The organism is Lelliottia nimipressuralis (assembly GCF_041464075.1).
Classification (GTDB): Bacteria; Pseudomonadota; Gammaproteobacteria; order Enterobacterales; family Enterobacteriaceae; genus Enterobacter; species Enterobacter nimipressuralis.
Map to the genome: position 1 here is coordinate 3,549,911 of NZ_CP167172.1, position 56,715 is coordinate 3,606,625.

Genomic DNA, 56,715 nt, shown 5'->3' on the forward strand with positions numbered 1-56,715 from the left:
GGTTAAATCCGACGGGGCGCTGGCGCTCGGTGCAGCACGCGATATCAACATCGAAGGCGTGCTCAACGAAAGCCAGCTCGATGAACGGCATAAAGTGGTGGGCGGCAACGGCTGGATGTCGAAAACTACCACCACGACCCGTGACACGGTGGACAAACAGACCGTTCAGGGCAGCGAACTGAGCGCCAATACCGTGCAAGTCATCGCCGGAAATGATCTGACGGTCGCGGGAAGTAGCGTCGTTGGCAGCGGAAACGTTGCGCTTAAAGCCGGTAACGATCTGGCCCTCACCAGCATGGGCGGACGCAATGACCAGACGCATCTCAGGCAGGAGAAAAAATCGGGGCTGTTAAGCTCCGGTGGGATTGGCTTTACCGTCGGCTCCCATAAAGAGACCACCGATCAGGCAAGCCAGGCGCTGGCGGGCCAGGGGGCGATGGTGGGCAGTCTGCAGGGCGATACGGTGATGCTGGCAGGCAACGACTACCGTCAGACCGGCAGCTCGGTCTCCTCCCCTAACGGCAACGTCGCCATTCAGGGGAAAAACGTCACCATCGAGGCGGCGCAGGACACCTATGCGTCACAGTACAAACGGACCGTCGAGCAAAAAGGCTTTACCCTGGCCGTTAACGTGCCAGTGGTGATGGCGGCTCGCGGCGCGCTGGAAACCGCGCAGGACGTGGGCAAAAGCAATGACGACCGCATCAACATGCTGGCTGCCGCCAACGCGGCATGGGACAGCGCCCGTGCTGCCAGCGCAATGATGAACACCGCGCAGGGGCTAATGGCAAACGGCGCGCAGGCCGTGGCGCAGAACGTGAGCGTGTCGCTCACCTATGGCCAAAGCAAGCAGACCAATACGGAAGAGATCAACAGCACCAGCGCGCTGGCAAGCACCGTTAACGCCGGTAAACAGGCGGTGGTGGTGGCAACCGGTGGCAAACAGTCGAATATCAATATCGTTGGCTCCGATGTCAGCGGCAAACAGGGCACCACCCTCTTTGCCGACAACGACGTTAATATTGTGGCGGCAAAACAGGAGCGCCACGAGCGGGACGATAATCAGTCCACCGGCTGGAATGCGGGTGTGGCAGTGAGCTACGGCCAGGGCGGAGCCTCGTTTGGCGTCACCGCTGGCGCGAACGTCGGCAAAGGCCACGGCAACGGCGATGAGGTCTCCTGGCGCAACAGCCATGTCGGTGACATGGATGGTCAGACCCAGATTATCAGCGGCGGCACCACCACTCTGCGTGGCGGCCAGCTGCTGGGCAAAGGGGTGGATATCACCGCCGACAACCTGAATATCGAAAGCCTGCAGGACACCATGAAATACGACGGTAAGCAGATGAATGCCGGCGGACAGGTCACGGTGGGCTTCGGCTTTGCGGCATCAGGCAATTACGGGCAGTCGAAGGTCAATGCCGATTACGCCTCGGTGCAGGAGCAGTCCGGCGTCTTCGCGGGGGCCGATGGCTATCAGATCAACGTGAAGGATCACACGGATCTGAAAGGGGGCCTGATTACCTCCAGCGAAAGCGCAGAGCTGGCGGGAAATAACCAGTTCAGCACCGGCACACTGAGCTGGAGCGATATTCATAACAGCTCGGAGTACGAAGGCAACGGGTTTGCCGTCGGGGGAGCCACCAGCATGAATACCGATTTTGGGCTGGGCGATAACGCCACGCCGCAAAGCAGCAAAACCGTGCGCACCGACGATGGTTCTTATGTCCCGGCACAGGGCTATGCCTCCCTCAACAAGAGCACGAGCTTTGGGATTGGGCATGACAGCGGCAGCGACAGCTCCGTCACCCGTAGCGGGATCAACACCGAGAATGTCACAATTACCCTCCCTGACGGGCAAACACAGCCGATCGACGGCATTAAAACGGACATCACCACCGAAACGGCGGCAGCGAATTCCGGTCGCCTTGAGAATAACTTCGATAAAGACGACGTGTTTAAAGAGCTGAATTTGCAGGTGCGCGTGACGCGTGATTTCAAAGAAAATGCGAATAATCAGATTGGGCAACTGCTGGACGCGCAGCAGGCGACGGCACAAGCTGCGTTGAAACAGGCTATAGATTCGGGCGATAAAGCGAAGCAACAAGAGGCGCTGACCGCAGTCTATAAACTGCAATATCAGCGACGCTTCCTGCAAACCCTGGTGGGGATCGTCGCCGGATCGCCGGATACCGCCATCACTCAGGGCACGCTGGCACTGGCCGCCACAAAAATGCGTGAAGAGACCATCAAAAACTCCCTGATCTTTGAGGGCATAGCAGATACCGAGAAGTCCTACAGCAACGTTTCAGGCGAGAGCAATGGTCTCTATGATGGCATTAAAGCCGGCGGTGTCAGGGTTGGCCTGGACGTGATCTGTGGTACAGCCAATGAACGCTGCTCGACGGCTGATGACGCGGGCAAAGTGCTTCTGCGTGATGAAAATGGCAGGGTCATTTATAAAGGCAATGCCGAATATCCGACCATCGATGCTTTCCTGAAAAAAAGCCCTGAAGCGGCAAGCCTCTTTGGGCCTACGGGTGGATTCCAGGGAACCGGAGGATTATTGGTCCCCTTCGGCGAATACAAGCCGGGCACATTCTGGGGGGATATTGGTGACACCATCGTCGAGTCTTATGCCGGTACGCATGATTATATCGGCGGTCAAGTGCCTGGTTTTTATGACAGCGAAGGAAATACTTCCCGCGGGCGCAGCCCGTTAACGGAAACCGCGGCAAACACCTGGACCGTTGTCGCAATTCCTCTGGCCACGCCTTTCGCCATGTCCGAAATGGTTTCACCTGAGTTGCTGGACTTTATCTTTAATGCATCCAAATGAGGTTAAAACAATGACATTACGTCGCGGCTTACTTTTACTTTGTCCTCTTTACTTACCCGGATGCGTTGTTGCCGATCTGGATTCGACCAATTATCAGTACGTCCCCTATGTCCAGACCATCCAGAAAAAAGGCACTCTCGGACATACCAATACGGCGCAGCGCAAACAGGATCTTTACGCCTGTGGTTTAGACAAAAAAATTGATCCTGACACGCAGCCATTTAACCGTAATCAGCTTGTCGGAGGCGAAACGATGGCACAGCACGATAAGCGAATCGCCCATCTTGAGAATTGCATGATGGAAAAAGGCTATGTGTTACTCGATTTTGGTCAATGTGGCCCCTTAAAAGCCCCGACCGGAAAATGTAATTAACGAAATAAAAGCGCCAGCGGATTGCGCCCTAAATAAAACCACTCCCTCCCCTACCAATATAGGGGAGGGATACACCAGGAATATTCCGGGCTTTAGGATTAATCCCCATTTCATCGCCTGCCAAAAAAACCAACAATTTTAACCGTTTCATTTGCCATGGAATGTCCATGACATTTTTGCCGGATGACACCGGCGTGACCCACAATAAAATAACGGCACAAGGATTACGGAAAATGAAAAAAATATCTCTGGCGGTATTCGTGGCGGCAAGCCTTGCCAGCGGCGCAGCTCTGGCGGATAACCAGACGGTTTCTCTTGGCTATGCGCAGAGCAAAGTTGAGAACTTTAAAAATATTCGCGGTGTTAACGCGCAATATCGCTACGAATGGGACTCCCCGCTCAGCGTTATCGGTTCTTTCACCTATATGAGCGGCGATGACGACCAGAAATATTATGTCGATTCTGATTCCGTCAAAAATCATATCGACGTGAAATATTATTCCCTGATGGCCGGTCCGGCTTATCGCATTAATGAATATGTTTCGTTATATGCGCTGGGCGGGGTGGCACATACCAAAGCCGATGTGGATACCAAATGGGTGAACGCGGGCGACGGCTATACGCAAAAAGACAGCCTCTCTGAAAAATCGACCTCTTTTGCTTACGGCGCGGGAGTGCAATTTAACCCAACCGACGAACTGGCCGTTAACGTCGGTTACGAAGGGACGAATGCCGATATCGACGGCAGCCACTCAATTAATGGCTGGAACGTCGGCGTCGGGTATCGCTTCTAATTCTGCCCTGCCCCTCTCTGCGGGAGAGGGGCTATGGTCGACACATGCTGAACAAGGTGTGCAATAAACTGCGTCAGTTTCGGCAACGGGCGTAAATCCTGGCGCCAGAGTAGGTGCACCGGTCTCGGCTGCGGAGTGAAAGGCGCCAGCACGCGGATCAACCGTCCACTCGCCAGCTCGTCGGCCACCAGCACTTCCGGTTGTAATAACAAACCCGCCCCGGCCACCGCCGCCGTGCGTAACCCATATCCGTCGTTACAGCGCAGGATCGCATCGCGCTTCCAGCGCACCTCCCCTTCCACGCCCGGTAGCCGCCACTCGTTGCGCGCGGTCCAGACCGTATGCGACAGGCACAGATGATCGACCAGATCGGCAGGCATTTGCGGCGTGCCGTGGCGTGCCAGATAGTCCGGCGCCGCGCAGATCACCATCCTGTACGGACAGAGATATTTCGCGACCAGATCGTCGTTACGAATATCACCGATACGGATCGCCAGATCGAAGCCCTCGTTGACCATGTCCACCATCCGGTTGGTCAGATCCAGCTCGACGCGCACCTCCGGCCACGCCTGAAGAAAGGTCGCCGTGAGCGGCGCGATGACACACCCGCCAAAGGAGGTCGGCGCGCTGATGCGCAGCGTGCCAGCCGGGGCTGCACGCAGGCGCTCCACGGCGCTTTCGGCAATCGACACCTGCTCCAGCACCCGTTTCGCCTCGTCGTAAAACACCCGCCCGGCGTCTGTCAGGCTCTGGCGGCGCGTGTTGCGCTCCAGCAGTCGCGTGCCGAGCTGCGTCTCCAGCAGGGCAATGTACTTTCCAACCATCACCGCCGACATCTCCAGCCGACTCGCCGCCAGCGTAAAACTGCCGCTTTCGACCACGGCGATAAAAGTCTCCATGCCGCGAAGCTTATCCATATTGCAAACCCCTGGTTAGTAATCCTCTAACTTTAGCCCAGTTTATCCGAATTCTGTTTTATTAAAGAATGGAGGCTCACAACATGAAGGAGTCTGCTATGAAAATCGTCATTATTGGTGCCAGCGGTACGGTTGGCCGCGCCGTGACAGAAGAGCTCAGCCGTAAACATGAGGTCATTCGCGTTGGCCGCACGCAGGGTGATGAGCAGGTGGATATTACCTCGCAGGAGAGCGTGCAGGCCCTGTTTGAAAAAATCGGCCCGGTGGATGCGATTGTCTCGGCCAGCGGCGGGCTGCATTTTGGCCCCCTGGCGACCATGAAAGACAGCGATTTCAACCAGGGTTTGCAGGACAAGCTGCTGGGGCAAGTGCGCCTGGCGCTTACCGGACAGCACTACCTGAATGAAGGCGGGTCCATAACCCTGATCAGTGGGATTGTCGCCCACGAACCGATTGCCCAGGGGGTGAACGCCACCACCGTGAATGTGGCGCTCGAAGGGTTTGTGCGCGCTGCGGCTTGCGAACTGCCGCGCGGCATTCGTATCAACCTGATTAGCCCGACGGTGCTGACCGAATCCGCCGAAGCCTACGACGGATTCTTCCCCGGCTTTGAAAGCGTGCCTGCCGCCACCGTCGCGCTGGCCTATCGCCGCAGCGTGGAAGGCGTGCAGAGTGGCCGGGTTTATAAAGTCGGTTACTGAGGCTTAACGGCGGCGATCAACACCAGCATCGGTCGCTCCGCTTCTTCGGCCAGCGCGGGCCAGGCGTCAATCTGCGCCTGCGTTGGACCCCACTCGTTGACTTCGCGAAGGCTTAAACCTGCGTGAATCAGCGCATTCAGCGTCGTACCAAGCGTGCGGTGATATTTGATCACGCCGTCCGCCAGCCAGTTGCTGACGCGCTGTCCCTCCTGCTGATACTGATTCACTCCCCAGAACCGCTCGCCGTTGTCATCCGTCAGCCAGCCCTGGCGCGAAGCGCAGGTGTAGATCGGATGCTCCATCGAAAAGACCAGGCTGCCGCCGGGTTTGAGCGCGCGCTGAACGTGGCGAAAAAGTGTATCGAGTTCCGGCAGATAGTGCAGCGCAAGCGAGCTGTAAACCAGATCGAGACTGTTGTCTTCCAGTTTCACATCCTCGAGATCGCGGCGTTGATACGTGATGGCGGGATCGGCGGTAAGCTCGGCGGCACGGGCGAGCATTTTCTCGGAGATATCGACGCCCGTCACCTGCGCCGCGCCGAGCTCACGCGCGCTGCGGCAGAACCAGCCGTAACCGCAGCCCAAATCGATGACCGTTTTTCCGGTCAGATCGGGTAGCATGGATTTGAGCGTCGGCCATTCCGGTGCGCCGTCCAGCCCCTGCACCGAGCGCGGAAGCTGGGCGTAGCCCTCGAAAAACGCCGGATTGTCGTAAATATTTTGTGCCATCGCAGATCCCTCTTTGTGAATATGCGTAGCAGTATATCGCAGGGTTTGGGTTTTGTTGGCCGGGTAAGGCGTAACCGTCACCCGGCGCACTGTTAGCTCACGGTGCCCCACACCAGGTTCCCGTTATGGAACGTCGCGGTTCGCGGGGAAATGCGCGCAACGGCTTCTGCCGAGCAGGAGGCGTCCACCAGCACAAAACTCGCGGCATCCTGCGCTTTCGGCCACACGCGTTCGCCTTTGTCGTTCAGTGGCAGTACGTTGCCAGTCGCAATGCCCAGCGCGCGGGACAGCGTTTGCTCGTTCGGACGGATGTAGAGCTGCGCATACAGGTTCGCTTTTTCTAGCATGTCTCCCAGACCGTACGGCGACCAGTGGTCGATCACGCTGTCGGTGCCCGTCATCACAAATACGCCTTTGTCGCGCAGCTGTTTGAGCGGCATGTGTAAGGTGCCAATCGGCACGGTCGAGGCGACGGTGATTTGCTGCGCCGCCATGCGCGTGGCCAGGGCATCCACTTGCTGTTCGTTAAGCGTCGCCAGCGCAAAGCCGTGGCTGATGGTCAGCTTTCCCTTTAACGCTGGGGTTTTCTCGACCGTCTCCACCATATAATTCACCGCCGCCACGCCTGCGGGGCTGGTCTCGTGCAGGTGGATATCCACCCCTTTGTCATAATCCAGTGCGATCTGGAACATGGTATCGAGAGATTTTTCCATCGCGCCGTCGACGTTAGTCGGGTCCAGCCCGCCGACGTAGTGCGCACCGGCCTGCATCGCTTCACGCATCAGCGGTTCGCATTTTGACAGCAGCAGCCCATGCTGCGGGAACGCAACAATTTCGCAGTCAAAACCGGGCTTACGCCGCGCCAGCACCGCCTGCAGGTTTTCCAAATTCTTCAGGCCGGAGGTGGGTTCGATATTGCAGTGGCTGCGGGCGATGGTCGAGCCTTTGGACTGAATCAGGTCGATCAGCTTTTCCGCACGTTCCTGCGTATAAGGTTGCAGCTCGGGCAGCAGTTTTTGTTCGAGGCGGATCATGTCCTGAATAGTGGTGCCCGCCGGGCGATTCAGCGAGCGCCAAGGGCCGCCGTAGAAGGTCTTGTCCAGATGGATGTGCATGTCGCGCATCGCCGGGAGCATCAGCTTGCCTCCCGCATCGTAATGGGGCAGCGCGCTGTCGGCATGGCTTTTGTTGTCACGCAGGGCGACGATTTTGCCGTCCTGGATCTCCAGGGTTTTAAGCTCGGTGCGGGTGCTGGTTGCCACATCGCCGTCGACGTTAAATCCGGCCTCCAGCAGCACGTTGTCGAGGTAGTAATGTTTCGCGGTGATGTTCATCGTTTTGCCCGTCTCGCAGGTGTTCTTCGCTGTCTCAGCAGCATACGCGACGGAGCCGGTCGCGCCAAACAGCGCGCAGGCAGTGACCATTTTGCCGCTCTGGCTGATAAACTCACGGCGGCTTTTATTCTCTTTCATCGTATCTTCCTTTTAGTGCTCTTTTACGCATTCACAATGTGAGTGCCGGTCTCACCGCGCAGCGCCGCAGGCAGGCAGTCTGGCGAGGTAATGATGACCCGTTTGCCGCCCTGTTTCAGGAACGCCAGACTGGCGACTATTTTCGGCAGCATACTGCCCGCCGGAAAATGACCCTCTTCCATGTAGCGCGTCATCTGCGCCACGCTCACGGTATCCAGCGCCTGCTGGTTCGGCTTGCCAAAGTTGATGCACACCTTCTCAACGCCGGTGGTGATCACCAGTACATCGGCGGCGATTTCGCGTGCCAGCAGCGCGGTGGAGAGATCTTTATCAATTACCGCGTCGACGCTCTGATAGTCCCCCTCTTGAGTGCGGATCACCGGAATCCCGCCGCCGCCGGCGCCGATCACCACAAAGCCTTTTTGCGTCAGCGCTTTGATGGCGTCGGCTTCAACGATGCGCACCGGCTGCGGCGAGGCGACCACCCGACGATAGCCGCGCCCGGAATCCTCGACAAAGTGCCAGTCCGGATGGGCGAGCTGCAGCTCATCGCGCTGGGCTTCACTGAAGAAGGCACCGATAGGTTTAGTCGGATGAGTAAAGCCGGGATCGTGTTGATCCACTTCCACCTGGGTGACCACCGTCACCGCCTTTTGCTCCCCGCGCGCCGCGAGACGGTTGTTCAGCGCCTGCTGGATCAGATAGCCGATCCCGCCCTGCGTGTCGGCCACGCAGTTGGCGAGCGGCGTCAGGGGCAGCCCTTCGCGCTCGTGGGCAATCTCTGCACGCCTGAGATCAAGCCCCACCTGCGGGCCGTTGCCGTGAGTAAGGACGATGTCGTAGTCGGAGGCAAGCATCTCTAATACCGACTCCGCCACCGCTTTGACCGCCTGCGCCTGATGCTCTATCGACTGACTGGCGTTATCTTTGATAATGCTGTTACCACCGATGGCGACGACCATGAGTTCTTTCATTGTGTTTCCTTTATGGGTGCGGTCTGGCCCCCTCACCCGGCCCTTTTCCCTCTGGAAGAGGATAAGGGTGAGGAGATCAGGCATTATCAGGACTCAGAAACCGGCGCGACCGACCGCGCGACTTCGCGGCTGTCCAGCACATGTTTCACCACGAACATCCCGCTCATCATCAGGTACGCCGTCACAAACATTAGCGAACTGCCTTCGGCAAATCCCACCACCGGCGCGTGAATCACGCCGAACAGTGCCAGCAGCGCCCCCACCGCCGCGGCAATCGCTCCGCGCAGGGGTTTATTGATGATGGCGAAGATCGCGATACAACCCCAGAGCATGCTGGCGAGCGGTGCGCCGTTGCCCAGATGCACCAGCCCTTCGTAGTAGATGCCTTTGCTGTGCAGCACGTCGGTGCCGATTTTCGCCGCATTGGTTCCCGCCGCCCCCATCACGCTGTTCATCATGGTCAGCGCCCAGTTGGCGATCCACGGGAACAGACAGATAAAGATGACGGGCACCTCCACTTTGGGCGTTTCCCTCACCACCTGGTTGGCGGTGACGACGCCGATAAACACCAGAATCGGCACGATGGCGGTCATCGGAATGATGGCGAGCATAAACGCCCCCAGCCCGAACAGCGGTACGATGAACATGGTGACGCCTGACGCCAGGGTGTAGCCAATGCTTGCGCCCATCGCTTTCCAGCCCGCGTGACCGACGTAGACCGTCACCGGGAACGGGTTGCCCATCAGACAGCCGAGCATGGAGGCCAGACCGTTTGCCAGCATCACCTTGCGGGTCGGGTATTCGTCCCCCGCCGCGTGGGCGCTTTCGATGTTTTCGAGGTCAAAGATATAGTTCGCCAGCCCCAGTGGAACCGCCGAGGCCAGATACGGCAGAGCGTGCGGCAGGCCTTGCATGAAACTGTCAACGTGGACTTCCGGCGGGTTAAAGCCGAACGATGACATGGACGCTTTGATCGCTTCCGGGCTTTGCAGACCGGAGATCCACGCCAGCGCCGTCCCGGCGATCAACAGCAACAGACCGGTCGGGATGCGGGCGAAAATCGGTTTTTTGCCGAACCAGTTGATGAAGATCAGCAGCAGCACGATGAAGGAGACCGTCGGCGCTTCGAACGCCTGCAGCATCGGGTTCATCGCCAGCAGCAGCAGACCTAAACCGGACAGGCACGACAGCAGCACGGTGCGCGGGATCATCTTGCGGATGGTTTCGCCTAAAAATGAGCCGCCCGCCAGAATCATTGCTTCAACAAAGCACCACACCAGACCAATCTGGATGGCGAAATCCGCGTCGCCGGTCTGCTGGTAAACCGGCATCAGCACCAGGAACGTCACCGTGAAAATGGACGGCGCACTTGGGCCAGAGGGCAGAGCCGTCACATCCGTGCGCCCGGTCTGGCGCTGCATCTGCAGGCCAAACCACGCGTAGCAGATGCTGGCGACCAGCACCGCCAGCCCGAAGGCTGGCGCGATACGTCCATAAACAATCTCTTTCGGGATGCCGACGACAAAAATGAGCAGCCCCATCATGGTCAGCAAATTGGTCAGGTTGTTGGTCATCAGGCCGAAATAGGCCGCCCAGTCACCTCTTTTCCACTCCAGTTTCATGCTTTTCATGGATGCTTGCCTTATAAAAAGTAGCGATCGCGGAAGGTCAACAGCGCCTTTTCAAAACAGCTAAATGGCGGGTGAACGATGCCCGCCCCAATCATGCCGATCCCGGCGTCTTTGTGGGCAATGGCGGTGTTGATCACCGGCAGGATGCCGCTGGCGGCAACTTTAGTGATATCAATCGCCGTCGGAATGCCCATAAACGAGAGCAGCGGAATGGTGACGTTCGGGTTTTCGCCGAGGGTGATTTCGCGCATCTGGCGCGAGAAGTCGATGGCTTCGTCCACCGTACCGCCCACCAGCGCGACAATTGCCGGAGCCGTCGCCATCGCGAACCCGCCGATGCCGTAGGTTTCGGTGATGGCGCTGTCGCCGATATCCAGACCGGAGTCCTCCGGCTTGTAACCGGCAAACATCGGGCCGATCACCTGCTGCGCCGGGCCGGTAAACCACTGCCCCGGCAGGCCGGAAATGCGCAGGCCGAATTCATAGCCGTTGCGCGCCATGGTGGTGACGACGGTGCTGTATTCGATACCGTGCGCCGCATCCAGCGCGGCTTTGCACATTGCCATCCACGTCGGGCCGGAGAAGTAGTCGCTGCTCGCCACGAACTCGAACACCTGACGCTGCTGCTCTACCGGATAACCGGCCTGAATCAGCCCCGGCGTCAGGGCCTGGATCAGCAGCGTGGTGCCCGCGTTATTACGGTTGTGGCACTCGTCGCCCATGTGCAGCGCCTGGGCCAGCATTAAGCGCAGATCGATTTCGCCGATGATTTTCATCGCATCGCGCAGCATCGGGCCGAGCACGTCGCGCATCCAGTTCAGACGGTCGATCACGCTCTGATCGTTGGCCCCCATGCGCAGGATTTTTGCCATCTGCTCACTGAGGTTGGTGAACGCGCGATTACCGTAGGTTTTGTTCTCGACGATGTGCATAAACATCGACGCCGACGTGACGCCCGCCATTGAGCCGACGCAGTCGTGTTCGTGGCACGGCGAGAACGTAATTTTCCCGGAAGCCGCCAGGCGTTCGGCGTCGCTCAGAGAATCAGCCAGCCCTTCAAACACCAGCGCCCCCGTCACCGCACCGCGCATCGCGCCGCACATGTTTTCCCACGCCACCGGTGGCCCGGCGTGCAGAATGGTCGTAGGGGTCATGCCAGGCACCACGTTGATGGCCTGGTCGAAGCCCACCAGCACCGGATGTGACTGGATAATCCGCTCCAATGCCACTTTGTTGGCGGCGGCAATTTTCCCGGCGAGTGTCGGCTGCGCCAGTTGATCCAGCGCCTCGACCACCTCCAGATTGCCCTGCCCCGGCGGCGTCCAGTCGAGCTGCGTGACCGGGACGTGCTGTTTTTTCAGATCGTCGCTGAACAGGGCGATGCCTACGTTAATGACGTTCAACGGCTGGTTAAATAAGGTTTTCATCAGGCTTTCTCTCCTTTGCAGACAAATTCACGCGCCAGTAATCCGGTGTTAGTGCTGCTGCTCGCCCAGATCACACCTGCGTCTGTCAGCAGCTGGCACTGCTGCGACAGGGACGGAGTATCCAGATCGGTGCCCAGCACGTAGCCGAGGATCTCGAGCGGGCGGTTGTCCGCTTTGGCGATGGCCTGCGCCTCTTTGATGGCGTCGATCATCACCCCGACCGGATCCTCGTGAGAGCCGAAACCGAGCACGAAATCCATCACGATGACGCCCACTTCCGGGTCGCGCGCCTCCTGCAACAGGCGGCTGATGCGGTTGGTCGGATCGATCATCGGGTGCGGTTTGCCGTTGGTGAAATCATCGTCGCCAAAATCGAGGAAAGTGTGGGCCTGGCTGACGTTGAGATCCGCCAGACGTTTGGTCGGGTCCGGCTGAATGTTGCTGTAGACGTCGTCGAATTTTTCCAGCGCCGCGAACATCGCTTCGTCACACAGGGTGCCGCCGCAGAACAGACCGCGAATGTACTTTTGCTGTGGCGTGAGGCGAGCGCGCACCTCTTCAATTAATGGCCAGTTGAGCGGGTGGAGATCGAGAGACTCTTTTTTGATGCCCGTGAGCAGAACCGCTTTCAGGGCCGCCTCTTTGGTGCCGCGCGCGAACTGTAAACCCTCTTCATCGGCTGGCGGTTCGTTACGACCGAGGAAGCAGACAACGACCGGTTTGCGGCAGGCGCGGGCGCGGGCCAGCACGTTTTCGGCCACCTTCGGCGCAGGCGGTTTGGAGATGAGCGCGATCACTTCAGTGGCTTCATCGGCTTCCAGCATATCGATGGCGTCGAGCATCATCAGGCCGCCGATCTTTTCGCTCAAATCGCGCCCGCCGGTGCCGATGAGCTGTGAAATTCCGCCGCCAAACTCATGAATACGCGCGCTCAGCTCCTGGCTGCCGGTCCCCGACGCGCCGACGATGCCAATCGGCCCGCGACGTACCGCGTTGCCAAAGCACAGTGCTGCGCCGTTGATAATGGCGGTTCCGCAGTCAGGTCCCATCATCAGCAGACCTTTCTGGTGCGCCAGCTGCTTGAGGGCCAGTTCGTCGTCGAGACTGACGTTATCGGAGAAGAGCATCACGTTGAGATCGTTTTCCAGCGCCTGGCGTGCTTCGCGGGCGGCGAACAGGCCATTGACGGAGATCACCGCCAGGTTGCTGTCGGGGCGATGCGTTTTAGCGCTGGCGAGGGTGGCGAAACGGGCTTCGTGCGCGCCGCCGCTCTCTTTACGGGTAAATAAGGCTTCGATGGCAGCCAGCGTTTCGTCACTGGCGGCCTCGCCTTTAATCACAATCATCAGGTCGCCGTTTTTAGCGTCCTGCAATTCCGGCGTTAATAATCCCAGGTTTTTTAATACGCCTTTATTCATTTCAGTCGCCATCGCCACAAACGCCTGTTCCACACCGTGCAATTTATTGGCTTTGGTCGAGACCGACATCAGCGAGACAGAATCAAAATAGGTATTCTTTTTAATAACGATTTTGGTGGGCATGTTTTCCTCCCGAATGCGGGCAAAAGGGGGCCGCCATCATGATTAAGGCATGATGGTAAACGTGAAAAAATTCAGGTCAGGCAAGCCCGAAACGGCTTGCCGAATACATTACGCGCCGGCGGCTAACAGCAGTTCAGCAATCGCGTGATAGCCTTTTTCGCGCGCCAGTTCGAGCGGGGTTTTCCCGTATTTGTCGGTCATGTGTGGATTGGCGCCGTGGTCGAGGAGTAATTTGACGATCTCCTGCTGTTTCGCCCCGCCGTCGTTGAGGACGATGGCTTCCAGTAAGGGCGTCCAGCCGACAAAGTTGGTGTGGTTAACGTTGATATCCGTATGCGCCAGCAGCTCGCGGACAATCTCCACGTGGCCTTTTTCGCTCGCAGGGGTAATCCCCACGCCGCCAAAGCGTGACAGGCGATCGAGATCCGGATTGGCCGGCAGGACGATGCGCAGCAAGGTAAGGTCATTCGTCAGGCAGCTAATTAAGAACGGGTTAAAACAGGTCTGGTCCTGTTTATCGATATCCGCACCGGCGGAAATAAGGAATTCAACGCAAGGATAATGCTTTTTCAGGCTGGCAATAATAATGGCGGTTCGTTTCTGGCGATTGGTGGCATTGATGTCCACCCCTTTTTCCAGACAGGCTTTGAGTGCATCCAGATTGCCCTGCTCTGCCGCAAGCAGAAATTCAGTAACGAGTTCATTTGCAGACATATTCAGACTCCGATGTTTTCATTTCTGATGACCTGAGAATAGCAACAGCCCGGTGATAAAAGAATCCGCTTAAATTTCATTCATCGTAAGGACAGTGATTATTGAATGGAAATCAACAGTCGGGCCAAAACGTGCGTCGGTGCAATGTTTTTCTTATCGTTGACGCCCTTTTCCGCCGTAAAAGCGCATTCTGCTTATGCCTCGACACGCCTTGCCTGGCGCGGCCTGAAACAAAATAGCAGAAGTGTGATAGTGCTCAAATGAGATGTAACTGCAGTGTTAAATATTGTTCAAAACTGATTGCCGTTGCGGGCGATTACAAATAGATTCAACAATACCGCCGGGGCTTATGTGAGGGGCTGCGCCATGAATTCGATATTTACCGAAGAGAACCTGCTGGCTTTTACCGCCGCCGCACGCTTCGGCAGTTTTAGCAAAGCGGCCGAAGAGCTGGGCGTGACCACTTCCGCCATTAGCTACACCATCAAACGGATGGAGACGGGGCTGGACGTGGTGCTGTTTGTGCGCAATACGCGCAGCATCGAGCTGACGGAGTCCGGGTTTTACTTTTACCGTAAAGCGACGGATCTGCTGAATGACTTCCACGCCATCAAACGCGGGATTGATACCATTTCACAGGGTATCGAAGCGCGGGTGCGGATCTGTATCAACCAGCTGTTATACACACCGCGTCATACCGCCCGGCTGTTACAGGTCTTAAAAAAACAGTTCCCCACCTGCCAGATCACCGTCACCACCGAGGTGTATAACGGCGTGTGGGATTCGATCATTAATAATCAGGCCAATATTGCGATTGGCGCGCCGGATACGCTGCTTGACGGCGGCGGGATTGATTACACGGAAATCGGCGCGATTCGCTGGGTTTTTGCTATCTCTCCCCAGCACCCGCTGGCGTTTTCCCCGGAGCCGATTGCCGAGAGCCAGCTGCGCCTCTATCCCAACATCATGGTCGAAGACACGGCGCATACGATCAATAAAAAAGTGGGCTGGTTGCTGCACGGGCAGGAGGCGATTCTGGTGCCGGACTTTAACACCAAATGTCAGTGTCAGATTTTGGGCGAGGGAATTGGATTTTTACCGGAACATATGGCGCGCGAAGCGGTAGAAGATGGATTACTGGTGACGCGACGCATTAACAATCCGCGCCAGGACTCGCGCATGCTGCTGGCCACGCAGCATGCCGCGACCGGCCAGGTGACCCGCTGGATCAAACAGCAGTTTGGGCCTCAGGGGGTACTGACCGGGATATATAGCGATTTACTGTGGCGTGATTAACGCGCGTTTTTAATCGCGGCTCTGCACCCAGAAGGCGTGAATAAGCCCCGGGATGTAACCCAGCAGCGTCAGAATGATATTCAGAATAAACGCCCAGCCGAAACCTTTACCGAGCAGAACACCCAGTGGCGGGATCAGAATAGTAATAACGATACGCCAGAAACCCATACTTTCTCCATTCAAGCTAAAAAAAGAACATTGTTAAAAAAAGTTTTAACGTTAAGCGTAGCGAGTTTACCGTGTCGCGCCATTCCTTAAGTCTGCTTTTACGCTCCTTTACCCTTTTTACAATCACTTAGACTAACGATTAAGGGGTATTCACGCGTTACACCTGTACCCGGCTGATGACGTGGGCTAAGGTAAGAAATACCAAAACGAGGAGGACATTATGTTTACTGTTGGAGATGTTGTGCAGCCACGTATGGGCGGGCCAAAGCTGAAAGTCGTTGAAGTGCATGACGATCAAATTGTTGCCGTGCAGGCGAGCAATGAGCAGGGAGAGAAGTTTACGCTGAAGGCGGCGGATGTGGCGCTGTATAAAGAAGACGGCGATTTCGGCGTCTGCTGAAAGCTCAGGGCGGTGAGATACCGCCCTGATGTGAAATCACTTAGATTAAGAAATCATCCAGTGACTGGCCATTTGCCAGCGCAGTGGCGATTGGCTTAGGCGTACGGCCCTGGCCGGTCCAGGTTTTCACTTCGCCGTTTGCGTCAGTGAAACGGTACTTCGCTTCACGCGCCTGACGTTTTTGCGGCTGGCTGGCACCTTTCAGAACGTCTTTACCCAGCAGATCTTCTGGAGAAATACCGTCAGCTTTCATCAGCTCTAACAGAGCATTAATTTTCTGCTGCTGTTCAGCCTGCTGACTCTGCATTTCATCTTGCTCATTACGTTTTTCTTCCGTAACAATGCGGAATTTTTCCAGCATTTCTTCAAGCACATCAACAGAAAACTCGCGCGCCATTGCGCGAAGGGTACGGATATTATTAAGATTTTGTAACATTGAAGACATATTACTGAAGACCTTTTATGAGTTGATTCAATGAGCAATAGTTCAATATGGTAATCCACTTTACTTTGAATATCCAGCGAGATTCCTCCCAGACTTTTATTAAGGATATTCAACAATATTTAATTAATTATCCTTACCTTTATTTGCATTCCATTCAATATTGCTTTTGTTTAGCTCACACTTTCTATTTTTTATGAGCACGTTTTTGAGCAAACGCTGCCCCTCTTTCGCGCAATGCTGAATAATCACTCAACTGTTAAGCATAACTAAACAAGATAACGTTCAGAACAATTCACCACTAAACAGGCAAAAATAGAACATTAATAACACGTCGCGACGTTTTTACCCGTTCGGAAGTTGAGTCTGCTGAGACGATAATTTTCTCGAATACATCTTATTGCTCACATTCACTCATTTAATTGATTTACAAGCATATTTACAAGATAAAAACAGAAAGCACCGCCGCAGTGAAAAAGCGGGATGTTTTAGAGCATTTCATGGACTAAAGGCCATTAAATAAATATTTTTCACTCATTGTGACTTTCAAAGCAGAGAGATACTCTATACACGCTCAACAAACCAACCTAAAGCACCATGCGCTGCAGGTAAAATCTCTGTTTTATGTTCTTCTCAAGGAGTTCGGACATGTTCTCACCGCAGTCTCGCCTGCGTCATGCAGTTGCAGACACTTTCGCGATGGTCGTCTACTGTTCCGTAGTGAACATGCTGATCGAGATATTCCTCTCCGGAATGTCTTTTGAGCAGTCCCTTTCTTCCAGACTGGTGGCCATTCCGGTCAACATTCTTATTGCATGGCCGTATGGTTTTTACCGTGACGCCGTCATGCGCCTGGCGCGCCGTTTTAGCCCGTCGGGCTGGCTCAAAAACCTGGCAGACGTGCTGGCTTACGTCACCTTCCAGTCACCGGTATATGTGGCGATTTTGCTGACCGTCGGCGCAGACTGGCATCAGATTGCGGCTGCCGTCAGCTCGAATATTGTGGTGTCGATGTTGATGGGTGCGGCCTATGGCTACTTCCTGGACTATTGTCGCCGCCTGTTTAAAGTCAGCCAGTATCATCAGTCTCAGGCGTAAAGTGCTGCGACTGGCCGCTGCCAGTCGCGTGTTTATTGCGGTTCGCCAAACAGACCTGTCAGAAATCGCTCCAGCGCCATGCGGGAGCTAAAACCATGCGGAATACCGTAATGCTGGTGCCGTTCTCCGGCTAAATACAGCGGAAATTCCTGATAATGATCGCAGGTTTTGATATCCGTGGCAGGTTCAGCAAACGACAAACTACGGTCTTTTAGGGTGGGGTGAATAATCAGCGCAGTGCGTCCCATTCGGGCTTCGCGGTTAACATAGACATAATTATCGCCACGGCGATATCCGTATGTTTTTTGAGTCACTGCATCCATGATGAAACCCGCTTTTTCAAGAACGCGCGCCACCTCATCGGGTCGTAAATACATATTTTATCCTCGTTATCTTTTCCTGCGGGCCAACCTTACAATAATCATCGTTGGCAACGCTTTCAGATAAATCCATAAAGGCCACGATAAGTCGTGACTCGCTTCAGATATTAAAAACCTGGACTAAACTGTGTGTGAACGCAAAATTATGGAGGATCGTATGTTTAACAGACCGAACCGAAACGATATTAATGACGACGCTCAGGATATTCGTAACGATGTCAGCCAATTAGCCGACACACTGGAGGATGTATTGAAATCCTGGGGCTCTGATGCAAAGGATGAGGCGGATGTCGCCAGACGTAAGGCTCAGTCTCTGCTGCGTGAAACCCGCGCCCGGATGCATGGCCGCTCACGCACCACGCAGGCCGCCTGCGATGCGATTGGCTGTGCCAATACCTTTATCCGTGAAAAACCGTTGTACGCTGTGGGGACCGTTGCCGCAGTAGGGATTTTTATCGGTGCCTTACTGACGCTGCGTAAATAACCTTAAAACGCGTCATTTGCTGACCCTCGTTCGCCTCTGCGATCGGGGGTTTTTATTTTTACGGTCAAAAAAACGCCAGAAGCCGCGTGCAGCCTGCCCCTCCTCGCATCGCTCATCATCAAGGCAAAATCAATTGATAAATCCCATATCTTGTATGGTTGAAACTTACACCAACTACATCTAGTATTCCCTCTAACAAGACACACAACCCGACGCACTCATACGCGCCGCTCCCTCATTCTAAATGGAAATACGAATCATGAGCATTACTATTTACACTCGTAACGACTGTGTTCAGTGCCACGCCACGAAACGTGCAATGGAAAACCGTGGCGTCGCGTTTGAGATGGTGAATGTGGACTTGCAGCCCGATGCGGCAGACGCCCTGCGCGCGCAAGGATTTCGTCAGCTTCCGGTGGTGATCGCCGGGGAAACCAGTTGGTCAGGCTTTCGCCCGGACATGATTAATCGCCTGCAAACGCAGGCCGTCAGCGCATGAGCCTGCTCGTCTACTTCTCCAGCAGCTCGGAAAATACGCTGCGCTTTATCGAGCGTCTCGGGCTGCCCGCCGTGCGTATTCCGCTCAACGAGCGCGAGCGCATTCAGGTAGACGAACCTTATATTCTGGTGGTCCCCAGCTATGGCGGCGGTGGAACGGCGGGCGCGGTGCCCCGTCAGGCAATCCGCTTTCTTAATGATCCCCACAACCGGGCGCTGATTCGCGGTGTGATCGCCGCAGGCAATCGCAATTTTGGCGACGCGTTCTGCCGTGCCGGGGATGTTATCTCTCAAAAGTGCGGCGTGCCGTATCTCTATCGTTTTGAACTGATGGGGACACAGCAGGACGTAGAGAACGTGCGTAAAGGAGTGAACGAATTTTGGCAACGACAACCGCAGAACGCGTAGTGCAAGGCTCAACGGATTACCATGCCCTGAACGCTATGCTGAACCTCTACGATCGCGAGGGGAATATTCAGTTTGGCAAAGACCACGAGGCGGTGGAGGCCTTTTTTGCCGCCCACGTCCGCCCGAACACGCTCTCTTTTGCCAGCCAGCAGGCGCGCCTCGACTATCTGGTCAACGAAGGTTATTACGAAGCGCGAGTGCTGACGCGCTACGATCGCGGCTTTGTGGTGAAACTGTTTGAACGCGCCCACGCCAGCGGTTTCCGTTTCCAGACGTTCCTCGGCGCCTGGAAGTATTACACCAGCTACACGCTCAAAACTTTCGACGGCAAACGCTATCTGGAAAGTTTTGAAGATCGCGTCTGTATGGTGGCCTTAACGCTCGCGCAGGGCGATGAAGCGCTGGCACAACAGCTGACGGACGAGATCCTCTCGGGCCGCTTCCAGCCCGCCACGCCGACATTCCTCAACTGCGGGAAAGCCCAGCGCGGTGAACTGGTCTCCTGCTTCCTGCTGCGCATCGAAGACAATATGGAGTCGATTGGCCGGGCGGTGAACTCGGCCCTGCAGCTTTCCAAACGCGGGGGCGGCGTCGCGTTTCTGCTGTCGAATCTGCGGGAGTCTGGCGCGCCGATCAAGCGCATCGAAAACCAGTCTTCTGGCGTGATCCCGGTGATGAAAATGCTGGAAGATGCGTTTTCCTACGCTAACCAGCTGGGTGCGCGCCAGGGCGCGGGCGCGGTGTATCTCCACGCCCATCACCCGGACATCCTGCGGTTTCTCGATACCAAACGCGAAAACGCCGATGAAAAAATCCGCATCAAAACGCTGTCCCTCGGGGTGGTGATCCCGGATATCACCTTCCAGCTGGCGAAAGAGAATGCCGAGATGGCCCTCTTCTCGCCTTATGACATTGAGCGCATCTACGGCAAGCCGTTCGGCGATGTGGCCATTAGCGAGCTGTACGACGAACTGGTCGCTGACGATCGCATTCGCAAAAAAACCATTAATGCCCGCGACTTCTTCCAGACGCTGGCCGAGATCCAGTTCGAGTCCGGCTACCCGTACATCATGTATGAAGATACGGTGAACCGCGCTAACCCGATTGCCGGGCGCATCAACATGAGTAATCTCTGCTCGGAGATTTTGCAGGTCAACAGCGCGTCGACTTACGACGAGAATCTGGATTACGCCGAAACAGGCAAAGATATCTCCTGCAACCTTGGCTCACTGAATATTGCCCACACCATGGATTCCCCGAATTTTGGCCGCACTGTGGAAACCGCGATTCGTGGCCTGACGGCGGTATCTGACATGAGCCACATCCGCAGCGTGCCGTCGATCGAAGCCGGGAATGCCGCGTCTCACGCCATCGGGCTGGGACAGATGAATTTGCACGGCTATCTGGCGCGCGAAGGCATTCCTTACGGCAGTGACGAAGGGCTGGATTTCACGAATTTCTATTTCTACACCATCACCTGGCATGCCCTGCATACCTCAATGATGCTGGCCCGCGAGCGTAACCAGCGCTTCGCCGGGTTTGAGCAGTCGCGCTACGCCAGCGGAGAGTATTTTAATCAGTATCTTGAAAGTGACTGGCAGCCGAAAACCGAGAAAGTGCGGGCGTTGTTCGCCCGGGCCGGGGTCCCGATTCCGACGCGCGAGATGTGGCAGCAGCTGCGCGCCGACGTCATGCAGTACGGCATCTACAACCAGAACCTGCAGGCGGTGCCGCCAACCGGCTCGATTTCCTATATCAACCACGCGACGTCGAGCATTCACCCTATCGTCTCAAAGATTGAGATCCGCAAGGAAGGCAAAACCGGACGCGTCTACTATCCCGCGCCGTTTATGACCAACGAGAACCTGGCGCTCTATCAGGATGCCTATGAAATCGGCCCGGAGAAGATTATTGATACTTACGCCGAGGCGACCCGCCATGTGGATCAGGGGCTGTCGCTGACGTTGTTCTTCCCCGATACCGCCACCACGCGCGATATCAACAAGGCGCATATTTACGCCTGGAAGAAAGGCATCAAAACCCTGTACTACATTCGCCTGCGTCAGCTTGCGCTGGAAGGCACCGAAATTGAAGGCTGCGTGTCCTGCGCGCTGTAAGGAGAAAGGATGAAACTGTCACGCGTAAGCGCCGTTAACTGGAACAAAATTCAGGACGATAAAGATCTAGAGGTGTGGAACCGCCTGACCAGTAACTTCTGGCTGCCGGAAAAAGTGCCGCTCTCCAACGATATTCCGGCGTGGGCCACCCTCAGCCACGCCGAACAGCAGCTGACCATTCGCGTGTTTACCGGGCTGACGCTGCTGGACACTATTCAGAACACCGTCGGTGCCCCGGCGCTGATGGCGGATTCGCTGACGCCTCACGAAGAGGCGGTGATGTCGAATATTAGTTTTATGGAGGCAGTCCACGCCCGTTCCTACAGCTCGATTTTCTCGACGCTGTGCCAGACCAAAGATGTGGATGCGGCCTATACCTGGAGTGAAGAGAGCGCCCCGCTCCAGCGCAAAGCCCAGCTGGTGCTGGAGTATTACCAGGCCGATGAGCCGCTGAAGAAGAAAATTGCCAGCGTGTTCCTGGAATCTTTCCTCTTCTATTCCGGCTTCTGGCTGCCGATGTACTGGTCGAGTCGCGGCAAGCTGACCAACACCGCCGATTTGATTCGCCTGATCATCCGCGACGAAGCGGTTCACGGGTATTACATCGGCTATAAATATCAGAAAGGGCTGGAGAAAATTAGCGAAGCAAAACGCGAGGAGCTGAAAGGTTTTGCGCTGGATTTGCTGATGGATCTTTATGACAACGAGCTGAGCTACACGGAAGAGCTGTATGCGGGAACCGCCTGGGAGGAGGATGTCAAAGCGTTCCTCTGCTACAACGCCAACAAGGCGCTGATGAATCTCGGCTACGAGGCGCTGTTCCCGCCGGAGATGGCGGAGGTGAATCCGGCGATTCTGGCGGCGCTCTCGCCGAATGCCGACGAAAACCACGACTTCTTCTCCGGGTCCGGCTCATCCTACGTGATGGGTAAAGCGGTGGAAACGGAGGATGAGGACTGGGATTTTTAGCGCGGTATTTTCCCCTTCATTTTAACCCTCTCCCTTGCGGGAGAGGGAATCGTCAAATCGCCAGACCTAACGCTCGTTAATTTAATATAAATCCCATTTTCTCCCCACAAATATTCCCTGTAATCTATACTGTAATTCCAGCGTCATATTCTCCTGAATCATTCCGATCCAGAAGAAATTCCCCGACCGCGCGGCAAAAATCTCAGAAAAATTCGACACCCGCTCAGCCCTTACCTCATGGGAAATTCAGCCATTTCACCACCGGCAAAATTCGTGCCACACGCGGCACAAGGGTTGTCTCAGATTCTCAGTATGTTAGGGTATGGCCAGTTCATTATTTTTAATGGTATTGATATCGACGCTAATAAATAACGGGAATTACTCTATTGCATGGCAATTAAATTAGAAGTTAAAAATCTCTATAAAGTATTTGGCGAGCATCCGCAGCGCGCGTTCAAATATATTGAAAAAGGACTTTCAAAAGAACAAATCCTGGAGAAGACAGGATTATCCCTTGGCGTTAAAGACGCCAGTCTGGCAATTGAAGAAGGCGAGATTTTCGTCATCATGGGGTTATCCGGTTCGGGTAAATCCACTATGGTTCGCCTTCTCAATCGCCTGATTGAACCCACCCGCGGACAGGTGCTGATTGATGGCGTTGATATCGCCAGAATATCTGACGCCGAGCTTCGTGAGGTGCGCAGGAAAAAGATTGCGATGGTCTTCCAGTCATTCGCGCTAATGCCACATATGACGGTACTGGATAATACCGCTTTCGGTATGGAATTAGCGGGAATCCCTGCGGCGATTCGCCAGGAAAAAGCGCTGGATGCATTACGCCAGGTGGGACTGGAAAATTATGCCCACGGCTATCCAGATGAACTTTCTGGCGGTATGCGTCAGCGCGTCGGTTTAGCCCGCGCATTAGCCATCAATCCCGATATTTTATTAATGGATGAAGCCTTCTCGGCCCTCGATCCATTAATTCGTACCGAGATGCAGGATGAGCTGGTAAAACTGCAGGCAAAACATCAGCGAACCGTGGTCTTTATTTCCCACGATCTCGATGAAGCGATGCGTATTGGCGATCGTATTGCCATTATGCAAAATGGCGAAGTGGTGCAGGTCGGCACGCCGGACGAAATTCTGAATAATCCGGCCAATGATTATGTGCGCACCTTCTTCCGGGGCGTGGATATTAGTCAGGTGTTTAGCGCGAAAGATATTTCCCGCCGTGCGCTGGATGGCATTATTCGCCGCACGCCAGGGTTTGGCCCGCGCTCAGCGCTGAAACTGCTGCAGGACGAAGACCGCGAATATGGCTATGTCATTGAGCGCGGTAATAAATTTGTTGGCATTGTCTCCATCGACTCTCTGAAAAAAGCGCTTAGCGAAAACCAGGGAATCGATGCGGCGTTACTCGACGCTCCGCTTGCCGTGGACGCCGAAACGCCGCTCAGCGAGTTGCTCTCTCACGTCGGCCAGGCACCCTGCGCGGTTCCGGTCATTGGAGAAGAACAACAGTACGTCGGCATCATCTCAAAACGCATGTTGCTGCAGGCTTTAGATCGCGAGGGGGCAAACAATGGCTGATCAATCTAATCCGTGGGGAACCACAGAAGCGGCAGATAGCGCCGCACAATCGGCAGACGCATGGGGAACTTCTGCGCCTGCGCCCGCTGACGGCGGTAGCACCGCCGACTGGCTCAACAGCGCTCCGGCGCCCGCACCAGAACATTTCAATATTATGGACCCGTTCCATAAAACCCTGATCCCGCTAGACAGCTGGGTGACCGAAGGCATCGACTGGGTGGTAACCCACTTCCGTCCGGTGTTCCAGGGCATTCGCGTCCCGGTGGATTACATCCTCAACGGCTTCCAGCAGATGATGCTCGGAATGCCCGCGCCTGTTGCCATTGCGCTGTTCGCACTCATTGCGTGGCAGTTCGGCAGTGCAGGTATGGGGATCGCCACACTTATTTCACTGATTTTGATTGGTGCTATCGGTGCCTGGTCTCAGGCGATGATTACTCTGGCGCTGGTGCTCACCGCCCTGCTGTTCTGCGTGGTGATCGGTTTGCCGATGGGCATATGGCTGGCACGCAGCCCGAGGGCGGCGAAAATTATTCGTCCGCTGCTGGATGCGATGCAGACCACGCCGGCGTTTGTCTATCTGGTGCCTATCGTGATGCTGTTCGGGATCGGTAACGTACCGGGCGTGGTAGTGACCATTATCTTCGCCCTGCCGCCGATTATCCGTCTGACCATTCTGGGGATTAACCAGGTGCCAGCCGATCTGATCGAAGCGTCACGCTCGTTCGGTGCCAGCCCGCGTCAGATGCTGTTTAAAGTGCAGCTCCCGCTGGCGATGCCCACCATTATGGCAGGCGTGAACCAGACGCTGATGCTCGCCCTCTCGATGGTGGTGATTGCCTCAATGATTGCCGTGGGTGGCCTCGGCCAGATGGTACTGCGCGGTATCGGTCGTCTCGATATGGGACTGGCCACCGTGGGCGGTGTCGGGATCGTGATCCTCGCCATTATTCTTGACCGCCTGACTCAGGCAGTCGGTCGCGATTCACGCAGTCGCGGCAACCGTCGCTGGTTCAGCACCGGCCCGGTCGGGTTGATTACCCGTCCATTCATTAAATAAGGAACAACGATGCGACATAACATCCTTTTTGCCACAGCGTTTGCCACCCTTGTCTCTACCAGCGCATTCGCCGCTGACCTGCCGGGTAAAGGCATTACCGTTCAACCGGTACAGAGCACAATTTCGGAAGAGTCCTTCCAGACCATGATCGTCAGCCGCGCCCTGGAAAAATTGGGTTATACGGTCAATAAGCCGAGCGAAGTGGATTACAACGTAGGCTACACCTCGATTGCCTCTGGCGATGCGACCTTTACCGCCGTGAACTGGCAGCCGCTGCATGATGATATGTATGCCGCCGCCGGCGGGAGTAAGAAGTTTTACCGCGAAGGCACCTTCGTGACCGGCGCTGCGCAGGGCTATTTGGTCGACAAGAAAACCGCCGACAAATACCACATCACCAATGTTGAGCAGCTTAAAGATCCGAAGATCGCCAAACTGTTCGACACCAACGGTGACGGCAAAGCCGACATGATGGGCTGCTCGCCGGGCTGGGGCTGTGAGGCGGTGATTAACCACCAGAACAAAGCCTTCGATCTGGAAAAGACCGTCGACGTGAGCCACGGTAACTACTCCGCGATGATGGCAGATACCATCGCCCGCTTTAAAGAGGGTAAACCGGTGATCTACTACACCTGGACGCCGTACTGGGTGAGCGACGTGCTGAAGCCAGGTAAAGACGTGGTGTGGCTGCAGGTGCCGTTCTCTTCTCTGCCAGGTGAGCAGAAAGATATCGACACCAAGCTGCCGAACGGCATGAACTACGGTTTCCCGGTGAATACCATGCATATCGTTGCGAACAAAGCCTGGGCTGAGAAAAACCCGGCGGCGGCGAAGCTGTTCTCGGTGATGAAATTGCCGCTGGCAGATATCAACGCGCAGAACGCGATGATGCATGAAGGCAAATCGTCTGAAGCCGATGTCCAGGGTCACGTTGACGGCTGGATCAAAGCCCACCAGCAGCAGTTTGACGGCTGGGTGAACGAGGCGCTGGCAGCGCAGAAGTAACGCTTTTCCCTTACCTCGCCCTCTCCTTTCGGGAGGGGGTTAGAGTGAGGGCATCAAACTCCCCCCGGGCCTAAACCGCACAAACCACCACGCAACAAATCCCCAACATTCACATTCATCCGTTATGATGGTTTCTGAAAAAATAATCACTTAACTCACGATTCCTGACTCTCATGACGAAAACTTCTCAAGGGCTTAGCCCGGCACTTATTCTGCTCATGTCTGTAGCTACCGGCCTCGCGGTGGCCAGTAACTACTATGCGCAACCTTTGCTCGACACCATCGCCCGCGCCTTTTCGCTCTCCGCCAGTTCCGCCGGTTTTATTGTGACGGCCGCCCAGCTCGGCTACGCCGCGGGCCTGCTGTTCCTCGTGCCGCTCGGCGATATGTTTGAACGCCGCAGACTGATCGTCTCCATGACGCTGCTGGCAGCGGGCGGGATGTTAATTACCGCCTCCAGCCAGTCGCTGGGGATGATGATCCTCGGTACGGCGCTGACCGGATTGTTCTCAGTCGTGGCCCAGATCCTCGTGCCGCTGGCTGCCACGCTCGCGGCGCCGGAAAAGCGCGGCAAAGTGGTGGGAACGATCATGAGCGGCCTGCTGCTGGGGATTTTGCTGGCGCGAACCGTTGCCGGGCTGCTGGCAAGTCTTGGCGGCTGGCGCACGGTCTACTGGGTCGCCAGCGTGCTGATGGTCGTGATGGCCTTTGCCCTGTGGCGCGGCCTGCCAAAAGTGAAGCAGGAGAACCATCTTAACTACCCTCAGCTTCTCGGCTCGGTGTTTAGCCTGTTCACCCAGGATAAACTTCTGAGAACGCGCGCGCTGTTGGGGTGTTTCACCTTTGCCAACTTCAGCATTCTGTGGACCTCCATGGCCTTCCTGCTGGCCTCGCCGCCGTTCAACTATTCCGAAGGGGTAATTGGCCTGTTTGGTCTGGCGGGTGCGGCCGGTGCGCTGGGCGCTCGCCCTGCCGGTGGTCTGGCGGATAAAGGTAAATCACACCTGACAACCTCCGCCGGGCTGGTGATGCTGCTCCTCTCCTGGGCGGCAATCTGGTACGGGCATATCTCGGTGCTGTCGCTGATTGTCGGGATTCTGGTCCTCGACCTGACCGTACAGGGCGTGCATATCACTAACCAGACGGTGATCTATCGCGTGAAACCCGAGGCACGTAACCGCCTGACTGCCGGTTACATGACCAGCTACTTTATCGGCGGTGCGGCAGGCTCCCTGATCTCGGCGTCCGCGTGGCAGCATTACGGCTGGACCGGCGTGTGCGTGGTCGGTACCCTTGTTGCAGCCGTTAACCTGCTCATCTGGTGGCGCGGCTATCACCTTCAGGAAGCCATTATCTAAGCTTTACATCGGTTTGGGGCTTCTTAGGGTGTTAAGCAGCCCCGCACTCTGTTAAGGTGAGCGTAATTATTTATCCCAGAAATTTTACTGTGGGTGACATATTAGAATACCGCATGAATAGTTCAGACCTACTGGCTGCTCCCGGCCCCATCAGATTGCCGACATTTCCGTTCTGTTTGAAACCTCATGCTGTTTCTCATCACCCGACCCCGTCTTTCGTGGGCGTTAGCCCTTTCATTTCTGTGCTTACCGGGTCACGGATTCGCCCGGCACTTTCTGACAGTGATATCAGTTTGGCGGATATAACCGCACAAATAATTCATTTACATTATTTGTCACTGTCGTTACTATATCGACTGTAATTAATGAGGTCATGCCCAAATGGATAGTTCGTTTACCCCAATTGAACAAATGCTTAAATTTCGCGCCAGTCGCTACGAGGACTTCCCATACCAGGAGATCCTGTTAACCCGTCTTTGCATGCACATGCAGGGTAAGCTGCTGGATAACCGCAATAAAATGCTGAAAGCTCAAGGGATTAACGAGACGTTGTTTATGGCGTTAATTACCCTGGAATCTCAGGAAGATCACAGCATTCAGCCCTCTGAATTGAGCTGCGCCCTGGGTTCTTCTCGCACTAACGCGACCCGCATCGCGGATGAGCTGGAAAAACGCGGCTGGATTGAACGCCGTGAAAGCGACAACGATCGCCGTTGCCTGCATCTGCAACTGACCGATAAAGGTCATGAATTCCTGCGTGGGGTGCTTCCACCTCAGCACAACTGTCTGCATCAGCTTTGGTCTGCCCTGAGCACGACCGAGCGCGACCAGCTAGAGCACATCACTCGCAAGCTCCTCACCCGTCTGGATCAGATGGACGAAGAGGGCGCCATTCTCGAGGCGCTAAGCTAACGCGACGACACGCTCAACCATCCAGATTACATAAGAAATACTGATAGGCCAGCACGTTACACTGCTGGCCTTTCTGACAACAGGTCGGCCCAGCCGATGTGAAAATAAGAAGATCGTGGAGAACTACAATGAGCGCAAATGCGGAGAACACTCCCCCGCAGCAACCGGTCAACACTAAGAAAGGCAAACGTAAAAGCGCCCTTCTGCTGCTGACTTTGCTCTTTATTATTATTGCCGTGGCATATGGGATCTATTGGTTTTTAGTACTGCGTCATATTGAAGAGACCGATGACGCATACGTGGCAGGGAACCAGGTTCAGATTATGGCGCAGGTGTCGGGCAGCGTGACGAAAGTCTGGGCTGACAATACCGACTTTGTGCAAAAAGGAGATGTGCTGGTCACGCTCGATCCGACCGATGCGCAGCAGGCGTTTGAAAAAGCGCAGACGCAGCTGGCCTCAAGCGTGCGTCAAACCCGTCAGTCGATGATCAACAGCAAGCAGTTGCAGGCGAGCATCGACGTGCAGAAAACCGCCCTCGCGCAGGCGCAGAGCGACCTGAATCGTCGTGTACCGCTCGGCACCGCCAACCTGATTGGCCGTGAAGAGCTGCAACACGCGCGTGACGCCGTGGCCAGCGCGCAGGCGCAGCTTGACGTGGCAATCCAGCAGTACAACGCCAACCAGGCGATGATTCTGGGTACCCATCTTGAAGAGCAGCCTGCCGTTAAACAGGCGGCAACCGAAGTGCGTAACGCCTGGCTTGCCCTGCAACGTACTAAAATTGTCAGCCCGATGACCGGTTACGTCTCCCGTCGTTCCGTTCAGCCTGGCGCACAGATTAGCACCACGACGCCGCTGATGGCGGTGGTGCCGGCGAACAATCTGTGGGTAGATGCCAACTTCAAAGAGACGCAGCTGGCCCACATGCGTATCGGCCAGACCGCGACTATCGTCAGTGATATTTACGGCGACGACGTGAAGTACACCGGTAAAGTGGTCGGTCTGGATATGGGTACCGGCAGCGCGTTCTCCCTGCTGCCTGCGCAGAACGCCACCGGTAACTGGATCAAAGTGGTTCAGCGTCTGCCGGTTCGTATTGAACTGGACGCTAAACAGCTGACGGATCACCCGCTGCGTATCGGTCTGTCGACCCTGGTAACGGTTGATACCGCTGACCGCGAAGGTCAGATGCTGGCGAATCAGGTCCGAAACCATCCGGCCTATGAAAGCAACGCCCGTGAAATCAGCCTTGATCCGGTCAACAAGCTGATTGACGACATCGTGAAAGCGAACGCCGGGTAATCCGAAGGTGAGCGGTATGCAACAGCAAAAACCGCTGGAGGGGGCGCAGCTGGTCATTATGACCATTGCGCTGTCGCTGGCGACATTCATGCAGGTGCTGGACTCCACCATCGCAAACGTGGCGATCCCGACCATCGCCGGTAACCTTGGCTCGTCTCTGAGCCAGGGGACCTGGGTGATCACCTCGTTTGGGGTCGCGAATGCGATCTCCATTCCGATTACAGGGTGGCTTGCGAAACGCGTCGGGGAAGTTCGACTGTTCCTGTGGTCAACGGTGTTGTTCGTCATCGCCTCCTGGGCGTGCGGCATGTCCAACAGCCTGACCATGCTGATCTTCTTCCGTGTGATTCAGGGGATTGTCGCCGGGCCGTTAATCCCGCTCTCCCAGAGCTTACTGCTGAATAACTACCCGCCCGCCAAGCGCTCAATCGCTCTGGCGCTGTGGTCGATGACCGTGATCGTCGCGCCGATCTGTGGCCCGATCCTCGGTGGGTATATCAGCGATAACTACCACTGGGGCTGGATCTTCTTCATCAACGTGCCAATCGGTGCGTTGGTGGTGCTGATGACGCTGCAATCCCTGCGCGGTCGGGAAACCAAAACCGAGCAGCGGCGCATCGACGGCGTGGGCCTGGCACTGCTGGTGTTAGGGATCGGCAGCCTGCAGATCATGCTGGACCGGGGTAAAGAGCTGGACTGGTTTGCGTCGCAGGAGATCATCGTCCTTACCGTGGTCGCCGTGGTAGCAATCAGCTTCCTGATTGTCTGGGAGCTGACGGACGATAACCCGATAGTCGATCTGTCGCTCTTTAAGTCACGAAACTTCACCATCGGCTGCCTGTGTATCAGTCTCGCCTATATGCTCTATTTCGGCGCGATTGTTCTGCTGCCGCAGCTGTTGCAGGAGGTATACGGCTACACGGCGACCTGGGCGGGTCTGGCTTCGGCACCGGTCGGTTTGATTCCGGTCCTGCTGTCGCCGATTATTGGCCGCTTTGCTCATAAGCTCGACATGCGTCGACTGGTGACCTTCAGCTTTATTATGTATGCGGTGTGCTTCTACTGGCGTGCGTACACCTTCGAACCGGGAATGGACTTTGGCGCGTCCGCGTGGCCGCAGTTTATTCAGGGCTTCGCCGTGGCGTGCTTCTTTATGCCACTCACCACCATCACGCTCTCTGGCTTACCGCCGGAACGGATGGCGGCGGCATCGAGCCTGTCGAACTTCACCCGTACGCTGGCAGGCTCCATCGGGACGTCTATCACCACGACCCTGTGGACCAACCGCGAGTCGCTGCACCATGCGCAGCTGACGGAATCGGTGAATCCGTTTAACCCGAACGCCCAGCAGATGTACTCTGAGCTGCAAAGTATGGGGATGACGGAGCAGCAGGCGTCTGGCTGGATTGCCCAGCAGATCACCAACCAGGGATTGATTATCTCCGCCAACGAAATCTTCTGGATTTCTGCGGGTATTTTCATTCTGTTGCTGGGGTTAATCTGGTTTGCCAAACCGCCGTTCGGCGCGGGCGGTGGCGGCGGTGGCGCGCACTAACGCGCCGCTTCGCCGGGAAAGTTGTCCATTTCTCTACAGCTTCTGTCAGTCCTGATAAAGCAGCGCTCCTGAAATCGCTTCACGATAGTGAAAAGACAACAGGAGCGCATCATGCTGAAAAACCCCGCACAAAAATACCAACCCTATACGCCTGTCTCCCTGCCCGACCGTCGCTGGCCGGAAAACCGCATCACGCAGGCACCGCGCTGGCTCTCTACCGATTTACGCGATGGCAATCAGGCGCTGGCTGAACCGATGGACAGCGCGCGTAAACTGCAGTTCTGGGATTTGCTCCTCGGCTGTGGTTTTAAGGAGATTGAAGTCGCCTTCCCCTCCGCCTCGCAGACCGATTTCAATTTTGTCCGCCAGCTGATTGAAGAGAACCGCATCCCCGATGATGTCACTATTCAGGTGCTCACCCAGGCGCGGGAAGAGTTGATAACCCGCACTTTCGAATCCTTACGCGGGGCAAAACAGGCAACGATTCATCTGTATAACGCCACCGCGCCCCTGTTCCGCCGCCTGGTGTTTGGCATGGATAAAGCTCAGATTATTGCGCTGGCCGTGCGCTCAACGCGCCAGATCCGCACCTTGTGCGAGGAGAACCCGCAGACACACTGGCAATACGAATACTCCCCGGAGACCTTCTGCTTTACCGAGCCGGAATTTGCGCTGGAGATTTGTGAAGCCGTTGCGGAGATCTGGCAGCCGTGCGCGCAAAGGCCGATGATCATTAACCTGCCTGCGACCGTGGAAGTCAGCACGCCGAACGTTTACGCCGATCAGATTGAGTATTTTTGCCGCCACTTTAGCCGCCGCCGCGATGTCTGCATTAGCGTTCACCCGCATAACGATCGCGGCACGGGCGTGGCAAGCGCAGAACTGGCGGTGATGGCAGGGGCCGATCGCGTGGAGGGCTGTCTGTTTGGCAACGGCGAACGCACGGGGAATGTCTGTCTGGTCACGCTGGCGATGAATTTATACAGCCAGGGTATCAGCCCTCACCTCGATTTCAGCAACATGACCCAGGTCGTCGAGGTGGTGGAGAGCTGCAATCAGCTGCCCGTTCATCCGCGCCATCCATGGGCAGGGCGTCTGGCGTTTACCGCCTTTTCCGGCTCCCATCAGGATGCGATCAAAAAAGGCTTCGATGCCCGTCAACCGGATGAACGCTGGGAGATGCCCTATCTGCCGGTCGATCCGCAGGATATCGGCTGTTCCTACGAGGCGGTTATCCGCGTTAACAGCCAGTCGGGTAAAAGCGGCAGCGCATGGCTGATTGAGCAAAATCACGGACTCAAACTGCCCCGCGCCCTGCAGCAAGATTTCAGCCAGCACGTACAGCAGGAAACAGACAGCCACGGCAAAGAGATGACGCAAAACGCGCTGTGGCAGCTTTTTCGGGCGCGTTACGGCCTGGTGGCGACGCCCCATTTTGCCCTGCAAAGCTACCGCAGTGAGAGTCAGCAGGACGGGCAGCTGCGCTTAACCGCCACTGTCGCCGTCGATGGCGGTACGCGCCAGCTTGAGGGCCAGGGCAACGGTCTGTTATCGGCGGCGGCCAGCGGGATGCGTCTCTGGCTGAGTACGCCGTTTGTGATTAAGGATTATCACGAACACTCTCTGGGCGAGCGCAGCGACAGCCGTTCGGTGGCCTATATTCGCTGTCTGTTTCAGGATGGCAGTAGCCGCTGGGGTGTGGGCATCGATAACGACGTGGCGCGCGCCTCGCTTCAGGCGCTGTTAAACGCGGTCGGTTAAGCGTCTTTGAAATAGTCGCTGGGTGAGATCCCCATCACCCGGCGGAACATCGCCGTGAACGCGCTGTGGCTACCGTAACCCAGATCGAGCGCCACGCGCAGCACCGGCTGGCCCTGCGCCAGACGCACCAGCGCTTCAAGCAGGCGTGCCCGCCGTGTCCATTCCCCGTAGCTCAACCCGGTCTGCTGCTGAAAATGGCGGTTCAGGGTACGTTCGCTCATATTGGTGAGGCTGGCGGCCTGCGCGCTGCTCCAGTTATTCTCTGGCGCGCGGCGGATTTGCTGACAGAGCTGGCGCAGCGTGTCCGTCTCCGGTTCGGGCAAACAGAATGGCAGCACTGGCATCAGGCGGATTTCATCGAGGATCAGCTCATAAACGCGCTCGTCGCGGGTGCCGGGAGAATACGATTCAGGCAGATCGAATGCGCTGACGATCAGTTCACGCAGCAACGGGGAGATCTGTACGATCTGGCACGAGGCGGGGAGATCGGCGCGGGCCAGGGGATCGATAAACAGCGTGCGCGCCGCCACCTTGCCGGTAATACGAATGGCGTGCTGTGTTCCGGCGGGCAGCCAGACGCCACGCCCCGGCGGGACCACCCAGCAGCCTGCCTTGGTATCGACCCGTACAACCCCACTCAGGCTGTGCAACAGCTGGGCACAATCGTGCTGATGCCACGGCTCGCTGTCGCCGTGCTGATAGTCATGGGCGAAAGGAACCAACGGGCGATGGGTAAAGGAGAAGGTTGAGGTTGTCGTCATAGGGTTTTGCCGGATGGCGGCTGCGCCGTATCCGGCCTACCTGTCGATATTTCGGTAGGCCCGGTAGGCGCAGCGCCACCGGGCATCTGCGGGCATCATGCTAGATGTGCAGTTCCTGCAGGGTTTCTTTCGGCAGCGCCAGCTCTTCATTGCTGTTCACGCGAACGTCACGATCGATGATGTGACGCGCGATTTCCTGCGCTTCTTCCAGAGAGTGCATCTGATAAGTGCCGCACTGGTAGATGTTCAGCTCAGGGATCTGGTTCTGCTCTTTCACTTTCAGCACGTCGGCCATCGCCGCTTTCCAGGCATCTGCCACGCGCGTTTCATCTGGCTGGCCAATCAGGCTCATGTAGAAACCGGTACGACAGCCCATTGGGGAGATGTCGATGATTTCCACGCCGTTGCCGTTCAGGTGATCGCGCATGAAACCGGCGAACAGGTGCTCCAGAGTGTGAATGCCTTTTTCTGGCATCACTTCTTTGTTCGGCACGCAGAAACGCAGGTCGAATACGGTGATTGTGTCGCCGTGCGGGGTATGCATGGTTTTCGCAACACGTACTGCAGGTGCTTCCATACGGGTATGGTCGACAGTGAAGCTATCTAATAACGGCATACGTCACCTCCGATAGTGATTATTTTTAAAATAAAATGAACTCTTTCTTCCACTGCGCGTCTGAGTATATGAAAGACGCGCATTTGTTATCATCATCCCTGATTTCAGAGATGTATATTTTGGCCACAGCGATGTGGCCTTTTTCTTTTCTGTCAGGCGTTCTTCGCCAGAAACTCTTCAAACGACTCCGTATCCGCAGCTTCGATTTCACGCTGACGCACCACCGATGCCTCGCGCTCTGCCACGAAATCCTCTTCGCTTAAGACTTCCAGCGGCTCCTGCTGCAGCATGTCGCGATACTGTGCGGCAAGCGAACGGCCGGTTCCACCGATACCTTGATCAATCATAGAACGCAGAATGCGCGCTGAGAACGTCAGTTCCGGGTTATCAAACGATTCGACCAGCTGATCGCACACCTTTTGATACTCCTCGCCGCCGTAAACGCTGTCCATCGTCTGCGCCACACGTTTGAGATCGCGGAACAGATCTTTGCCGACTTTCGCCAGCGGGAACTGCGCCGTTTCACAGCCGATACCCAGCGTCAGGCCAGGTTTGCGCCCTTCGAGGATCACACGATTCCAGTTGGTGCGCGTACAGAGCAGTTCATCAGAACTCATCTCTGGCGCATCCGCGAGTACGCACCAGACCATAAACAGATCCAGGAAACGCACCTGCTGCTCGTCGACGCCAATTGGCGAGAACGGGTTGATGTCCAGCGAGCGCACTTCAATGTACTCAATGCCGCCGCGCTCCAGCGCATCTGACGGCGCTTCGCCGCTACGCGTAACGCGTTTCGGGCGGATCGGCGCGTACAGCTCGTTTTCAATCTGCAGCACGTTGCTGTTGATCTGCAGGCGCTTACCGTCTTTCTCGAGGCCGATTTTCTCGTACTCTTCCGACGGTGTTTTGATCGCTCGCTTCAAGCCTGCCACATATTCGTGCAATTCGTTAAACGTAATTCCGAGATTGCTTTGCGACTTATTGGTATAACCGAGGTCACTCAGGCGCAGAGAGGTGGCGTACGGCAGGTAATACATGCCGCAATCGGTCTTCTCAAACGGCAGTGTGGTCGGTTTGCCCTGCAGGAACGAGGAGCAAATCGCCGGTGAGGCACCGAACAGGTACGGAATCACCCAGCCAAAGCGGTAGTAGTTGCGGATCAGACGGAAATACCCCGCCGAGATCGCCTCTTTATCCGTTTCGCCGCACTTCGCCTGCCAGAATGCCATCGGCAGTGAGAAGTTGTAATGCACGCCGGAGATGGTCTGCATTAACGCGCCGTAGCGGTTTTTGAGGCCTTCGCGATAGAGCGTTTTCAGACGGCCAATGTTCGAGGTGCCGTATTGCGCCAGCTCAATATCCTGCCCCTGCTCGATATAACACGGCATGCTCAGCGGCCACATGCGCTCATCGCCCAATTGACGGGCGGTAAAGCGGTGAACGTCACGCATCAGAGTCAGCATGTGGTCAATGTCGCCATCGACGGGCGTAATGAACTCAAGCAGCGCTTCGGCGAAGTCGGTGGTGATCCATTTATGTGTCAGCGCAGAGCCTAGCTCTTTCGGATGGCCGGTTGTTGCCAGACTGCCATCTTCATTCACGCGCAGTGTTTCGCGCTCAAGCCCACGCTGAATCCCCTTCAGGGCCTGAGGGTGTTTTTCCAGCCAGGCCAGCGCCTGTGATACGTCCGGGATCAAATTGACCTCCCGCCTGTCAAAATAAGAGTTATCCAGCATAAATTGTAATGGTTGACGATTGAAGGTCGCTTTTTCATTCCACCAATTAGTGCCACCACGTCATGCCCTGCAGGGTTGCCAGTGCCACGAGGACATAGCGCAACGCCTTGCCAAGGCATAAAAAAAAGAGCACTGGTCCCCAGGAGATGCGCATCCATCCCGCCAGCAGACACAGTAAATCGCCTATAACAGGCATCCAGCTTAGTAAAAGCGTGGCAGCACCATAGCGTTTAAGCCAGCCTGCTGCCTTTTCCTGCCAGCGTGATGTTTTACGCAGCGGAAAGAAACGCCCAAGAATAACGTTAGTCAGCCCTCCAAGGCTATTACCCATTGTTGCTATTACTACCAACAGCCAGGGCTGACTCACACCAGATAACAGCATCGCGACCAGCACAACTTCCGAATTACCCGGTAAGAGTGTGGCACTTAAAAAACTGCTGGCAAATAAAGAGGCGAGTGACAGCAGGTCACTCACAGCAGGCGAACATCCACAGCGTCCATTCCGGCGTCACGCGCGGCCTGAATGCCAAAGTCTGCATCCTCAAACACCACGCACTTATGCGCCGGAACGCCCATCAGTTCCGCGCAAAGCAGAAAGGTGTCCGGAGCGGGTTTGTGGTTTTGAACATGATCGGCGGCGACAACCGCAGAGAAATAGTGACGCAAGCCCAGATGATTGAGCAGCGCTTCCGCAACAGCACTTTCACTTCCCGTGCCAACGGACATCGGACGACGCCCGTGCCACTCTTTAACAACGTCAATCAGCGGAAGCGGACGAACGGTGTCTAAAAGCATGGCTTTGACGGCATCGGTTTTTTCACGGGCCAGCAGATGAGGGTCGAGATCGGCGTGGTTTAGCTCAATCACGGCCTGAGCGATTCGCCAGGTGGGTGAGCCATTCAACGCAACCATCGCCTGTAAGTCGAACGTCATGCCATAACGACCCAGAACGTCATTCCAGGCTTTACGATGTGTGGGTTCGGTATCCAGGATGGTGCCATCCATGTCGAAGATCAGACCGTCATACTGTGCGTACATCGTGCTCTCGCCAAACGATTAACAAGACATTACTTTATCGTAAACGAGGATTTTTGTCGCTGATTCTGGTTGTAATACAAAGGGGATGGTGAGTAATTGAACTGTGGGGGAGATACTGAGAAGAAATGGTGCATCCGGGAGGATTACTCGGCTGCGCCTCACCCGACGGGCCGTTGCTAAAGCAACGTTATCCTCCCTGGTACTCGCGAGCATCTCGCAGACCTTGAAACAACAGCGTGGCTGCTATCTCGGAGAATATGGTGCATCCGGGAGGATTCGAACCTCCGACCGCTCGGTTCGTAGCCGAGTACTCTATCCAGCTGAGCTACGGATGCATCTGGGGGTACTGCTAATGACATAGTAAATGGTGCATCCGGGAGGATTACTCGGCTGCGCCTCACCCAACGGGCCGTTGCTAAAGCAACGTTATCCTCCCTGGTACTCGCGAGCATCTCGCAGACCTTGAAACAACAGCGTGGCTGTTATCTCGGAGAATATGGTGCATCCGGGAGGATTCGAACCTCCGACCGCTCGGTTCGTAGCCGAGTACTCTATCCAGCTGAGCTACGGATGCATCGGGATTTACTATTTTACTGCTTGATACGTCATATCACTTCTAAAGCAATATGAAGTAATAGATGGTGCATCCGGGAGGATTCGAACCTCCGACCGCTCGGTTCGTAGCCGAGTACTCTATCCAGCTGAGCTACGGATGCATCAGGGGGTACTGCTTTTACTGCTGATTCAATGTCACTCAACAAGCCGCAACACTGAGAATGATGGTGCATCCGGGAGGATTCGAACCTCCGACCGCTCGGTTCGTAGCCGAGTACTCTATCCAGCTGAGCTACGGATGCAAAATGGCGGTGAGGCGGGGATTCGAACCCCGGATGCAGCTTTTGACCGCATACTCCCTTAGCAGGGGAGCGCCTTCAGCCTCTCGGCCACCTCACCACACAACGCCTCTTTCGAGTGCTTCGAGTAACTCGTTAAGAGCTTCTCGTCGCTGCGTGGCGCATATATTACTTTCTGGGACTTATAAGTCAAACAATTTTCCACAAGCTTTTATCGTTTGCACAAATCACACTCAATTCGCATGTAAAAGCCGCAAAGAGGGTGTTTTATAAACGGATTTTGCGGACATCAGCACAGAAATCCTCGGGCAAAATTGCGGTCTTTAAGCGAGATAAGGGTTTGAGAGAGACAAAAAACGGAAGGAATGAAATCGAACGGTAACTTTATGCAGGAAGAATATCGAGAGCGTTGCGTCTCGCCGGGCGGCGAGACGCGATAATATCAGTAACTGGACTGCTGGGATTTTTCAGCCTGGATACGCTGGTAGATCTCTTCACGATGGACAGAGACTTCTTTAGGGGCGTTCACACCAATACGTACCTGGTTACCCTTCACCCCTAAAACTGTCACGGTGACCTCATCCCCAATCATGAGGGTCTCACCAACTCGACGAGTCAGAATCAGCATTCTTTGCTCCTTGAAAGATTAAAAGAGTCGGGTCTCTTGTATCCCGGCATTATCCATCATATAACGCCAAAAAGTAAGCGATGACAAACACGTAATGTGTAAGCAGTCACGGCATCACATTCTGTTAAACGTAAGTTTAGCCGATATACACAAACTCAACCTGACTTTATCGTTAGCGATAGCGTAGTGATAAAAACGCCATAACGGTGAGGTTATGGCGTCTTTTTACGCTTTGTAATTATTACAGTTTAGCGCTTACCCAGCTTTCAACGCTGGCCAATGCTGCTGGAAGTGCTGCCACATCCGTACCACCGGCTTGTGCCATGTCGGGACGACCACCACCTTTGCCACCCACTTGCTGAGCGACCATACCAATCAATTCCCCTGCTTTCACGCGGTCAGTCACATCCTTAGAGACGCCCGCAATCAGAGAAACCTTACCTTCAGCCGCTGTCGCCAGAACGATAACCGTTGAACCGAGCTGGTTCTTGAGATCATCAACCATGGTACGAAGCATCTTAGGTTCAACGCCTGCCAGTTCGCTGACTAGCAGTTTAACACCTTTAATTTCAACCGCTTTGCTTGAGAGATTTGCGCTCTCCTGCACCGCAGCCTGCTCTTTCAGCTGCTGCAGCTCTTTTTCCAGCTGACGAGTACGTTCCAGCGCGCTACGTACTTTCTCACCCAGATTGTGGCTATCGCCTTTAAGCAGCTGGGCAATGTCGTGCAGTTGGTCGCTTTCAGCGTGCAGGCTGGCGATCGCGCCTTCACCGGTCACGGCTTCGATACGACGTACGCCAGCGGCAGTGCCTGATTCAGACAGGATACGGAACAGGCCGATATCACCCGTACGCGAGGCGTGAGTACCGCCGCACAGTTCGGTGGAGAAATCACCCATGCTCAGGACGCGAACGCGCTCGTCATATTTTTCGCCGAACAGCGCCATCGCCCCTTTCGCTTTCGCTGCTTCGAGATCCATGATGTGGGTCTCGATTGGCAGGTTACGACGAATCTGGGCGTTGACCATATCTTCCACCGCGCGGATTTCAGACGGTTTCATCGCTTCGAAATGCGAGAAGTCAAAGCGCAGCACTTTGTCGTTCACCAGAGAACCTTTCTGAGCAACGTGCGTACCCAGCACATCGCGCAAAGCGGCATGCATCAGGTGCGTTGCAGAGTGGTTCAGACGAATGCGCGCGCGGCGAGCTTCATCCACTTCGGCTTTCACGCCTGCGCCGACTTTCAGGGAACCTGAAGCCAGTTTGCCGACGTGACCAATTGCCTGGCCGTATTTCTGGGTGTCAATGACGGTGAAGGCAAAATCGCTACCTTTTAGCTCGCCTTTATCGCCCACCTGGCCGCCAGACTCCGCGTAGAACGGCGTTTTATCCAGAACGACAACTGCATCCTGACCTGCGCTGATGCTGTCCACGGCTTTGCCGTCAACAAACAGTGCGGTCACTTTACCGGTCAGTTCCAGATGGTCGTAGCCCTGGAATTCGGAAGCGCTATCGACGCGAATCATCGCGTTGTAGTCTGCGCCGAAACCGCTGGATTCACGCGCACGGCGGCGCTGCTCTTCCATTGCGGCTTCAAAGCCCGCTTCGTCGACTTTAATATTGCGTTCACGGCAGACGTCAGCAGTCAAATCGACCGGGAAGCCGTAGGTGTCGTACAGACGGAATGCGGTGTCACCATCCAGCGTATCGCCGGACAGTTTAGAGAGTTCTTCGTCCAGCAGCGCCAGACCGCGCTCAAGGGTACGTGCAAACTGCTCTTCTTCGGTTTTCAGCACCTGCTCAACCTGCGCCTGCTGGCGTTTCAGTTCGTCGCCAGCTGCACCCATGACGCCAATCAGTGGCCCCACCAGTTTATAGAAGAAGGTGTCCTTCGCGCCCAGCATGTTGCCGTGACGGATCGCACGACGAATGATACGACGCAGCACATAGCCACGGTTTTCATTCGACGGGATAACGCCGTCAGCAATCAGGAAGGCACAGGAACGAATGTGGTCCGCAATGACGCGCAGAGATTTGTTGCTCAGATCGGTCGCACCGGTCACTTCAGCCACGGATTTAATCAGGGTGCTGAACAGATCGATGTCGTAGTTGGAGTTCACGTGCTGCAGAACCGCGGCGATACGCTCCAGACCCATACCGGTATCTACGGATGGCTTCGGCAGCGGCTCCATGGTGCCGTCAACCTGACGGTTGAACTGCATGAAGACGATGTTCCAGATCTCAATGTAGCGATCGCCGTCTTCTTCAGCGGTGCCCGGAGGACCGCCCCAGATGTGGTCGCCGTGATCGTAGAAGATCTCGGTGCAAGGACCGCATGGACCGGTGTCACCCATCTGCCAGAAGTTGTCAGACGCGTATGGCGCGCCCTTGTTATCGCCGATGCGAATAATGCGCTCACGCGGGATACCGACTTCTTTTTCCCAGATTTCGTAAGCTTCATCATCGGTTTCGTAGACGGTCACCCACAGACGCTCTTTCGGCAGGTTGAACCAGTTTTCACCGGTCAGCAGTTCCCACGCATATTGAATGGCATCGTGTTTAAAGTAGTCGCCGAAGCTGAAGTTACCCAGCATCTCGAAGAAAGTATGGTGACGTGCGGTGTAACCGACGTTTTCCAGATCGTTGTGTTTACCGCCCGCACGCACGCAACGCTGTGACGTTGTGGCACGGGAATAATTACGCTTGTCGAGACCAAGGAAAACATCCTTGAACTGGTTCATCCCGGCGTTGGTAAACAGAAGAGTCGGGTCATTGTTCGGTACCAGGGAGCTGCTGGCAACAACCTGGTGTCCCTTACTATGGAAAAAGTCGAGAAACGCCTGACGGATCTCAGCGGTGCTCTTGCTCATAATTATCCTGAAATCAAGCTAACGAAATGTCGCAGCCAGCCTGTCTCTGTTGATGCCTGGACGGACTGACTACTGGAAAAAGTGGGAATAAGATAAGTTTTCTTGCAAGGGAAGTAAAATCCCGCATGCGCTCAATCGGCAAAATTACGCCATATATCCTGAATATCTTCCATCAGGAAGCCGCGGTACAACAAAAATCGCTGGATTTTAACTTTTTCTGAAAATTCACGCGGCAGGGGTTCACCGTATTTACGAATCGCCTGCTCGCGGGCCAGCTCACACCAGTTAATGTCGCACTCACGCATGGCCTCATCGATGGCCGCACGCGCGATACCTTTTTGGTTTAGCTCCTGACGGATCCTTGCCGGGCCATAGCCCTTGCGGCTCCGGCTGGCGATAAAGCGCGTGACAAAACGACTGTCATCGAGGTACCGATATTCATAGCACCAGGCAATGACGCGATCATAATCTTCTGCCGTAGCATCGATTGCTTCCGGGCCGTTTTTTCCCATCACGGGCGCGGAGAGTTTACGGCGCAGCTCTTGCTCGCTGTGATCGCGTACTGCAAGAATGCGCACAGCCCGATCCAGTAAACGGGCGTAGGCAGGGCGGCGCGAGGTGTTTTCACTCATAACAAACCAGCTGTTTTATAAATGCAAAAAGGGCCGCAATCGCAGCCCTTGTTTTTAGACGAAGAGATTAGAAATCTTCTTTGGTTTCTTCAGCATCAGCGCTATCGACAACGAAGTCAGGCTTAGAGTCCTGGTTGTTGAGAAGCAGTTCGCGCACTTTCTTCTCAATTTCTTTCGCTGCGGCCGGGTTTTCTTTCAGCCAGGAGATTGCGTTTGCTTTGCCCTGACCAATTTTGTCGCCGTTGTAGCTGTACCAGGCGCCCGCTTTTTCAATCAGCTTCTCTTTCACGCCCAGATCCACCAGCTCGCCGAAGAAATTGATGCCTTCGCCGTAGAGGATCTGGAACTCAGCCTGCTTGAACGGCGCAGCAATTTTGTTCTTCACGACCTTCACGCGGGTTTCGCTACCAACGACGTTATCGCCCTCTTTCACCGCACCGATACGGCGGATATCCAGACGGACAGAGGCGTAGAACTTCAGCGCGTTACCACCGGTAGTGGTTTCCGGGTTACCGAACATGACGCCAATCTTCATACGGATCTGGTTGATGAAAATCAGAAGCGTATTGGATTGCTTCAGGTTACCAGCCAGTTTACGCATCGCCTGGCTCATCATACGTGCCGCGAGGCCCATGTGAGAGTCACCGATTTCGCCTTCGATTTCCGCTTTTGGCGTCAGCGCGGCAACGGAGTCGACAACCAGTACATCTACAGCACCTGAACGCGCCAGGGCGTCACAGATTTCCAGTGCCTGCTCACCCGTATCTGGCTGAGAGCAGAGCAGGTTGTCGATATCAACGCCCAGTTTACGTGCATAGACTGGGTCCAGCGCGTGTTCGGCGTCGATGAACGCACAGGTTTTACCTTCGCGCTGTGCGGCTGCAATGACCTGCAGCGTCAGGGTCGTTTTACCTGAAGATTCCGGGCCGTAGATTTCTACGATACGGCCCATTGGCAGGCCGCCCGCACCCAGTGCGATATCCAGAGAAAGCGAACCGGTGGAGATGGTTTCCACGTCCATGGAACGGTCTTCACCCAGGCGCATGATGGAGCCTTTACCAAATTGTTTTTCAATCTGGCCGAGTGCTGCCGCCAACGCTTTCTGTTTGTTTTCGTCGATAGCCATTATTACTCCTGTCATGCCGGGGATGTGCGCCGGATAGTGAATTCTGTTCTGTTGGTGCAATTATACTGTATGGTCATACAGTATCAAGTGTTTTGTAGAAATTGTTGCCAGAGCATTTTTAACGCATATTCCGTCGCCTGTCGGCGCACGCTTTCACGGTCACCGCTGAAGCATTCGCGGAAGGTAAGGCCCTGCCCCTGGGAAGTGGCAAAACCAAACCAGACAGTGCCCACGGGTTTGACATCACTGCCACCGTCCGGCCCGGCAATACCGCTGATGGCGATCGCGTAGTCCGCACGCGCCGCTTTGAGCGCGCCAATCGCCATTTCCACCACCACCGGTTCGCTGACAGCGCCATGCTGTTCCAGCGTCGATTCGCGCACGCCAATCATCTGCGCTTTGGCTTCGTTACTGTAGGTCACAAAACTGCGTTCGAACCAGGCGGAGCTTCCCGCAATATCCGTAATCACTTTTGCCACCCAGCCGCCGGTGCAGGATTCAGCCGTCGTCAGCGTCGCGCCGCGCTGCTTCAACGCCAGGCCCACAACTTCGCTCAGCTGCATCAATTCATGGTCAGTCATCATCGCTTTAGGCTCCTAAAAAACATGCAGCACAAGATAGCACTTTCTCATGGGATATGGGGATGAGGTTCCGGTTTTACGAGGAGGCTTCAGAAAAAAGCCGATGCGGCCGCATCGGCGTGGAAAGGCTGATTATTTCATGCTGTCGGCGAGGGTATTCACATTGTGGCGAAACGCATTCACGTATGTATCCGCCACGCCACCTTTGGTGGAAAGCGCTTCGGGATAAAGCTCTCCACCCGGCTGGGCGCCCGTCGCGCTGGCAATCTGCTTCACCAGACGCGGATCGAGCTGGTTCTCCATAAACCAGGATTTGACGCCATCGGCTTTAATCTGGTTGATGATCTCCGCCACCTGCGCGGCGCTGGCTTCGCTCTCAGAGGAAAGGCCTTGCGGTGCCATAAATGTCACGCCGTAGGCGCGGCTGAAATAGCCGAAGGCGTCATGGCTGGTGAGGACTTTGCGCTTCTCCTGCGGGATCTGGCTGAAGCGCGATTTCGCCCATCCGTCGAGCTGTGTCAGCTGCGTAATATAGGGTTTGCCCGTGGCCTCCAGCGCCGATTTCTCATCCGGATCGGCACTGACCAGTCCTGCCAGAATATTTTGTGCATACAGCGCGCCATTCGCAGCGCTATTCCAGGCATGCGGATCGGTCACGGTTTTGCCGTCCTCCTCCAGCGTATGGGTTTTCACCCCTTTTGATGCCACGACCAGTGTGCCTTTAAAACCTGACGCTTTAACCAGGCGATCCAGCCACCCTTCCAGCCCAAGCCCATTCACAACCACCACGTCCGCTTTGCTGAGCGCCGCACTGTCTTTTGGCGACGGCTCGAAGGTGTGCGGATCGCCGTCCGGCCCCACCAGCGTCGTCACTTTTACATGGTCGCCGCCCACTTCTTGCGTGATGTCACCCAAAATAGAAAAACTGGTTACCACGTTCAGCGTTTTTGCCAGCGCGCCTTGCGACAACAGCCCCAGCGCAAGCGCCATCATTACCCCTGTCTTCTTCATCATTTCCCCTTGCGTTAAAAATGCGCACGCAGCCTGCTGCGCGAGCCACATAAAACCGAAATAAAGAACCAGCCGCTGGCCGTCAGTACAATAGAAGGCCCGGCGGGGAGGCTCACTGCCCACGACAGGCTCAATCCGAGCCAGGCGCAGAAAACGCCGCTGACGCCTGCCATCAGCAGAAGCCCCGGTAAGGTGCGCATCCAGCAGCGAGCGGCAACAGCAGGCAGCATCATCAGACCTACCGCCATCAGCGTGCCGAGTACCTGGAATCCGGCGACCAGATTCAGCACCAGCAGCGCCAGGAATAAACCGTGCAGTAGCGCGGGCAGCCAGCGTTTGTTGGCCTGCAGCCACGCGGTGTCAAACGCCTCGGTCACCAGCCCGCGGTAAAACAGGGCCAGCAGCATTAAGGTCAGGGCGCAGACACCGGCGACAAACAGGGCCGCGCTGTTATCCACCGCCAGAATCGAGCCAAAAAGCAGATGCAACAGATCGACATTCGAACCGCGCAGCGAAACCAGGGTCACACCCAGCGCCAGCGAGCCCAGGTACAGCCCGGCGAAACTGGCATCCTCTTTCAGGGGCGTGCGTCGGCTGACTAAACCTGCCACCAGCGCCACGACGATCCCGGCGATAAACCCGCCGATACTCATCGCCAGCAGAGACATTCCGCTGACCAGATACCCCACCGCCACGCCCGGTAAAATGGCGTGTGACAGCGCATCGCCCATCAGGCTCATACGCCGCAGCAACAGAAAAACACCGAGCATTGTGGTGCTGACGGACAACGCCAGGCACACCACCAGTGCGCGGCGCATAAAGCCGTATTCGATAAACGGCTGGAAGAAAATATGCCAGATCATGCGACTCTCACCCGCTCCGCCCCCCAGTGGGGTATCGCCGTATCCAGCCGCAACGTCTGCGGGAAATGGCGCGATACACGCTCGCTGTCATGCAGCACCGCCAGCACCGTTTGCCCGCTCAGATACATTTCCAGCATCAATTCCATCAGCACATTACAGGTGGCTTCATCGACCCCCGTGAACGGCTCATCCAGCATCACCAGCGGCGCCTGCTGCACCAGCACTCGGGCGAACAACATGCGCTGAAACTGGCCTCCCGATAGCTCGTCGATGGTGGCGGCTGCAAGATCCTGCAGGCCGACGCGCTCCAGGGCATGGGCGATTTTCAGCCGGGTTTCGCGTCGAAAAGCCGCCAGCAGCGAAATCTGTGGCCAGCAGCCCATACTCACTACGTCCTGAACCGTCAGAGGGAACTGCGCCTCCAGCATATGACGCTGCGCCAGCCAGCCGATCGTCGGGCGTTTCTCGCGCCAGCGAAATCCCCCACTAACCGGCGGAATAAATCCCGCCAGGGTTTTGAGGAGTGTCGATTTGCCGCAGCCGTTCGCGCCGACAATCGCCGTCATACTGCCGCGTTCGATCACGCCATTCAGCGTCTGTGTGACGGGCTGGCGGTCATACCCTGCCACCAGATTTTGCAGTTCAATCATGGGAGAACCACCGCCCAGCGCACCACCAGGCCAATCAGCGCAATCAGAATCACCGCGAGTAACAGGCGATTGAGCGCGGAAAGAGAGAAGAGAGACATCGTTGCACCATCATTAAATGTTATAACATAACAATAATAAATTGCGATGCAGATGTAAACGCGAATAAAAGAGTGGGAGTGTGGCGAAATGTTTCTGTCGAAAGCGAGTGTTGCCCGGTGACGAATCGCTTACCGGGCAACACTCGTGGAGGGTGCGGGCCGGGTAAGACGAAACCGCCACCCGGCAAAACGCAAGATTACTGACTAAACGGTGAAGCCGCCGGTACGCGCGCCAGGGAAACCGCCTGGCCCAGCTGCCACACCGCCATCGCGTAGTGCGTGCTGTGGTTGTAGCGGGTGATGGTGTAGAAGTTCGGCAAACCGTACCAGTATTGGTAGCCAGTGCCGATATCCAGGCGCAGCAGGCTGGCCGTCTGATGATCACCCAACGACTGCATCGGCGTTAAACCCGCCGCTGCCAGCTGCGACACGCTGTATTTCGTTTTGAAACCATTCTCAAGCCCAGGTGCCTGGCCGTTCGCCTGCACCGCCACCGGATCGCCCTTCACCCAGCCGTGCGCTTTGAAATAGTTCGCCACGCTGCCAATGGCGTCCACCGGATCCCACAGGTTGATATGTCCGTCGCCATTAAAGTCGACGGCGTACTCTTTATAGGAGGACGGCATAAACTGGCCGTAGCCCATCGCCCCCGCAAAGGAACCTTTCAGATCGAGCGGATCGTCCTGCTCGTCACGCGCCATCAGCAGGAAGGTTTCCAGTTCAGACTGGAAGTATTCCGCGCGACGCGGATAGTTAAAGGAGAGCGTCGCCAGCGCATCGAGAATACGGGTTTTGCCCATCACGCGGCCCCAGCGGGTTTCCACGCCGATAATCCCGACGATAATTTCCGGCGGCACGCCGTACACCTGCCACGCGCGCGTCAGCGCATCTTCGTATTGATTCCAGAACGCCACGCCGTTTTGCACGTTATCCGGGGTAATAAACTGTTTGCGATAGCGCAGCCACGCGCCGTTTGGCCCGGTCGGCACCTGCGCCGTCGGTGCCTGGCGGTCCATCAGACGCAGCACATAGTCCAGACGCTTCGCCTGAGACAGGATCTCGTGGAGTTGCTGTTTATTGAAACCATGTTTGTTCACCATTTTATCGATGAACTGTTCGGCGGCCGCGTTGTTGGCGAAATCCCCGCCCATCTGCATCATGTTGTGCTGCGGCTCAAGGAGAAAACCACCCGATGGGGCGCCCGCCGTCTGTTGAACTTCCTCTGTTTTCGGCTTACTGCTACAGGCAGCAAGCATAATCAGCGCGGGTAAGAGCGCTGCGTAACGACGCTTGACCATGAGACATCCATTTAACGAATTCGATAAGTGGCAAGTATGGTAAAGCATCCGCAATGCCTCAAGGAAGCGGTACTCACCTCCCCCGCAAAATCTTTACGCTCCCCCACGCAAATCGGTGCTTTTTTCATCCAAAAAGTCGTCACCCCATCAATTAACTTTCAAAATAATCCATTTTTCTTTCATTGTGAGATCTAATTAACACTTTAAAACCTTTCAAAGTGATTATTATTAGCCGCAGTCAGACAAAAACAAAAAAGCCCCACAGGAGAGAAGAATGATAGAAACCATCACCCACGGCGCCGAGTGGTTCATCGGGCTGTTTCAGAAAGGCGGAGAGGTGTTCACCGGTATGGTGACCGGCATCCTGCCCCTGCTGATAAGCCTCTTAGTGATCATGAATGCGTTGATTAACTTTATCGGCCAGCAGCGTATCGAACGCTTCGCTCAGCGCTGCGCCGGAAACCCGCTGTCCCGCTATCTTGTTCTGCCCTTCATCGGAACCTTTGTTTTCTGCAACCCGATGACCTTAAGCCTCGGCCGCTTTATGCCAGAAAAGTACAAGCCGAGTTACTACGCTGCCGCATCCTATAGCTGCCACTCCATGAACGGCCTGTTCCCGCATATCAACCCCGGCGAACTGTTTGTTTACCTCGGCATTGCCAGCGGCCTGACCACACTTGGCCTGCCGCTCGGCCCGCTGGCGGTGAGCTATCTGCTGGTTGGCCTGGTCACCAACTTCTTCCGTGGATGGGTGACGGATCTCACCACCGCCATTTTTGAGAAAAAAATGGGCATCCAGCTTGAACAGAAAGTCCATCTTTCAGGAGCCACAGCATGAGCCGTATTCGTATTGAAAAAGGTGAAGGCGGCTGGGGCGGCCCGCTGGAGTTCGACGCCGTTGCAGGCAAGAAAATTGTCTACATCACCGCAGGCACGCGCCCGGCAATTGTCGACAAGCTGCGCGATCTGACCGGCTGGGAAGCGGTCGATGGCTTCAAAGAGGGCGAGCCGCCTGAAGCGGAAATTGGGGTAGCGGTGATCGACTGCGGCGGCACGTTGCGCTGCGGCATCTATCCGAAGCGCCGTATTCCGACAGTGAATATTCACGCAACCGGTAAGTCAGGCCCGCTGGCGCAGTACATCCTCGAAGACATTTATGTGTCCGGCGTCAGAGAAGAAAACATTCGCCTGGTTGATGGCTCCCCTGCTCAGCCAAAAACCGCGCCGCGGGATTACGACACCAGTAAAAAAATCACCGAGCAGAGCGACGGCCTGCTGGCGAAAGTGGGTATGGGAATGGGGTCGGCCGTCGCGGTGCTGTTCCAGTCAGGGCGAGACACCATCGACACCGTTCTGAAAACCATTCTGCCGTTTATGGCGTTCGTTTCGGCGCTTATTGGCATCATTATGGCGTCCGGTCTGGGCGACTGGATTGCCCACGGCCTCGCCCCGCTCGCGAGCCACCCGCTTGGGCTGGTGACGCTGGCGCTGATCTGCTCCTTCCCGCTCCTGTCGCCGTTCCTCGGGCCGGGTGCGGTGATTGCGCAGGTTATCGGCGTGCTGATCGGCGTGCAAATTGGGCTGGGCAATATCCCTCCTCACCTCGCCCTTCCGGCTCTGTTTGCGATTAACGCCCAGGCGGCGTGCGACTTCATTCCCGTTGGGCTGTCCCTTGCCGAAGCGCGTCAGGACACCGTGCGCGTGGGCGTGCCGTCCGTGCTGGTCAGCCGTTTCCTGACGGGCGCCCCGACGGTGCTGATTGCCTGGTTTGTCTCCGGCTTTATTTATCAATAAGAGGTTCCTGCGATGACCGTGATTTACCAAACCACCATTACCCGCATCGGCCAGAGCGCAGCCGATGCGTTGAGCGACCATATGCTGATTACCTTCCGCGAAGGGGCGCCAGCGGATATCGAAGAGTTTTGCTTTATCCACTGCCACGGCGAGCTACACGGCGAGCTGAAGGTCGGCAGCCAGCTGGAGCTGGGTGACGCGCGCTATGCCGTCACTGCCGTCGGCGACGTAGCCGAACAAAACCTGCGCGAGCTGGGACACATCACATTGCGTTTCGACGGCCAGCCGCAGGCGGAATACCCCGGCACGGTTCACGTGGATGGCCCGGTTCCGCAGGCTGTTACCACCGGCTGCACATTAAAATTTGTTGCGTAATTTAAGGAGAATCACATGAGTCAGGTTGCCGTTGTCATTGGTGGGGGCCAAACCTTAGGCGAGTTCCTCTGCCGTGGGCTTGCTGCAGAAGGGTACCGCGTGGCGGTTGTGGATATTCAGAGTGAAAAAGCCGCCCGCGTGGCGGACACCATTAACACTGAGTTTGGTGAAGGGATGGCATATGGTTTTGGTGCCGACGCCACCAGCGAGCAGAGCGTGATGGCGCTCGCCCAGGGCGTAGATGAGATTTTTGGCCGCGCCGACCTGCTGGTTTACAGCGCGGGAATAGCGAAAGCGGCCTTCATCAGCGACTTCGCGCTGGGGGATTTTGACCGTTCACTGCAGGTGAACCTGGTGGGTTATTTCCTCTGCGCACGCGAGTTTTCCCGCCTGATGATCCGCGACGGCATTCAGGGGCGCATCATTCAGATCAACTCAAAATCCGGCAAAGTGGGCAGCAAGCATAACTCCGGCTACAGCGCGGCGAAATTTGGCGGCGTCGGGCTGACCCAGTCTCTGGCGCTGGATCTGGCCGAATACGGGATTACCGTGCATTCACTGATGCTTGGCAACCTGCTGAAATCGCCAATGTTCCAGTCTCTGCTGCCGCAATACGCCACAAAACTTGGCATTAATGCTGACGAGGTGGAGCAGTATTACATCGATAAAGTGCCTTTGAAGCGCGGCTGCGACTATCAGGACGTATTAAATATGCTGCTGTTTTATGCCAGCCCGAAAGCCTCTTATTGCACCGGGCAGTCAATTAACGTCACCGGCGGGCAGGTGATGTTCTGATTAAACAGGCTAACGTCCCCCTCTCCTCGTGAGGGAGAGGGAATACCAAAGGAGCTAAAATGGTTACCGCACTCATCACCGTCGCCGCCATCGCCTGGATCTGCCAGATGGCGTTTGGCGGCTGGCAAATTCACCAGTTTAACCGGGCGTTCGATGCCCTGTGTCAGAAAGGCCGCGTGGGCGTTGGGCGCTCAGGCGGACGCTTCAAACCCCGCGTGGTGGTGGCGATTGCGCTGGACGAAGACAACACCGTCTGCGACTCACTGATCATGCGCGGGATGACCGTATTTGCCCGACCGGCGAAAATCCAGGCAATCAACGGCATTTCATTGAAGGAATTACAGCCTGATGTGATCTTTCCCCATGATTCACTCTGTCAGAATGCACTATCATTAGCGCTTAATCTGAAACATGGATAATTTCGTTTTGAAAGCTATAGGCTTGCGAAATTATCATTTCGCAACCTAAGGAACGAAGCGCCTATGAAACCACGTCAGCGGCAGGCGGCCATTCTGGAGCATCTGCAAAAGCAGGGAAAATGCTCGGTAGAGGATTTGGCCCACTACTTTGACACCACCGGCACGACAATACGCAAGGACCTGGTATTGCTCGAAAACTCTGGCGCAGTCATTCGAACCTATGGCGGAGTGGTACTCAACAAAGACGAAGCCGATCCGCCGATTGACCATAAAACCCTGATCAATACCCACCAGAAAGCGCTGATTGCCGAAGCCGCCGTCCAGTTTATTCACGACGGCGACTCTATCATTCTCGATGCGGGCAGCACTGTCCTGCAGATGATCCCGATGCTCAGCCGCTTTAATAACATCACGGTGATGACCAACAGCCTGCACATCGTCAATGCCCTGTCCGAGTTTGACAGCGAGCAGACCATCCTGATGCCCGGCGGCACCTTCCGTAAAAAATCGGCGTCTTTTCACGGCCAGCTGGCGGAGAACGCCTTCGACCATTTCAGCTTTGATAAACTCTTTATGGGCACGGACGGTATTGATCTGAACGCGGGCGTGACCACCTTCAACGAGGTGTTCAGCGTCAGCAAGGCCATGTGCAATGCCGCACGGGAAGTGATCCTGATGGCGGACTCGTCCAAGTTTGGCCGCAAAAGCCCCAATATTGTCTGTAGCCTTGAAAGCGTCGATACGCTGATTACCGACGCAGGCATCGACCCGGTGTTCAAAAAAGCGCTGGAAGAGAAAGGAATCGACGTGATCGTAACCGGAGAGAGAAATGAGTGATTTTCTGCTAAACACAGGCCGTCAGACGCTAATGCTGGAGCTTCAGGAAGCCAGCCGCCTGCCGGAAAGGCTGGGCGACGATTTTGTGCGCGCGGCCAATACCATCATCCACTGCGAAGGCAAAGTGATTGTCGCGGGCATCGGGAAATCCGGTCATATCGGGAAGAAAATAGCCGCCACCCTCGCCAGCACCGGCACGCCCGCGTTTTTTGTTCATCCCGCCGAAGCGCTGCATGGCGATCTGGGGATGATTGAAAGCCGTGACGTGATGCTGTTTATCTCCTACTCCGGCTCAGCGAAAGAGCTGGATCTGATCATTCCGCGTCTTCAGGAAAAATCGGTCGCCCTGCTGGCAATGACCGGAAAATCGCGCTCGCCGCTGGCGCTGGCCGCCAAAGCCACGCTGGATATCTCCGTGGAGCGCGAAGCCTGCCCGATGCACCTCGCGCCAACGTCCAGCACCGTCAACACCCTGATGATGGGCGATGCGCTGGCGATGGCAGTCATGCAGGCGCGCGGTTTTAACGAAGAAGATTTTGCCCGCTCACACCCAGCCGGCGCCCTGGGCGCACGTTTGCTGAACAAAGTGCATCATCTGATGCGTACGGACGACGCCATCCCGCAGGTAAAACTCACCACCAGCGTGATGGACGCAATGCTCGAACTGAGCCGCACCGGGCTGGGGCTGGTTGCCGTGTGTGATGACAACGGGCTGGTCAAAGGGGTCTTTACCGACGGCGACCTGCGTCGCTGGCTGGTGGGCGGCGGCAAGCTGGAAGCGGTCGTCAGCGATGCTATGACCACCGGCGGCCTGACACTTAACGCCGAGAGCCGCGCTATCGAAGCCAAAGAAGTGCTGATGAAGCGCAAAATCACCGCCGCCCCGGTGGTCGATGACAGCGGCAAACTGTGCGGCGCCATCAACCTGCAGGACTTCTATCAGGCCGGGATTATCTAACCCTTCAGCCCAAGACGTTTCGCCAGCCGATGCAGGTTGGCGACGTCCGTCTCTAACGCCCGCGCGCAGGCCGCCCAGCTACGGTTATTCTGCTCCAGCGCGCGGGTAATCATCTGACGTTGAAACGCTTCCGTGGCCTCACGCAGGTTGGCATTGCTCATCGCTGGCACGTCCGGCTGCGAGACAGGCACCGCCTCGTCGTGCAACGCAAAATGCGCCGCGTGGATCACCACCTCATCGCCGATGCGCGTCGCGCGCGCCAGCACCACCGCGCGATGGATCGCATGCTCTAGCTCGCGCACATTGCCCGGCCAGCCATAATTCAGCAGATGCCTGCGCGCACCGGGGCTTAACACCACGCGCGACAACCCCATTTTCAACCGGCACTGCTCGCAGAAATAGCCCGCCAGCAGAACCACATCCTCGCCACGCTCGCGCAGCGGCGGCACGGAGAGCGGGAACACGCTTAAGCGATGGAACAGATCGGCGCGGAAATTGCCCGCCAGCACCTCTTCGCGCAGATCGCGGTTGGTCGCCGCCAGCACGCGCACATCCACCCGCAGGCTGCGGTCGTCACCCACGCGCTGAATATCGCCGTACTGCAACACGCGCAGCAGTTTGGCCTGCAACGCCAGCGACAGCTCACCAATTTCATCGAGGAACAGCGTGCCGTTGTCGGCCATTTCAAACTTACCGCTGCGGTTGCTGATGGCCCCGGTAAACGCCCCTTTGACGTGGCCGAACAGCTCGCTCTCCGCCACGCTTTCCGGCAACGCGGCGCAGTTCAGATACACCAGCGGATTGACCGCGCGCGGCGAGCCTTCGTGGATCGCCTTCGCCACCAGCTCTTTCCCGGTGCCGGTCTCCCCGCTGATTAAGACGTTCAGATCCGACGCCGCGACAATCTCGATCTCTTTTTTCAGCTGCGCCATACCCGGCGACAGGCCAATCATTTCCGTGTGCGCGACCTGCTCAAACACCGCCGGACTGCCCGGCAATATGTTCTGGCTCTCCAGTTGCTCAATCAGCAGCGCGTTATTAAGCGCCCCGGCGGCCAGCGCGGCAATCAGCCGCAGCTCTTCGTCGCTGAAGGTATCGAACTGATCCGGCTGCAGGCCGTCGAGGGTCAGCGCGCCAATCAGATTCTGCCCGGCAAACAGCGGCAAACCGATACAGGCGTGGACCTTCAGGCTCTCCTGGCCGGGAATCAGGCCGTCGTAGGGATCGGGCAGATCGCTGTCCGCCGGGAAACGCACCACGTCACCCGCGCGGGCGATGGTCTCCAGACGCGGATGGCCCTCGAGGGTAAAGCGCCGCCCCAGCACGTCCTGCGCCAGCCCGTCGATCGCCAGAGGAATAAACTGTCGCCCTTCGTAGCGCAGCAGCGCCGAGGCATCACACTCCAGCACATGACGCAGGGTTGAAATTAACCGCTGGAAACGATCCTGATGGCCGATACCGGTCTGTAATTCAATGGCGATCTTCGCCAGCACATCTACGGAAAAGCTCATTTGCGCCTCGCTGTCATTTTGACAGTGCATACTGTCATATTGACCATAAAAGAGATAGTCATTCTGACTACCCCTTGCGAGTGATATTTTTAAAAACCATTAAATATCAATAACTTTAAAAACTGGCACGCAACTTGATATATGCACATCAACTTATCGAAACACACTGTATTTATTGAGGTTGCTATGTCTATTCTGGTTAAAAATAATATTCATTGGGTGGGTCAACGTGACTGGGAAGTGCGCGATTTTCACGGCACCGAATACAAAACCCTGCGCGGCAGCAGCTATAACAGCTATCTCATCCGCGAAGGCAAAAACGTCCTGATCGATACCGTTGATCATAAATTCAGCCGCGAGTTCGTGCAGAACCTGCGCAGCGAAATCGATCTGACTGACATCGATTACATTATTATTAACCATGCGGAAGAAGACCACGCGGGCGCCCTGACCGAGCTGATGTCTTATATTCCCAACACGCCAATCTACTGCACCACCAACGCCATCGACTCTATTAACGGCCACCATCACCACCCTGAATGGAATTTTCATACGGTGAAAACCGGTGACTCGCTGGATATCGGCAACGGCAAACAGCTGATTTTCGTCGAAACCCCGATGCTGCACTGGCCCGACAGCATGATGACGTACATGACCGGCGATGCGGTGCTGTTCAGCAATGACGCCTTTGGTCAGCACTACTGTGATGAACGTCTGTTTAACGACGAAGTGGATCAGACTGAACTGTTCGAACAGTGCCAGCGCTACTACGCCAACATCCTGACGCCGTTCAGCCGTCTGGTAACGCCAAAAATCACTGAAATCCTCGGCTTCAATCTGCCGGTCGATATGATTGCCACCTCGCACGGCGTGGTCTGGCGCGAAAATCCCACCCAAATCGTGGAGCTGTATCTGAAATGGGCGGCGGATTATCAGGAAGATCGCATCACGCTGTTCTACGACACCATGTCCAACAACACCCGCATGATGGCGGACGCCATTGCCCAGGGCATTAACGAAGTCGACCCGAACGTGGCGGTGAAAATCTTCAACGTGGCGCGCAGCGATAAAAACGAAATCCTGACCAACGTCTTCCGCTCCAAGGGCGTGCTGGTCGGCACCTCCACCATGAATAACGTAATGATGCCGAAAATCGCCGGTCTGGTTGAAGAGATGACCGGTCTGCGTTTTCGTAACAAACGCGCGAGCGCGTTTGGCTCCCACGGCTGGAGCGGCGGTGCAGTAGATCGTCTCTCCACGCGTCTGCAGGATGCCGGCTTCGAAATGTCGATGAGCCTGAAAGCCAAATGGCGCCCGGACATCGACGCACTTGAAGTCTGCCGCCAGCATGGCCGTGATATCGCACGTCAGTGGGCGCTCGCTCCACTGCCGGAAGCAACAGCGAAAGCCCCTGAGCAACAAGAAGCCTGCGCCTGTGCCGCCGCACAAGCCGCCGATCTTGGCCCGAGCATGCAGTGCAGCGTCTGCCAGTGGATTTACGATCCTGCCCTCGGCGAACCTTTGCAGGATGTCGCTCCAGGTACCCCGTGGCGCGACGTGCCTGATAACTTCCTGTGCCCGGAATGTTCCCTCGGAAAAGACGTGTTCGACGAACTGGCGACGGAGGCAAAATGAATCACGGCATTGTCATTATTGGCTCGGGCTTTGCCGCCCGGCAGCTGGTGAAAAATATACGCAAACAGGATGCGAACGTGCCGCTGACGCTTATCGCCGCCGACAGCATGGACGAGTACAACAAACCCGATTTGAGCCATGTTATCAGCCAGCATCAGCATGCCGACGACCTCACCCGCCAGACGGCGGGTGAGTTCGCCGAACAGTTTAATTTGCGACTGTTTCCGCATACCTGGGTCACGGAGATCGACGCCAGCGCCCATGTGGTGAAGGGCAAAGATTATCAGTGGCACTACGACAAACTGGTGCTGGCGACGGGGGCATCCGCCTTTGTACCGCCCGTACAGGGCCGCGAGCTGATGCTGACCCTTAACAGTCAGCAGGAGTACCGCGCCTGTGAAACCCGGCTTCGTGACGCAAAGCGAGTGATGATTGTCGGCGGCGGTCTGATTGGCACCGAACTGGCGATGGATTTTTGCCGCGCCGGGAAAGCCGTCACTCTGGTCGATCACGCAGCCAGCATTCTGTCTGCGCTGATGCCAGCGGAAGTGAGCAGTCGCTTACAGCATCGTCTGACGGAGATGGGCGTCCATCTGCTGCTGAAATCTCAGATCCAGAGCCTGACGACAACCGACAGCGGCATTCGCGCGACTCTCGATCGTAAGCGCAGCGTTGAGGTCGATGCAGTGATCGCCGCGACGGGCCTGCGTC

The 56,715-nt window shown here is 56.0% G+C and carries 55 protein-coding genes and 5 tRNA genes (2 of these 60 only partly in view); 29 read left to right on the forward strand and 31 right to left on the reverse strand.

Annotated features, from left to right (window positions below):
• The 3 genes from ACB496_RS17030 to ACB496_RS17040 form a co-directional block, all read left to right on the forward strand.
• Positions 1–2,839, forward strand: the final stretch of a protein-coding gene (locus ACB496_RS17030) for a hemagglutinin repeat-containing protein (RefSeq protein WP_371973123.1). Its footprint begins 5,186 nt before the window's first position; only the last 2,839 of its 8,025 coding nucleotides appear in the window; the start codon falls outside the window, past its left edge; the stop codon is at positions 2,837–2,839.
• 10 nt (positions 2,840–2,849) lie between these two features.
• Positions 2,850–3,212, forward strand: a complete 363-nt coding sequence (locus ACB496_RS17035; RefSeq protein WP_371973124.1) for a hypothetical protein — start codon at positions 2,850–2,852, stop codon at positions 3,210–3,212.
• 233 nt (positions 3,213–3,445) lie between these two features.
• Positions 3,446–4,006 (forward strand): Ail/Lom family outer membrane beta-barrel protein, encoded by a 561-nt coding sequence (locus ACB496_RS17040; protein ID WP_107702982.1) that lies wholly within the window; start codon positions 3,446–3,448, stop codon positions 4,004–4,006.
• On the opposite strand, the gene ACB496_RS17045 is transcribed toward ACB496_RS17040, so the two are convergent.
• A complete protein-coding gene (locus ACB496_RS17045; protein ID WP_371973125.1) occupies positions 4,003–4,923 on the reverse strand; it encodes a LysR substrate-binding domain-containing protein in 921 nt (306 codons plus the stop codon). The two genes, ACB496_RS17040 and ACB496_RS17045, sit on opposite strands and share 4 nt — an antisense overlap.
• A 98-nt stretch (positions 4,924–5,021) precedes the next feature.
• On the opposite strand from ACB496_RS17045, the gene ACB496_RS17050 reads away from it, so the two are divergent.
• Positions 5,022–5,624: a short chain dehydrogenase gene (locus tag ACB496_RS17050; RefSeq protein ID WP_234419524.1), complete on the forward strand. Its 603-nt coding sequence runs from the start codon at positions 5,022–5,024 to the stop codon at positions 5,622–5,624.
• Here the strand turns inward: ACB496_RS17050 and ACB496_RS17055 are convergent.
• From ACB496_RS17055 to ACB496_RS17085, 7 genes are all read right to left on the reverse strand, one after another.
• Positions 5,618–6,352 (reverse strand): bifunctional 2-polyprenyl-6-hydroxyphenol methylase/3-demethylubiquinol 3-O-methyltransferase UbiG, encoded by a 735-nt coding sequence (locus ACB496_RS17055; RefSeq protein WP_129035020.1) that lies wholly within the window; start codon positions 6,350–6,352, stop codon positions 5,618–5,620. The genes ACB496_RS17050 and ACB496_RS17055 overlap by 7 nt on opposite strands.
• Before the next feature lie 92 nt (positions 6,353–6,444).
• A complete protein-coding gene (locus tag ACB496_RS17060; RefSeq protein ID WP_107702979.1) occupies positions 6,445–7,824 on the reverse strand; it encodes an amidohydrolase family protein in 1,380 nt (459 codons plus the stop codon).
• Between the two features lie 23 nt (positions 7,825–7,847).
• The gene (locus tag ACB496_RS17065) at positions 7,848–8,798 is read right to left on the reverse strand and encodes a carbamate kinase family protein (RefSeq protein WP_312070147.1); all 951 of its coding nucleotides are present in this window, start codon (positions 8,796–8,798) and stop codon (positions 7,848–7,850) included.
• 86 nt (positions 8,799–8,884) lie between these two features.
• Positions 8,885–10,429, reverse strand: coding sequence for a xanthine permease (locus ACB496_RS17070; RefSeq protein ID WP_129035021.1), 1,545 nt, complete (start codon positions 10,427–10,429; stop codon positions 8,885–8,887).
• Between the two features lie 11 nt (positions 10,430–10,440).
• Positions 10,441–11,856, reverse strand: a complete 1,416-nt coding sequence (locus tag ACB496_RS17075) for a DUF1116 domain-containing protein (RefSeq protein ID WP_371973126.1) — start codon at positions 11,854–11,856, stop codon at positions 10,441–10,443.
• Entirely contained in the window at positions 11,856–13,397 is a 1,542-nt protein-coding gene (gene fdrA / locus ACB496_RS17080; RefSeq protein ID WP_371973127.1) for an acyl-CoA synthetase FdrA, read from the reverse strand. The genes ACB496_RS17075 and fdrA overlap by 1 nt, the downstream gene beginning before the upstream one ends.
• 108 nt (positions 13,398–13,505) lie before the next feature.
• Positions 13,506–14,111 carry an ankyrin repeat domain-containing protein gene (locus tag ACB496_RS17085; protein ID WP_100779204.1) on the reverse strand — a complete coding sequence of 202 codons (606 nt, stop codon included), beginning with the start codon at positions 14,109–14,111 and terminating at the stop codon, positions 13,506–13,508.
• 366 nt (positions 14,112–14,477) lie between these two features.
• Between ACB496_RS17085 and ACB496_RS17090 the strand changes: the two genes are divergently transcribed.
• A complete protein-coding gene (locus tag ACB496_RS17090; RefSeq protein ID WP_100779203.1) occupies positions 14,478–15,407 on the forward strand; it encodes a LysR substrate-binding domain-containing protein in 930 nt (309 codons plus the stop codon).
• Between the two features lie 9 nt (positions 15,408–15,416).
• On the opposite strand, the gene ACB496_RS17095 is transcribed toward ACB496_RS17090, so the two are convergent.
• Positions 15,417–15,575, reverse strand: a complete 159-nt coding sequence (locus ACB496_RS17095; RefSeq protein ID WP_100779202.1) for a YqaE/Pmp3 family membrane protein — start codon at positions 15,573–15,575, stop codon at positions 15,417–15,419.
• A gap of 220 nt (positions 15,576–15,795) precedes the next feature.
• Here ACB496_RS17095 and ACB496_RS17100 point away from each other — a divergent pair, with 220 nt between their 5' ends.
• Positions 15,796–15,975 (forward strand): hypothetical protein, encoded by a 180-nt coding sequence (locus ACB496_RS17100; protein ID WP_100779201.1) that lies wholly within the window; start codon positions 15,796–15,798, stop codon positions 15,973–15,975.
• A 40-nt stretch (positions 15,976–16,015) separates the two neighbouring features.
• Here ACB496_RS17100 and stpA read toward each other — a convergent pair whose 3' ends face one another.
• Positions 16,016–16,420, reverse strand: a complete 405-nt coding sequence (gene stpA / locus ACB496_RS17105; protein ID WP_100779200.1) for a DNA-binding protein StpA — start codon at positions 16,418–16,420, stop codon at positions 16,016–16,018.
• A gap of 645 nt (positions 16,421–17,065) precedes the next feature.
• On the opposite strand from stpA, the gene alaE reads away from it, so the two are divergent.
• Positions 17,066–17,515 carry an L-alanine exporter AlaE gene (gene alaE / locus ACB496_RS17110; protein ID WP_107702974.1) on the forward strand — a complete coding sequence of 150 codons (450 nt, stop codon included), beginning with the start codon at positions 17,066–17,068 and terminating at the stop codon, positions 17,513–17,515.
• Positions 17,516–17,547: 32 nt separating this feature from the next.
• Here alaE and ACB496_RS17115 read toward each other — a convergent pair whose 3' ends face one another.
• Entirely contained in the window at positions 17,548–17,892 is a 345-nt protein-coding gene (locus ACB496_RS17115; protein WP_100779198.1) for a DUF2002 family protein, read from the reverse strand.
• A 160-nt stretch (positions 17,893–18,052) separates the two neighbouring features.
• Between ACB496_RS17115 and ACB496_RS17120 the strand changes: the two genes are divergently transcribed.
• The 13 genes from ACB496_RS17120 (at position 18,053) to leuA (ending at position 32,919) form a co-directional block, all read left to right on the forward strand.
• Positions 18,053–18,379 carry a DUF883 domain-containing protein gene (locus ACB496_RS17120; protein ID WP_100779197.1) on the forward strand — a complete coding sequence of 109 codons (327 nt, stop codon included), beginning with the start codon at positions 18,053–18,055 and terminating at the stop codon, positions 18,377–18,379.
• A gap of 259 nt (positions 18,380–18,638) precedes the next feature.
• Entirely contained in the window at positions 18,639–18,878 is a 240-nt protein-coding gene (gene nrdH / locus ACB496_RS17125; protein WP_100779196.1) for a glutaredoxin-like protein NrdH, read from the forward strand.
• Positions 18,875–19,285, forward strand: a complete 411-nt coding sequence (nrdI, locus tag ACB496_RS17130) for a class Ib ribonucleoside-diphosphate reductase assembly flavoprotein NrdI (protein WP_100779195.1) — start codon at positions 18,875–18,877, stop codon at positions 19,283–19,285. Before nrdH ends, nrdI begins: the two co-directional genes overlap by 4 nt.
• Positions 19,258–21,402 (forward strand): class 1b ribonucleoside-diphosphate reductase subunit alpha, encoded by a 2,145-nt coding sequence (gene nrdE, locus ACB496_RS17135; RefSeq protein WP_371973128.1) that lies wholly within the window; start codon positions 19,258–19,260, stop codon positions 21,400–21,402. The genes nrdI and nrdE overlap by 28 nt, the downstream gene beginning before the upstream one ends.
• Positions 21,403–21,411: 9 nt before the next feature.
• Complete coding sequence (nrdF, locus tag ACB496_RS17140) at positions 21,412–22,371, forward strand: class 1b ribonucleoside-diphosphate reductase subunit beta (RefSeq protein ID WP_371973129.1); 960 nt, start codon at positions 21,412–21,414, stop codon at positions 22,369–22,371.
• A 390-nt stretch (positions 22,372–22,761) separates the two neighbouring features.
• Positions 22,762–23,964, forward strand: a complete 1,203-nt coding sequence (gene proV / locus ACB496_RS17145) for a glycine betaine/L-proline ABC transporter ATP-binding protein ProV (protein ID WP_102105411.1) — start codon at positions 22,762–22,764, stop codon at positions 23,962–23,964.
• Entirely contained in the window at positions 23,957–25,024 is a 1,068-nt protein-coding gene (gene proW, locus ACB496_RS17150; protein WP_371973130.1) for a glycine betaine/L-proline ABC transporter permease ProW, read from the forward strand. The genes proV and proW overlap by 8 nt, the downstream gene beginning before the upstream one ends.
• Before the next feature lie 9 nt (positions 25,025–25,033).
• On the forward strand, positions 25,034–26,029 hold the full coding sequence (gene proX / locus ACB496_RS17155; protein WP_100779190.1) for a glycine betaine/L-proline ABC transporter substrate-binding protein ProX: 996 nt from the start codon (positions 25,034–25,036) through the stop codon (positions 26,027–26,029).
• A gap of 173 nt (positions 26,030–26,202) precedes the next feature.
• A complete protein-coding gene (locus ACB496_RS17160; RefSeq protein ID WP_100779189.1) occupies positions 26,203–27,387 on the forward strand; it encodes an MFS transporter in 1,185 nt (394 codons plus the stop codon).
• 381 nt (positions 27,388–27,768) lie between these two features.
• Positions 27,769–28,299 (forward strand): transcriptional repressor MprA, encoded by a 531-nt coding sequence (gene mprA, locus ACB496_RS17165; protein ID WP_100779188.1) that lies wholly within the window; start codon positions 27,769–27,771, stop codon positions 28,297–28,299.
• 128 nt (positions 28,300–28,427) lie between these two features.
• Complete coding sequence (gene emrA, locus ACB496_RS17170; protein WP_100779187.1) at positions 28,428–29,603, forward strand: multidrug efflux MFS transporter periplasmic adaptor subunit EmrA; 1,176 nt, start codon at positions 28,428–28,430, stop codon at positions 29,601–29,603.
• A 16-nt stretch (positions 29,604–29,619) separates the two neighbouring features.
• Positions 29,620–31,158 (forward strand): multidrug efflux MFS transporter permease subunit EmrB, encoded by a 1,539-nt coding sequence (gene emrB, locus ACB496_RS17175; RefSeq protein ID WP_100779186.1) that lies wholly within the window; start codon positions 29,620–29,622, stop codon positions 31,156–31,158.
• 111 nt (positions 31,159–31,269) lie between these two features.
• Positions 31,270–32,919: a 2-isopropylmalate synthase gene (leuA, locus tag ACB496_RS17180; RefSeq protein ID WP_371973131.1), complete on the forward strand. Its 1,650-nt coding sequence runs from the start codon at positions 31,270–31,272 to the stop codon at positions 32,917–32,919.
• On the opposite strand, the gene ACB496_RS17185 is transcribed toward leuA, so the two are convergent.
• The 19 genes from ACB496_RS17185 to mltB form a co-directional block, all read right to left on the reverse strand.
• Positions 32,916–33,680, reverse strand: a complete 765-nt coding sequence (locus tag ACB496_RS17185) for a helix-turn-helix transcriptional regulator (protein WP_371973132.1) — start codon at positions 33,678–33,680, stop codon at positions 32,916–32,918. The genes leuA and ACB496_RS17185 overlap by 4 nt on opposite strands.
• Before the next feature lie 100 nt (positions 33,681–33,780).
• Positions 33,781–34,296 (reverse strand): S-ribosylhomocysteine lyase, encoded by a 516-nt coding sequence (gene luxS, locus ACB496_RS17190; RefSeq protein ID WP_100779183.1) that lies wholly within the window; start codon positions 34,294–34,296, stop codon positions 33,781–33,783.
• A 152-nt stretch (positions 34,297–34,448) separates the two neighbouring features.
• Positions 34,449–35,993 carry a glutamate--cysteine ligase gene (gene gshA / locus ACB496_RS17195; protein ID WP_100780830.1) on the reverse strand — a complete coding sequence of 515 codons (1,545 nt, stop codon included), beginning with the start codon at positions 35,991–35,993 and terminating at the stop codon, positions 34,449–34,451.
• Between the two features lie 85 nt (positions 35,994–36,078).
• On the reverse strand, positions 36,079–36,507 hold the full coding sequence (locus tag ACB496_RS17200) for a YqaA family protein (RefSeq protein ID WP_095283032.1): 429 nt from the start codon (positions 36,505–36,507) through the stop codon (positions 36,079–36,081).
• The gene (gene yqaB / locus ACB496_RS17205; protein ID WP_100779182.1) at positions 36,504–37,070 is read right to left on the reverse strand and encodes a fructose-1-phosphate/6-phosphogluconate phosphatase; all 567 of its coding nucleotides are present in this window, start codon (positions 37,068–37,070) and stop codon (positions 36,504–36,506) included. The genes ACB496_RS17200 and yqaB overlap by 4 nt, the downstream gene beginning before the upstream one ends.
• A 258-nt stretch (positions 37,071–37,328) precedes the next feature.
• Positions 37,329–37,405, reverse strand: a tRNA-Arg gene (locus tag ACB496_RS17210).
• 162 nt (positions 37,406–37,567) lie between these two features.
• Positions 37,568–37,644 (reverse strand) — tRNA-Arg (locus ACB496_RS17215).
• A gap of 65 nt (positions 37,645–37,709) precedes the next feature.
• A tRNA-Arg gene (locus ACB496_RS17220) sits at positions 37,710–37,786 on the reverse strand.
• A 64-nt stretch (positions 37,787–37,850) separates the two neighbouring features.
• A tRNA-Arg gene (locus ACB496_RS17225) sits at positions 37,851–37,927 on the reverse strand.
• A 4-nt stretch (positions 37,928–37,931) separates the two neighbouring features.
• Positions 37,932–38,024 (reverse strand) — tRNA-Ser (locus ACB496_RS17230).
• 342 nt (positions 38,025–38,366) lie between these two features.
• On the reverse strand, positions 38,367–38,552 hold the full coding sequence (gene csrA, locus ACB496_RS17235; protein ID WP_000906486.1) for a carbon storage regulator CsrA: 186 nt from the start codon (positions 38,550–38,552) through the stop codon (positions 38,367–38,369).
• A gap of 241 nt (positions 38,553–38,793) precedes the next feature.
• On the reverse strand, positions 38,794–41,421 hold the full coding sequence (alaS, locus tag ACB496_RS17240; protein WP_312070222.1) for an alanine--tRNA ligase: 2,628 nt from the start codon (positions 41,419–41,421) through the stop codon (positions 38,794–38,796).
• Positions 41,422–41,552: 131 nt separating this feature from the next.
• On the reverse strand, positions 41,553–42,053 hold the full coding sequence (recX, locus tag ACB496_RS17245; RefSeq protein WP_371973133.1) for a recombination regulator RecX: 501 nt from the start codon (positions 42,051–42,053) through the stop codon (positions 41,553–41,555).
• Positions 42,054–42,120: 67 nt separating this feature from the next.
• Positions 42,121–43,179 (reverse strand): recombinase RecA, encoded by a 1,059-nt coding sequence (recA, locus tag ACB496_RS17250; RefSeq protein WP_100779179.1) that lies wholly within the window; start codon positions 43,177–43,179, stop codon positions 42,121–42,123.
• An 83-nt stretch (positions 43,180–43,262) separates the two neighbouring features.
• Entirely contained in the window at positions 43,263–43,760 is a 498-nt protein-coding gene (gene pncC, locus ACB496_RS17255) for a nicotinamide-nucleotide amidase (RefSeq protein WP_100780829.1), read from the reverse strand.
• A 132-nt stretch (positions 43,761–43,892) separates the two neighbouring features.
• Positions 43,893–44,771: a metal ABC transporter substrate-binding protein gene (locus tag ACB496_RS17260; protein ID WP_371975254.1), complete on the reverse strand. Its 879-nt coding sequence runs from the start codon at positions 44,769–44,771 to the stop codon at positions 43,893–43,895.
• Positions 44,772–44,785: 14 nt separating this feature from the next.
• Entirely contained in the window at positions 44,786–45,634 is an 849-nt protein-coding gene (locus ACB496_RS17265) for a metal ABC transporter permease (protein WP_123428733.1), read from the reverse strand.
• Positions 45,631–46,284 carry a metal ABC transporter ATP-binding protein gene (locus tag ACB496_RS17270; RefSeq protein WP_102105419.1) on the reverse strand — a complete coding sequence of 218 codons (654 nt, stop codon included), beginning with the start codon at positions 46,282–46,284 and terminating at the stop codon, positions 45,631–45,633. The genes ACB496_RS17265 and ACB496_RS17270 overlap by 4 nt, the downstream gene beginning before the upstream one ends.
• Before the next feature lie 295 nt (positions 46,285–46,579).
• Complete coding sequence (gene mltB / locus ACB496_RS17275) at positions 46,580–47,680, reverse strand: lytic murein transglycosylase B (RefSeq protein ID WP_187469886.1); 1,101 nt, start codon at positions 47,678–47,680, stop codon at positions 46,580–46,582.
• A 274-nt stretch (positions 47,681–47,954) separates the two neighbouring features.
• Here mltB and srlA point away from each other — a divergent pair, with 274 nt between their 5' ends.
• From srlA to gutQ, 7 genes are all read left to right on the forward strand, one after another.
• Complete coding sequence (srlA, locus tag ACB496_RS17280) at positions 47,955–48,518, forward strand: PTS glucitol/sorbitol transporter subunit IIC (protein WP_023333189.1); 564 nt, start codon at positions 47,955–47,957, stop codon at positions 48,516–48,518.
• Complete coding sequence (locus ACB496_RS17285; protein ID WP_371973134.1) at positions 48,515–49,474, forward strand: PTS glucitol/sorbitol transporter subunit IIB; 960 nt, start codon at positions 48,515–48,517, stop codon at positions 49,472–49,474. Before srlA ends, ACB496_RS17285 begins: the two co-directional genes overlap by 4 nt.
• 12 nt (positions 49,475–49,486) lie before the next feature.
• Positions 49,487–49,849, forward strand: coding sequence for a PTS glucitol/sorbitol transporter subunit IIA (gene srlB, locus ACB496_RS17290; protein ID WP_371973135.1), 363 nt, complete (start codon positions 49,487–49,489; stop codon positions 49,847–49,849).
• A 15-nt stretch (positions 49,850–49,864) separates the two neighbouring features.
• Positions 49,865–50,644, forward strand: a complete 780-nt coding sequence (gene srlD / locus ACB496_RS17295; RefSeq protein WP_100779172.1) for a sorbitol-6-phosphate dehydrogenase — start codon at positions 49,865–49,867, stop codon at positions 50,642–50,644.
• Positions 50,645–50,703: 59 nt separating this feature from the next.
• On the forward strand, positions 50,704–51,063 hold the full coding sequence (gene gutM / locus ACB496_RS17300; RefSeq protein ID WP_371973136.1) for a transcriptional regulator GutM: 360 nt from the start codon (positions 50,704–50,706) through the stop codon (positions 51,061–51,063).
• A 63-nt stretch (positions 51,064–51,126) separates the two neighbouring features.
• Positions 51,127–51,900 (forward strand): DNA-binding transcriptional repressor, encoded by a 774-nt coding sequence (locus tag ACB496_RS17305; protein WP_100779170.1) that lies wholly within the window; start codon positions 51,127–51,129, stop codon positions 51,898–51,900.
• On the forward strand, positions 51,893–52,858 hold the full coding sequence (gene gutQ, locus ACB496_RS17310) for an arabinose-5-phosphate isomerase GutQ (protein ID WP_107702960.1): 966 nt from the start codon (positions 51,893–51,895) through the stop codon (positions 52,856–52,858). Before ACB496_RS17305 ends, gutQ begins: the two co-directional genes overlap by 8 nt.
• Here the strand turns inward: gutQ and norR are convergent.
• Positions 52,855–54,369, reverse strand: a complete 1,515-nt coding sequence (gene norR, locus ACB496_RS17315; protein ID WP_314523826.1) for a nitric oxide reductase transcriptional regulator NorR — start codon at positions 54,367–54,369, stop codon at positions 52,855–52,857. The two genes, gutQ and norR, sit on opposite strands and share 4 nt — an antisense overlap.
• Before the next feature lie 186 nt (positions 54,370–54,555).
• On the opposite strand from norR, the gene norV reads away from it, so the two are divergent.
• Positions 54,556–56,004 carry an anaerobic nitric oxide reductase flavorubredoxin gene (gene norV, locus ACB496_RS17320; protein ID WP_371973137.1) on the forward strand — a complete coding sequence of 483 codons (1,449 nt, stop codon included), beginning with the start codon at positions 54,556–54,558 and terminating at the stop codon, positions 56,002–56,004.
• A protein-coding gene (gene norW / locus ACB496_RS17325; protein ID WP_371973138.1) for an NADH:flavorubredoxin reductase NorW crosses the window boundary here: on the forward strand, positions 56,001–56,715 show its 5' portion. 419 nt of this gene lie beyond the right edge of the window; only the first 715 of its 1,134 coding nucleotides appear in the window; it begins with the start codon at positions 56,001–56,003; its stop codon lies beyond the right edge, outside the window. The genes norV and norW overlap by 4 nt, the downstream gene beginning before the upstream one ends.

What these genes read in the sequence shown, in the direction of transcription:
- ACB496_RS17260 (WP_371975254.1), bottom strand. Translation starts at nt 44,771, where the DNA reads ATGAAGAAGACAGGGGTAATGATGGCGCTTGCGCTGGGGCTGTTGTCG.
- luxS (WP_100779183.1), bottom strand. Translation starts at nt 34,296, where the DNA reads ATGCCGTTATTAGATAGCTTCACTGTCGACCATACCCGTATGGAAGCA.
- proX (WP_100779190.1), top strand. Translation starts at nt 25,034, where the DNA reads ATGCGACATAACATCCTTTTTGCCACAGCGTTTGCCACCCTTGTCTCT.
- ACB496_RS17035 (WP_371973124.1), top strand. Translation starts at nt 2,850, where the DNA reads ATGACATTACGTCGCGGCTTACTTTTACTTTGTCCTCTTTACTTACCC.
- ACB496_RS17185 (WP_371973132.1), bottom strand. Translation starts at nt 33,680, where the DNA reads ATGACGACAACCTCAACCTTCTCCTTTACCCATCGCCCGTTGGTTCCT.
- ACB496_RS17040 (WP_107702982.1), top strand. Translation starts at nt 3,446, where the DNA reads ATGAAAAAAATATCTCTGGCGGTATTCGTGGCGGCAAGCCTTGCCAGC.
- proW (WP_371973130.1), top strand. Translation starts at nt 23,957, where the DNA reads ATGGCTGATCAATCTAATCCGTGGGGAACCACAGAAGCGGCAGATAGC.
- csrA (WP_000906486.1), bottom strand. Translation starts at nt 38,552, where the DNA reads ATGCTGATTCTGACTCGTCGAGTTGGTGAGACCCTCATGATTGGGGAT.
- emrB (WP_100779186.1), top strand. Translation starts at nt 29,620, where the DNA reads ATGCAACAGCAAAAACCGCTGGAGGGGGCGCAGCTGGTCATTATGACC.
- ACB496_RS17085 (WP_100779204.1), bottom strand. Translation starts at nt 14,111, where the DNA reads ATGTCTGCAAATGAACTCGTTACTGAATTTCTGCTTGCGGCAGAGCAG.
- proV (WP_102105411.1), top strand. Translation starts at nt 22,762, where the DNA reads ATGGCAATTAAATTAGAAGTTAAAAATCTCTATAAAGTATTTGGCGAG.
- ACB496_RS17100 (WP_100779201.1), top strand. Translation starts at nt 15,796, where the DNA reads ATGTTTACTGTTGGAGATGTTGTGCAGCCACGTATGGGCGGGCCAAAG.
- ACB496_RS17265 (WP_123428733.1), bottom strand. Translation starts at nt 45,634, where the DNA reads ATGATCTGGCATATTTTCTTCCAGCCGTTTATCGAATACGGCTTTATG.
- ACB496_RS17045 (WP_371973125.1), bottom strand. Translation starts at nt 4,923, where the DNA reads ATGGATAAGCTTCGCGGCATGGAGACTTTTATCGCCGTGGTCGAAAGC.
- nrdI (WP_100779195.1), top strand. Translation starts at nt 18,875, where the DNA reads ATGAGCCTGCTCGTCTACTTCTCCAGCAGCTCGGAAAATACGCTGCGC.
- mltB (WP_187469886.1), bottom strand. Translation starts at nt 47,680, where the DNA reads ATGGTCAAGCGTCGTTACGCAGCGCTCTTACCCGCGCTGATTATGCTT.
- recX (WP_371973133.1), bottom strand. Translation starts at nt 42,053, where the DNA reads ATGAGTGAAAACACCTCGCGCCGCCCTGCCTACGCCCGTTTACTGGAT.
- recA (WP_100779179.1), bottom strand. Translation starts at nt 43,179, where the DNA reads ATGGCTATCGACGAAAACAAACAGAAAGCGTTGGCGGCAGCACTCGGC.
- gutQ (WP_107702960.1), top strand. Translation starts at nt 51,893, where the DNA reads ATGAGTGATTTTCTGCTAAACACAGGCCGTCAGACGCTAATGCTGGAG.
- ACB496_RS17285 (WP_371973134.1), top strand. Translation starts at nt 48,515, where the DNA reads ATGAGCCGTATTCGTATTGAAAAAGGTGAAGGCGGCTGGGGCGGCCCG.
- ACB496_RS17070 (WP_129035021.1), bottom strand. Translation starts at nt 10,429, where the DNA reads ATGAAAAGCATGAAACTGGAGTGGAAAAGAGGTGACTGGGCGGCCTAT.
- ACB496_RS17095 (WP_100779202.1), bottom strand. Translation starts at nt 15,575, where the DNA reads ATGGGTTTCTGGCGTATCGTTATTACTATTCTGATCCCGCCACTGGGT.
- pncC (WP_100780829.1), bottom strand. Translation starts at nt 43,760, where the DNA reads ATGACTGACCATGAATTGATGCAGCTGAGCGAAGTTGTGGGCCTGGCG.
- nrdF (WP_371973129.1), top strand. Translation starts at nt 21,412, where the DNA reads ATGAAACTGTCACGCGTAAGCGCCGTTAACTGGAACAAAATTCAGGAC.
- srlD (WP_100779172.1), top strand. Translation starts at nt 49,865, where the DNA reads ATGAGTCAGGTTGCCGTTGTCATTGGTGGGGGCCAAACCTTAGGCGAG.
- yqaB (WP_100779182.1), bottom strand. Translation starts at nt 37,070, where the DNA reads ATGTACGCACAGTATGACGGTCTGATCTTCGACATGGATGGCACCATC.
- ACB496_RS17305 (WP_100779170.1), top strand. Translation starts at nt 51,127, where the DNA reads ATGAAACCACGTCAGCGGCAGGCGGCCATTCTGGAGCATCTGCAAAAG.
- ACB496_RS17060 (WP_107702979.1), bottom strand. Translation starts at nt 7,824, where the DNA reads ATGAAAGAGAATAAAAGCCGCCGTGAGTTTATCAGCCAGAGCGGCAAA.
- ACB496_RS17120 (WP_100779197.1), top strand. Translation starts at nt 18,053, where the DNA reads ATGTTTAACAGACCGAACCGAAACGATATTAATGACGACGCTCAGGAT.
- norV (WP_371973137.1), top strand. Translation starts at nt 54,556, where the DNA reads ATGTCTATTCTGGTTAAAAATAATATTCATTGGGTGGGTCAACGTGAC.
- srlA (WP_023333189.1), top strand. Translation starts at nt 47,955, where the DNA reads ATGATAGAAACCATCACCCACGGCGCCGAGTGGTTCATCGGGCTGTTT.
- leuA (WP_371973131.1), top strand. Translation starts at nt 31,270, where the DNA reads ATGCTGAAAAACCCCGCACAAAAATACCAACCCTATACGCCTGTCTCC.
- norR (WP_314523826.1), bottom strand. Translation starts at nt 54,369, where the DNA reads ATGAGCTTTTCCGTAGATGTGCTGGCGAAGATCGCCATTGAATTACAG.
- ACB496_RS17115 (WP_100779198.1), bottom strand. Translation starts at nt 17,892, where the DNA reads ATGTATTTACGACCCGATGAGGTGGCGCGCGTTCTTGAAAAAGCGGGT.
- alaE (WP_107702974.1), top strand. Translation starts at nt 17,066, where the DNA reads ATGTTCTCACCGCAGTCTCGCCTGCGTCATGCAGTTGCAGACACTTTC.
- nrdH (WP_100779196.1), top strand. Translation starts at nt 18,639, where the DNA reads ATGAGCATTACTATTTACACTCGTAACGACTGTGTTCAGTGCCACGCC.
- ACB496_RS17050 (WP_234419524.1), top strand. Translation starts at nt 5,022, where the DNA reads ATGAAAATCGTCATTATTGGTGCCAGCGGTACGGTTGGCCGCGCCGTG.
- ACB496_RS17075 (WP_371973126.1), bottom strand. Translation starts at nt 11,856, where the DNA reads ATGAAAACCTTATTTAACCAGCCGTTGAACGTCATTAACGTAGGCATC.
- srlB (WP_371973135.1), top strand. Translation starts at nt 49,487, where the DNA reads ATGACCGTGATTTACCAAACCACCATTACCCGCATCGGCCAGAGCGCA.
- mprA (WP_100779188.1), top strand. Translation starts at nt 27,769, where the DNA reads ATGGATAGTTCGTTTACCCCAATTGAACAAATGCTTAAATTTCGCGCC.
- gutM (WP_371973136.1), top strand. Translation starts at nt 50,704, where the DNA reads ATGGTTACCGCACTCATCACCGTCGCCGCCATCGCCTGGATCTGCCAG.
- alaS (WP_312070222.1), bottom strand. Translation starts at nt 41,421, where the DNA reads ATGAGCAAGAGCACCGCTGAGATCCGTCAGGCGTTTCTCGACTTTTTC.
- ACB496_RS17065 (WP_312070147.1), bottom strand. Translation starts at nt 8,798, where the DNA reads ATGAAAGAACTCATGGTCGTCGCCATCGGTGGTAACAGCATTATCAAA.
- emrA (WP_100779187.1), top strand. Translation starts at nt 28,428, where the DNA reads ATGAGCGCAAATGCGGAGAACACTCCCCCGCAGCAACCGGTCAACACT.
- ACB496_RS17090 (WP_100779203.1), top strand. Translation starts at nt 14,478, where the DNA reads ATGAATTCGATATTTACCGAAGAGAACCTGCTGGCTTTTACCGCCGCC.
- ACB496_RS17055 (WP_129035020.1), bottom strand. Translation starts at nt 6,352, where the DNA reads ATGGCACAAAATATTTACGACAATCCGGCGTTTTTCGAGGGCTACGCC.
- ACB496_RS17160 (WP_100779189.1), top strand. Translation starts at nt 26,203, where the DNA reads ATGACGAAAACTTCTCAAGGGCTTAGCCCGGCACTTATTCTGCTCATG.
- fdrA (WP_371973127.1), bottom strand. Translation starts at nt 13,397, where the DNA reads ATGCCCACCAAAATCGTTATTAAAAAGAATACCTATTTTGATTCTGTC.
- stpA (WP_100779200.1), bottom strand. Translation starts at nt 16,420, where the DNA reads ATGTCTTCAATGTTACAAAATCTTAATAATATCCGTACCCTTCGCGCA.
- ACB496_RS17270 (WP_102105419.1), bottom strand. Translation starts at nt 46,284, where the DNA reads ATGATTGAACTGCAAAATCTGGTGGCAGGGTATGACCGCCAGCCCGTC.